Source organism: Maribacter algarum (ex Zhang et al. 2020), assembly GCF_005885635.1.
Taxonomy (GTDB): domain Bacteria; phylum Bacteroidota; class Bacteroidia; order Flavobacteriales; family Flavobacteriaceae; genus Maribacter_C; species Maribacter_C algarum.
Map to the genome: position 1 here is coordinate 346029 of NZ_VATY01000004.1, position 57671 is coordinate 403699.

At 38.1% G+C, this 57671-nt stretch carries 56 protein-coding genes and 1 other RNA gene (1 of these 57 only partly in view); 31 read left to right on the forward strand and 26 right to left on the reverse strand.

Annotated elements, in window-relative coordinates:
* The 6 genes from FEE95_RS18470 to FEE95_RS18495 all read right to left on the reverse strand — a co-directional run.
* Positions 1-79, reverse strand: the start of a protein-coding gene (locus FEE95_RS18470) for a vWA domain-containing protein (RefSeq protein ID WP_138659502.1). 1058 nt of this gene lie to the left of the window's left edge; only the first 79 of its 1137 coding nucleotides appear in the window; the start codon lies at positions 77-79; the stop codon falls past the left edge of the window.
* A gap of 97 nt (positions 80-176) precedes the next feature.
* Positions 177-1049: an AAA family ATPase gene (locus FEE95_RS18475; RefSeq protein ID WP_138659503.1), complete on the reverse strand. Its 873-nt coding sequence runs from the start codon at positions 1047-1049 to the stop codon at positions 177-179.
* A gap of 76 nt (positions 1050-1125) precedes the next feature.
* Positions 1126-1596 (reverse strand): SRPBCC family protein, encoded by a 471-nt coding sequence (locus FEE95_RS18480; protein ID WP_138659504.1) that lies wholly within the window; start codon positions 1594-1596, stop codon positions 1126-1128.
* Positions 1597-1835: 239 nt separating this feature from the next.
* Positions 1836-4202: an aerobic carbon-monoxide dehydrogenase large subunit gene (locus tag FEE95_RS18485; RefSeq protein WP_138659505.1), complete on the reverse strand. Its 2367-nt coding sequence runs from the start codon at positions 4200-4202 to the stop codon at positions 1836-1838.
* An 18-nt stretch (positions 4203-4220) separates the two neighbouring features.
* On the reverse strand, positions 4221-4712 hold the full coding sequence (locus FEE95_RS18490; protein ID WP_138659506.1) for a (2Fe-2S)-binding protein: 492 nt from the start codon (positions 4710-4712) through the stop codon (positions 4221-4223).
* Positions 4713-4719: 7 nt separating this feature from the next.
* Positions 4720-5589, reverse strand: coding sequence for an FAD binding domain-containing protein (locus FEE95_RS18495; RefSeq protein ID WP_138659507.1), 870 nt, complete (start codon positions 5587-5589; stop codon positions 4720-4722).
* Positions 5590-5824: 235 nt separating this feature from the next.
* Between FEE95_RS18495 and FEE95_RS18500 the strand changes: the two genes are divergently transcribed.
* Positions 5825-6997, forward strand: coding sequence for a cysteine desulfurase family protein (locus FEE95_RS18500; RefSeq protein WP_138659508.1), 1173 nt, complete (start codon positions 5825-5827; stop codon positions 6995-6997).
* A 71-nt stretch (positions 6998-7068) separates the two neighbouring features.
* On the opposite strand, the gene FEE95_RS18505 is transcribed toward FEE95_RS18500, so the two are convergent.
* Positions 7069-8175: an XdhC family protein gene (locus tag FEE95_RS18505; protein WP_138659509.1), complete on the reverse strand. Its 1107-nt coding sequence runs from the start codon at positions 8173-8175 to the stop codon at positions 7069-7071.
* 90 nt (positions 8176-8265) lie between these two features.
* Between FEE95_RS18505 and moaA the strand changes: the two genes are divergently transcribed.
* The 3 genes from moaA (at position 8266) to FEE95_RS18520 (ending at position 11013) form a co-directional block, all read left to right on the forward strand.
* On the forward strand, positions 8266-9249 hold the full coding sequence (gene moaA, locus FEE95_RS18510) for a GTP 3',8-cyclase MoaA (RefSeq protein WP_212748456.1): 984 nt from the start codon (positions 8266-8268) through the stop codon (positions 9247-9249).
* 84 nt (positions 9250-9333) lie between these two features.
* A complete protein-coding gene (locus tag FEE95_RS18515; RefSeq protein ID WP_138659511.1) occupies positions 9334-10548 on the forward strand; it encodes a molybdopterin molybdotransferase MoeA in 1215 nt (404 codons plus the stop codon).
* Positions 10549-10557: 9 nt separating this feature from the next.
* Positions 10558-11013, forward strand: coding sequence for a hypothetical protein (locus FEE95_RS18520; protein WP_138659512.1), 456 nt, complete (start codon positions 10558-10560; stop codon positions 11011-11013).
* A 24-nt stretch (positions 11014-11037) separates the two neighbouring features.
* On the opposite strand, the gene FEE95_RS18525 is transcribed toward FEE95_RS18520, so the two are convergent.
* A complete protein-coding gene (locus FEE95_RS18525) occupies positions 11038-12216 on the reverse strand; it encodes a hypothetical protein (RefSeq protein ID WP_138659513.1) in 1179 nt (392 codons plus the stop codon).
* Between the two features lie 172 nt (positions 12217-12388).
* On the opposite strand from FEE95_RS18525, the gene FEE95_RS18530 reads away from it, so the two are divergent.
* Positions 12389-13636 carry a hypothetical protein gene (locus FEE95_RS18530; protein WP_171037086.1) on the forward strand — a complete coding sequence of 416 codons (1248 nt, stop codon included), beginning with the start codon at positions 12389-12391 and terminating at the stop codon, positions 13634-13636.
* Between the two features lie 71 nt (positions 13637-13707).
* On the opposite strand, the gene FEE95_RS18535 is transcribed toward FEE95_RS18530, so the two are convergent.
* The 10 genes from FEE95_RS18535 to FEE95_RS18580 all read right to left on the reverse strand — a co-directional run bounded on the left by FEE95_RS18535 (position 13708) and on the right by FEE95_RS18580 (position 21919).
* Positions 13708-14505, reverse strand: coding sequence for a carbohydrate-binding family 9-like protein (locus tag FEE95_RS18535; RefSeq protein WP_138659515.1), 798 nt, complete (start codon positions 14503-14505; stop codon positions 13708-13710).
* Between the two features lie 15 nt (positions 14506-14520).
* On the reverse strand, positions 14521-15300 hold the full coding sequence (locus FEE95_RS18540) for a sulfite exporter TauE/SafE family protein (RefSeq protein WP_138659516.1): 780 nt from the start codon (positions 15298-15300) through the stop codon (positions 14521-14523).
* Positions 15291-16358, reverse strand: coding sequence for a HesA/MoeB/ThiF family protein (locus FEE95_RS18545; RefSeq protein ID WP_138659517.1), 1068 nt, complete (start codon positions 16356-16358; stop codon positions 15291-15293). Before FEE95_RS18545 ends, FEE95_RS18540 begins: the two co-directional genes overlap by 10 nt.
* Positions 16355-16951 (reverse strand): molybdenum cofactor guanylyltransferase, encoded by a 597-nt coding sequence (mobA, locus tag FEE95_RS18550; protein ID WP_138659518.1) that lies wholly within the window; start codon positions 16949-16951, stop codon positions 16355-16357. Before mobA ends, FEE95_RS18545 begins: the two co-directional genes overlap by 4 nt.
* Entirely contained in the window at positions 16935-17408 is a 474-nt protein-coding gene (moaC, locus tag FEE95_RS18555) for a cyclic pyranopterin monophosphate synthase MoaC (RefSeq protein WP_138659519.1), read from the reverse strand. Before moaC ends, mobA begins: the two co-directional genes overlap by 17 nt.
* A gap of 80 nt (positions 17409-17488) precedes the next feature.
* Positions 17489-17908, reverse strand: a complete 420-nt coding sequence (locus FEE95_RS18560; protein WP_138659520.1) for a molybdenum cofactor biosynthesis protein MoaE — start codon at positions 17906-17908, stop codon at positions 17489-17491.
* The gene (locus FEE95_RS18565; protein WP_138659521.1) at positions 17901-18143 is read right to left on the reverse strand and encodes a MoaD/ThiS family protein; all 243 of its coding nucleotides are present in this window, start codon (positions 18141-18143) and stop codon (positions 17901-17903) included. Before FEE95_RS18565 ends, FEE95_RS18560 begins: the two co-directional genes overlap by 8 nt.
* A gap of 3 nt (positions 18144-18146) precedes the next feature.
* Positions 18147-20423, reverse strand: a complete 2277-nt coding sequence (locus tag FEE95_RS18570) for a xanthine dehydrogenase family protein molybdopterin-binding subunit (protein WP_138659522.1) — start codon at positions 20421-20423, stop codon at positions 18147-18149.
* An 18-nt stretch (positions 20424-20441) separates the two neighbouring features.
* Entirely contained in the window at positions 20442-20906 is a 465-nt protein-coding gene (locus FEE95_RS18575) for a (2Fe-2S)-binding protein (RefSeq protein WP_138659523.1), read from the reverse strand.
* A gap of 209 nt (positions 20907-21115) precedes the next feature.
* On the reverse strand, positions 21116-21919 hold the full coding sequence (locus FEE95_RS18580) for a DUF6503 family protein (RefSeq protein WP_138659524.1): 804 nt from the start codon (positions 21917-21919) through the stop codon (positions 21116-21118).
* Between the two features lie 61 nt (positions 21920-21980).
* On the opposite strand from FEE95_RS18580, the gene FEE95_RS18585 reads away from it, so the two are divergent.
* The 8 genes from FEE95_RS18585 (at position 21981) to FEE95_RS18620 (ending at position 30460) form a co-directional block, all read left to right on the forward strand.
* Complete coding sequence (locus FEE95_RS18585; protein ID WP_138659525.1) at positions 21981-22787, forward strand: TrmH family RNA methyltransferase; 807 nt, start codon at positions 21981-21983, stop codon at positions 22785-22787.
* Between the two features lie 46 nt (positions 22788-22833).
* Positions 22834-24060, forward strand: coding sequence for a M48 family metallopeptidase (locus FEE95_RS18590; RefSeq protein WP_138659526.1), 1227 nt, complete (start codon positions 22834-22836; stop codon positions 24058-24060).
* A 44-nt stretch (positions 24061-24104) separates the two neighbouring features.
* Complete coding sequence (locus tag FEE95_RS18595; protein WP_138659527.1) at positions 24105-26309, forward strand: RelA/SpoT family protein; 2205 nt, start codon at positions 24105-24107, stop codon at positions 26307-26309.
* A gap of 103 nt (positions 26310-26412) precedes the next feature.
* Positions 26413-26859 (forward strand): Fur family transcriptional regulator, encoded by a 447-nt coding sequence (locus FEE95_RS18600; protein WP_138659528.1) that lies wholly within the window; start codon positions 26413-26415, stop codon positions 26857-26859.
* A gap of 23 nt (positions 26860-26882) precedes the next feature.
* Positions 26883-28154, forward strand: a complete 1272-nt coding sequence (locus tag FEE95_RS18605) for an adenylosuccinate synthase (RefSeq protein WP_138659529.1) — start codon at positions 26883-26885, stop codon at positions 28152-28154.
* 15 nt (positions 28155-28169) lie between these two features.
* The gene (locus FEE95_RS18610; protein WP_212748457.1) at positions 28170-28784 is read left to right on the forward strand and encodes a Crp/Fnr family transcriptional regulator; all 615 of its coding nucleotides are present in this window, start codon (positions 28170-28172) and stop codon (positions 28782-28784) included.
* Entirely contained in the window at positions 28784-29533 is a 750-nt protein-coding gene (locus tag FEE95_RS18615; RefSeq protein ID WP_138659530.1) for a helix-turn-helix domain-containing protein, read from the forward strand. The genes FEE95_RS18610 and FEE95_RS18615 overlap by 1 nt, the downstream gene beginning before the upstream one ends.
* Before the next feature lie 27 nt (positions 29534-29560).
* Positions 29561-30460: an alpha/beta fold hydrolase gene (locus FEE95_RS18620; RefSeq protein WP_212748458.1), complete on the forward strand. Its 900-nt coding sequence runs from the start codon at positions 29561-29563 to the stop codon at positions 30458-30460.
* Positions 30461-30481: 21 nt separating this feature from the next.
* On the opposite strand, the gene FEE95_RS18625 is transcribed toward FEE95_RS18620, so the two are convergent.
* A complete protein-coding gene (locus FEE95_RS18625; protein WP_138659531.1) occupies positions 30482-31477 on the reverse strand; it encodes a bifunctional helix-turn-helix transcriptional regulator/GNAT family N-acetyltransferase in 996 nt (331 codons plus the stop codon).
* Positions 31478-31583: 106 nt separating this feature from the next.
* Here FEE95_RS18625 and FEE95_RS18630 point away from each other — a divergent pair, with 106 nt between their 5' ends.
* The 11 genes from FEE95_RS18630 to FEE95_RS18680 all read left to right on the forward strand — a co-directional run bounded on the left by FEE95_RS18630 (position 31584) and on the right by FEE95_RS18680 (position 44961).
* On the forward strand, positions 31584-32465 hold the full coding sequence (locus tag FEE95_RS18630; RefSeq protein ID WP_138659532.1) for a polysaccharide deacetylase family protein: 882 nt from the start codon (positions 31584-31586) through the stop codon (positions 32463-32465).
* A gap of 137 nt (positions 32466-32602) precedes the next feature.
* Entirely contained in the window at positions 32603-33577 is a 975-nt protein-coding gene (locus tag FEE95_RS18635; RefSeq protein WP_138659533.1) for an NAD(P)-dependent alcohol dehydrogenase, read from the forward strand.
* Position 33578: 1 nt separating this feature from the next.
* Positions 33579-34028, forward strand: coding sequence for a GNAT family N-acetyltransferase (locus FEE95_RS18640; RefSeq protein ID WP_138659534.1), 450 nt, complete (start codon positions 33579-33581; stop codon positions 34026-34028).
* A gap of 46 nt (positions 34029-34074) precedes the next feature.
* A complete protein-coding gene (locus tag FEE95_RS18645) occupies positions 34075-35469 on the forward strand; it encodes a Gfo/Idh/MocA family protein (RefSeq protein ID WP_138659535.1) in 1395 nt (464 codons plus the stop codon).
* A 118-nt stretch (positions 35470-35587) separates the two neighbouring features.
* Positions 35588-37330: an OstA-like protein gene (locus FEE95_RS18650; RefSeq protein ID WP_394347960.1), complete on the forward strand. Its 1743-nt coding sequence runs from the start codon at positions 35588-35590 to the stop codon at positions 37328-37330.
* 25 nt (positions 37331-37355) lie between these two features.
* Positions 37356-38537, forward strand: coding sequence for an aspartate aminotransferase family protein (locus FEE95_RS18655; RefSeq protein WP_138659536.1), 1182 nt, complete (start codon positions 37356-37358; stop codon positions 38535-38537).
* A gap of 97 nt (positions 38538-38634) precedes the next feature.
* The gene (locus FEE95_RS18660) at positions 38635-40035 is read left to right on the forward strand and encodes a tetratricopeptide repeat protein (protein ID WP_138659537.1); all 1401 of its coding nucleotides are present in this window, start codon (positions 38635-38637) and stop codon (positions 40033-40035) included.
* Between the two features lie 25 nt (positions 40036-40060).
* A complete protein-coding gene (locus FEE95_RS18665) occupies positions 40061-40975 on the forward strand; it encodes a DUF368 domain-containing protein (protein ID WP_138659538.1) in 915 nt (304 codons plus the stop codon).
* 12 nt (positions 40976-40987) lie between these two features.
* Positions 40988-42007 carry a DUF368 domain-containing protein gene (locus FEE95_RS18670; RefSeq protein WP_138659539.1) on the forward strand — a complete coding sequence of 340 codons (1020 nt, stop codon included), beginning with the start codon at positions 40988-40990 and terminating at the stop codon, positions 42005-42007.
* Positions 41979-42731 carry a shikimate dehydrogenase family protein gene (locus tag FEE95_RS18675; protein WP_138659540.1) on the forward strand — a complete coding sequence of 251 codons (753 nt, stop codon included), beginning with the start codon at positions 41979-41981 and terminating at the stop codon, positions 42729-42731. The genes FEE95_RS18670 and FEE95_RS18675 overlap by 29 nt, the downstream gene beginning before the upstream one ends.
* Positions 42732-42897: 166 nt before the next feature.
* Positions 42898-44961, forward strand: coding sequence for a DUF349 domain-containing protein (locus FEE95_RS18680; RefSeq protein WP_138659541.1), 2064 nt, complete (start codon positions 42898-42900; stop codon positions 44959-44961).
* A gap of 80 nt (positions 44962-45041) precedes the next feature.
* On the opposite strand, the gene rny is transcribed toward FEE95_RS18680, so the two are convergent.
* The 4 genes from rny to FEE95_RS18700 form a co-directional block, all read right to left on the reverse strand.
* Complete coding sequence (rny, locus tag FEE95_RS18685) at positions 45042-46610, reverse strand: ribonuclease Y (protein WP_138659542.1); 1569 nt, start codon at positions 46608-46610, stop codon at positions 45042-45044.
* A gap of 50 nt (positions 46611-46660) precedes the next feature.
* Positions 46661-46770, reverse strand: a non-coding RNA gene (gene ssrS / locus FEE95_RS18690) — 6S RNA.
* A 53-nt stretch (positions 46771-46823) separates the two neighbouring features.
* The gene (locus FEE95_RS18695; protein WP_138659543.1) at positions 46824-47120 is read right to left on the reverse strand and encodes a cell division protein ZapA; all 297 of its coding nucleotides are present in this window, start codon (positions 47118-47120) and stop codon (positions 46824-46826) included.
* A gap of 13 nt (positions 47121-47133) precedes the next feature.
* Positions 47134-47424: a hypothetical protein gene (locus tag FEE95_RS18700; RefSeq protein WP_138659544.1), complete on the reverse strand. Its 291-nt coding sequence runs from the start codon at positions 47422-47424 to the stop codon at positions 47134-47136.
* Positions 47425-47701: 277 nt separating this feature from the next.
* Here FEE95_RS18700 and FEE95_RS18705 point away from each other — a divergent pair, with 277 nt between their 5' ends.
* From FEE95_RS18705 to FEE95_RS18715, 3 genes are read left to right on the forward strand one after another with little or no spacing between them, the layout of a single operon-like run.
* Positions 47702-49396, forward strand: coding sequence for a M23 family metallopeptidase (locus FEE95_RS18705; RefSeq protein WP_138659545.1), 1695 nt, complete (start codon positions 47702-47704; stop codon positions 49394-49396).
* A 54-nt stretch (positions 49397-49450) separates the two neighbouring features.
* Entirely contained in the window at positions 49451-51871 is a 2421-nt protein-coding gene (locus FEE95_RS18710) for a TonB-dependent receptor (protein ID WP_138659583.1), read from the forward strand.
* Positions 51872-51892: 21 nt separating this feature from the next.
* Entirely contained in the window at positions 51893-52555 is a 663-nt protein-coding gene (locus tag FEE95_RS18715) for a hypothetical protein (protein ID WP_138659546.1), read from the forward strand.
* 4 nt (positions 52556-52559) lie between these two features.
* Here the strand turns inward: FEE95_RS18715 and FEE95_RS18720 are convergent, their stop codons facing one another.
* The gene (locus tag FEE95_RS18720; protein WP_138659547.1) at positions 52560-53705 is read right to left on the reverse strand and encodes a cysteine desulfurase family protein; all 1146 of its coding nucleotides are present in this window, start codon (positions 53703-53705) and stop codon (positions 52560-52562) included.
* Between the two features lie 116 nt (positions 53706-53821).
* Here FEE95_RS18720 and FEE95_RS18725 point away from each other — a divergent pair, with 116 nt between their 5' ends.
* Positions 53822-54337: a hypothetical protein gene (locus FEE95_RS18725; protein ID WP_138659548.1), complete on the forward strand. Its 516-nt coding sequence runs from the start codon at positions 53822-53824 to the stop codon at positions 54335-54337.
* A gap of 14 nt (positions 54338-54351) precedes the next feature.
* Here the strand turns inward: FEE95_RS18725 and FEE95_RS18730 are convergent, their stop codons facing one another.
* Positions 54352-54894 carry a Smr/MutS family protein gene (locus tag FEE95_RS18730; RefSeq protein ID WP_138659549.1) on the reverse strand — a complete coding sequence of 181 codons (543 nt, stop codon included), beginning with the start codon at positions 54892-54894 and terminating at the stop codon, positions 54352-54354.
* Between the two features lie 73 nt (positions 54895-54967).
* Between FEE95_RS18730 and FEE95_RS18735 the strand changes: the two genes are divergently transcribed.
* Genes FEE95_RS18735 through FEE95_RS18745 form a run of 3 tightly spaced genes read left to right on the forward strand, consistent with a single transcriptional unit; the run spans position 54968 to position 55941 of the window.
* Positions 54968-55258 carry a DUF2752 domain-containing protein gene (locus tag FEE95_RS18735; RefSeq protein ID WP_138659550.1) on the forward strand — a complete coding sequence of 97 codons (291 nt, stop codon included), beginning with the start codon at positions 54968-54970 and terminating at the stop codon, positions 55256-55258.
* Positions 55259-55278: 20 nt separating this feature from the next.
* Positions 55279-55614, forward strand: coding sequence for a CCC motif membrane protein (locus FEE95_RS18740; protein ID WP_138659551.1), 336 nt, complete (start codon positions 55279-55281; stop codon positions 55612-55614).
* Between the two features lie 9 nt (positions 55615-55623).
* On the forward strand, positions 55624-55941 hold the full coding sequence (locus FEE95_RS18745) for a CCC motif membrane protein (RefSeq protein WP_138659552.1): 318 nt from the start codon (positions 55624-55626) through the stop codon (positions 55939-55941).
* Positions 55942-56016: 75 nt separating this feature from the next.
* On the opposite strand, the gene rocD is transcribed toward FEE95_RS18745, so the two are convergent.
* Positions 56017-57297 (reverse strand): ornithine--oxo-acid transaminase, encoded by a 1281-nt coding sequence (rocD, locus tag FEE95_RS18750; RefSeq protein ID WP_138659553.1) that lies wholly within the window; start codon positions 57295-57297, stop codon positions 56017-56019.
* Between the last annotated feature and the right edge of the window lie 374 nt (positions 57298-57671).

Consider the following 57671-nt stretch of genomic DNA (forward strand, 5'->3'; position numbering starts at 1 on the left):
CTAGCACAAACTGACGCTCGCGACAATACATCGTAAAGTCTATAAGGCGTTCTTTGAATGTTTTGGTTACGGCTTGCAAAATGGATTATTGAGTTATTGGATTACTTAAGTTAGAATGTGGTCTGAGTTTGAAGTTTCTAGCGTTGTAGCCCTTCGACTCCGCTCAGGGTGACATCTTAGGTAATAGGAACTAAAAACTCCTGCACGGTTTTATTTCTCACAAACTCCACATCGTCTTTGTGTTTTAAGACACTGCCGATGGTTGTTTTTACGATTTCGTCGGTGATGTTTTTTTGGTTCATCAACAAAAGTGTCTTAGCCCAATCTAAGGATTCTGCAATTCCTGGAGGTTTGTGTAGACTTGACTTTCTCAAATTGTGTATAAACGTAACTACCTGGGTTGCCAATTCTTCGTCAATATTTGGAAGTTTTTTCGCAATGATATCTATCTCACCGGTTTTAGACGGGAAGTCCACCCAATGGTAGAGGCATCGTCTTCGTAAGGCATCACTTAGTTCCCTGGTGCGATTGGAAGTCAAGATGACCAAAGGTTTTGATTTCGCAGGAATCGTTCCCAATTCGGGAATACTGATTTGAAAATCAGATAACAGTTCCAACAAATACGCTTCGAATTCCTCATCTGCCCTATCGATTTCATCAATCAACAAAACCACAGGTTTGTCTGCACTAATGGATTGTAGCAAAGGTCTTTGGAGGACGTAATCCATTCCGAAGATTTGATTTCCCAAGGCTTTCTTGTCTTTTTCTTGTTCGAAAAGTTTGATATGGAGGAGCTGTTTCTGGTAGTTCCATTCGTAAATGGTGGTACTTACATCCAATCCCTCATAACATTGCAATCGAATGAGGTTTGTTCCTAAATGCTCAGCCAAGGTTTTGGCCAACATGGTTTTTCCCACTCCGGGATTGCCTTCTAAAAGCAATGGTTTTTCCAAATTCTTCAACAGAAAAATGGAAGTTGCCAATTCTTCATTTAAGATGTAATCATGCTTATAAAAATCTTGTATAAGCGCATCAATTTCCTTGTTCAAAAGCTAAATTTTTAATTACTACAAAAGCTATGCTCGGGGGAGCATAGCTTCTTGATTACAGGATTATCGGGACTATCTATACTGCTGCCTCTGCTGCGGCTAATTTTTTTGAGAAATTCGTAACAAATTGTTTGAACAATTGATTCGACACCGTTGAAATCAGCCTTGAACCAAATTGTGCAATTTTTCCGTTTACCGTTACATCCATTATTGCGTCTAACTTCACGCCACCTTCATCACGGTCGGAAAGGTCAATGGTCATTTTCATTTCTGCATTTCCATTTCCCTTGGCGTCAACGCCATCCCCTGAAATTATAATTTTTCGGTTGTCAACATCTATTTCATTATAGTAAATATCGGCATTGTATTTCACACCCATGGGTCCGAACTTCATCCCAACTTTTCCTTTGTAATGGTTATCGCCCACTTTTTCGTCAATAGATACTCCTGGTACGCAATCCATTATTTTTTCTGGGTCTATTAGGTGTTCCCACACCAATTCAGTGCTTTGTGGCACCTCAAATGATTTATCTAATTGTGTTTTCATGCAATTCTAAATTTATTGTCATTCCGACGAAGGTCGGAATCTGTTTAATGTTTGTTCTGCGCTTTGTTAATGGGCTGCGCTTCTGATAGTGTTATGTGGTTTTAATTAAGGCTTGGGCTTTTAGACCCCTCGGCTTTTCCACAAGTGGAAAACCACCTCCCCTTATCTAAGGGGAGGAGCCTTCACATAATTCTTTTATTTCAACTTCGCATTTCGTACTTCTAACTTCGCACCTAATACTAAGCCTTCGCCTTCTGCGCTTGAATGGCCTCCCAAACCTTTGCAGGTGTAATAGGAATATCCAAATGCTTAATTCCTAAGGGAGCGACAGCATCGATAATGGCGTTTGCAATTGCTGGTGGTGCGCCCACAGTTGGCGATTCAGCAACACCTTTTGCACCTAATGGGTGATGTGGTGATGGCGTAATCGTATGACCTGTTTCCCAATGCGGAGACTCTACTGCCGTTGGCACTAGGTAATCCATCAAGGTTCCGTTTAGAACATTTCCTTCGTCATCATATTCGATACCTTCATACATTGCTGGTGCAATACCTTGGGTTAATCCTCCATGCACTTGACCCTCAACAATCATTGGATTGATAATGTTTCCACAGTCATCAATGGCAACGAAACGTTTTACATCAATCGCACCAGTTTCTTCTTCTACTTCAACAACGCAAATATAAGCGCCATTCGGGAAGGTTAAATTTGGTGGGTCATAGTAATGTGTTGCTTCGAAACCGGGTTCCAATCCTGGTGGAATATTGGTGTAAGCTGCAAAGGCAACATCTTGAATCGTTTTTGACTTTTCAGGAGCTCCTTTTACAAAGTACTTCCCTACTTCCCATTCAATATCCTCCTCACTTACTTCCAATAAGTGCGCTGCGATTTTTTTGCCTTTGTCACGCAATTTACGTGCTGCAATAGCTGCCGCTGCACCTGCCGTTGGTGTACTTCTACTTGCATAAGTACCTAGTCCGTATGGTGCTGTATCCGTATCTCCTTCATCGATTTCGATGTCGGTATAAGGAATTCCCAGTTCTTCCGCTAGAATCTGTGCGTAGGTTGTTTCGTGGCCTTGTCCTTGGGACTTGGTCCCGAAACGCGCAAGTGCCTTTCCTGTTGGATGGACTCTTATTTCAGCGCTATCGAACATGGCAATTCCTAAGATATCGAAATCTTTGGATGGCCCTGCCCCTACTACTTCCGTAAAGGTGCAAATACCGATACCCATTAATTTTCCTTGGGCGCGTTTTTCAGCTTGTTCCTTTTTATAATCGTCATAGCCAATCATTTCCATGGCCTTTTCCAAGGTGGCTTTATAATCTCCACTATCATAGCTCCATCCCAATGGAGATTCATACGGAAACTGCTCTTTCTTGATAAAGTTCTCAAAACGTAAAAGCGCTGGATCCTTATCAATTTCAGCTGCCAATTTATCGACCATACGTTCAATCGCATGCACCGCCTCCGTCACACGGAAAGAACAGCGATAGGCAACTCCACCTGGAGCTTTGTTGGTATAGACCGCATCTAATTCTGCAAATGCATGTTCATAATCATATGACCCGGTACAAATCGAAAACATTCCCGTAGGATATTTTGATGGATTCGCTGAAGAATCGGTATACCCATGGTCCGCCAATGTAGAAACTTTAAAGGCTTGGATTTTACCATCCTTCGTAGCCGCTAGCTCACAATCCATATGATAATCACGAGCAAAACCGTTCACCAAGTTTTCAGAACGGTCTTCAATCCATTTGACAGGTTTTCCGATTAAGAAGGTCGCCGCAATCGCAACTACATAGGCAGGATAAACGGGAACTTTACCTCCAAATCCTCCTCCGATATCCGGGGAAATAATTCGAATTTTTTCTTCCGATAACCCAACATGTCCGGCCACCAGTGCCACGACGGTACGAATTGCATGTGGAGCTTGGGTCGTCAAATAAACCGTGAGTTTTTGCGTATCCTTGTCATAGGAGGCATTACAACCACAAGTTTCGATAGAAGCTACGTGAATTCTTGGTAGGTAGATGCGTTCTTTTACAACGACATCCGCATTAGCGATAACCTCATCGGTTTTGGCTCGGTCACCTCTTTCCCAGTGGTAAATCTGATTGTCTTCTTGCCCCTCTTTATCTGGGCGCAACAGAGGCGCATCGTCATCCAAAGCTTTAAAGGGGTCAACGATGGCCTGCATCGGCTCATAATCGACTTCCACAGCTTCTGCTCCATCTACCGCGACATACCTATCAGTTGCGATAACCGCACAGACTTCTTGCGACTGGTGCATTACCGTATCCGTAGGCAATACCATTTGTGTATCAGAAAGTAAAGTTGGCATCCAGTGCAGATTGTACTGGGCCAAATCCTCACCCGTGATAACAGCCAATACACCATCAATCGCTAGTGCTTTTTCTTTGTTGATACTTTTTATTTTGGCATAGGCGTACGGACTTCGTACCATAACCATATGTAGTTGCCCAGGCAGTTTCGTATCATCGACATAATTACCTTTGCCGTGCAAAAACCGAGCATCTTCTTTTCTTTTTACAGAGTGACCCATTCCGCCAACCTCTGCTGATGTTTTACATTTAAACATAGTTTCTTTATTTAGAGGTTAAACAGTTGCTTCTTTTTCTTTCGCCATTTCTTTGGCAGCTTGCTGAACGGACTTTACGATATTGTTGTATCCGGTACATCTGCAAAGATTTCCTGAAATACCCCAACGAATTTCTTCTTCTGTAGGGTTCGGGTTGTTCTTTAACAAATCAACAGAACGCATAATCATACCTGGAGTACAGAATCCGCAATGCAGACCATGTTGGTCGTGAAACGCCTGCTGCAACGGATGATTCGTTCCTTCTGGAGCCAAGCCTTCAATCGTCGTTATCTCTGCACCGTCAGCTCGCACCGTTAGGTACGTACATGCTTTTACTGATTTTCCATCCAACAAAATGGTACATGCACCACAGTTAGAAGTATCGCACCCAATGTGGGTACCGGTCATATCTAAATTTTCCCTGATGAAATGAACAAGTAATAAGCGAGAATCTACCTCAGCAGTTACACTTTGTCCGTTTATAGTCATTGTTACTTCGTGTTTTGCCATAGTTGTATTATTGTCTTGCTCTTTCCAAAGCCTTGTTCAACATTCTTTTTGTAATCGTATTTACGACAGATCTTTTATACGCTTCAGAACCTCTCAAATCTGATTCAGGTTCACAATCCTCGCTGGCAATTTGTCCAACTTGCTCGATAAGCTCGTCTGTAATTTCTTGTCCACGCAACAGTTCTTCACCTCTTTCCAATCGCATTGGCACAGCGCTTACGTTAGTGAGTCCAATACCTACTTGCTGACATACACCACTATCATCTAACTCTACATGCACTGCAACTCCTGCCGTTGCATAATCCCCAACTTTCCGTTCTACTTTATGGTACGCTCCACCACTTCCTTTTTTTGCTTTTGGTATTTGAATTTCCGTAAGAATATCAGAGGGTTCTAAAGCCGTCATATAAAATCCGTGGAAAAATTCATCAATAGGAATTGTTTTTGTGCCATCTGCACCTTCGGCAACGATATTTGCTCGCATTGCTAACATAAGAGCTGGCTGGTCATTGGCTGCATCGCCATGAGCGATATTTCCGCCGATAGTACCGACGTTTCGAACCGATGGGTCTGCAGTTAGCCAAATCGCATCACCCATAATGGGGTAGCTTTCTTTTAGCAATGTGTTATGCTCCATCTCTGTTTGAGTTGTTAAAGCACCAATTTTTAGCATATCGCCGTCTTCCTTAATATAGGATAGTCCTTCGATTTTGCTGATATCGATAATGTGTTCGGGGGTGGCAAAACGGAGTTTCATCATCGGCAGCAAACTGTGTCCGCCTGACATGTATTTTGCCTCCTCACCAAGTTCAGATGACAAAGCGATGGCTTCTTTCACGGAAGTCGCTTTGTGATAATTGAAATTAGCTGGAATCATAATTATTTGTGAATTAAATTAAGAGGTAAGCATTAAATATATCGTATTTTTTTTGATGTCGCAACATATACTTGTTTTGTTTAACAGTTTAATAATCGTACTATAGGAATCCACTTTCAAGCTTGCAAGATTCTATCTTTCATTTTGATTTTGAGATAATCCTTACCTTTAGCTTCGGACCTAAAACAGAAGAAGATTCCCCTCTTCAGGGGAATGACAATAAAATTACTAACTCATGTATTCCCAACTCTATTTTGACTACAATGCCACAACTCCTTGTGCTAAAGAAGTAGTGGAAAGCATGTTACCCCATTTTCATGAGGATTTTGGGAATCCCTCAAGCAGTCATCACCCTTACGGATGGTTGGCCAAAAGTGCTGTTGAAGATGCCACATTATCCATAGCAAAAAATTTAGGAGTTTCTCCAAGTAGTTTGATTTACACTTCTGGATCTACGGAAAGTATTAATATGGTATTGAAGGGTGTTGCCCGAAAAATGCAATCCAAAGGAAAACATATCATTACAACAAAAGCTGAACACAAAGCTGTTTTGGATACCTGTGCCTTTTTGGAAGAAGATGGATTTGAAATCAGTTATTTGGATGTGAATCCCGACGGATTGATTTCTTTGGAAACATTAAACAAAACACTACGCCCAGATACCATTTTAGTTTCAGTCTTATATGCTAATAACGAAACAGGAATCATTCAACCCTTAGAAGATATTTCAAAATTGGTCCACGAAAACGGAAGCCTTCTTTTTTCAGATACCACTCAAGCCCTAGGGAAATTAGATTTGAAAGAAGTGCTAAACCAAGTAGATTTTGCTTGCTTCTCCGCACATAAAGTCTACGGGCCTAAAGGAATCGGATTGGTTTATATTAAGGATAACGAAAATGGTGATAGTCTTCCAAGCTTAATCCAAGGAGGAGGACAACAAAAAAGACAACGTGGCGGAACGATAAATACTCCATTAATTGTCGGTTTTGCAAAAGCGATTGAGTTAGCCATCAATAATCTCGATTCTGAAAAAAAACGCTTAGGACAATTACGGAATCAATTAGAGTCAGGTCTACGTGAAATTGAAATGGCCATTTCCAACAATGCAAACCGTGAACGTTTGGCAAATACTGTTCATGTTTCTTTTCCTTTTGTGGATGGCGCTAATTTATTGACAGCACTAAGTAGACAGATTGCAGTATCAAATGGGTCCGCCTGTAACTCTGCTTCTGTGGAACCCTCTCATGTTTTAACTGCCATGGGCGTCGAGCGCAGTTTGGCTTATGCGTCTTTACGATTGAGTATCGGGAGATACACAACTCAAAAGGATATAAAAAATGCTGTTGAGATTATTACTAAAGAGGTTGCTAAGCAACGCGAAGCTAATATACTTTGGGAGCGCAGATGAAAATATAAAAGATAAGTCCTCCCCTCCTAGGAGGGGAAACCCGTACGGTTAAACCCTTTCTGACTTTACATTCAATTCCGTTCGTGAATCGGCCCAAGCTTCTCTCGTAACATTCCACCCTCCTTTCCAGAAAAAACACCTAGAATCTCACTAAACAAACTCATAGCGATTTCCTCAGGAGTATTTGCTCCAATCTCCAATCCGCAGGGTGCGTAAATACGTTCCAATTCTTCGTCCGAAAACTCTACTCCATCTGCCTTGAATTCCGCAATCATCTTATCAAAACGTTTTCGGGGTCCTAGAGAAGCAATGTATGGCGTAGGAGTCTTAATCAACTGCTGCAAATTTGCATAATCGGTTTTATAATCGTGTGCCATTAATATGATTGCGGTACGGTCGTCTATTTCAGGGCGTTCTTCGCCATCTTTAAGATAGATGTTCTTTACAGAATGTAATTTTTCCTTTTTAAGTTTTTGAACATTGCCAACAAGACTAACATCCCAATCCATCAACTTTGCCATTTCTAGCATTGGGTAAACGTCATAGTTATCGCCGTAAATCGCCAAATGAAATTGAGGTGGAATCAATTCTATAAAAACACTCGCCTTTACCCCTTCTTCCTCAAACTGATAGGTTTTTGATTTTTTCTTGTCCAGCACATCTTTGATTCTGTCATGAAGAAAATGTCGCAATCCGCCATGTTGGCAATCTTCTAAGGAAGCTGAATCTTTATCGTAGTAGAAACTTCTTCCTAAAGGAATCGTATCAATATCAGTGTTTAAAGCAGTTATTGTAGCAATGATATGTTCACCCCTATCGGAAACACATTTTTGAAGCATTTCTAAAGTAGCCGAATTTTCAGAAATAGGAGAAATCAAAACATCGATAACACCGTTACAACCCAATCCTACGCCTATTTCATTTTCTTTAGAAGTATCATAGGTTACAATGGAAGGTTGTTGTTTAAGTATGGCAATTTGAGAACGTTGCAAAGCATCACCTTCCAAACATCCTCCACTGATTCCTCCCTCAAAAACACCGGATTCAAAAACTAGCATTCTTGCTCCTTCACGTCGATACGAAGATTCCTCAACGCGAACCACCTGTGCAATCGCACATTTTTCTCCTGAAGCTTTTAAAGAATTATAAAGTTGAAGTATCGATTTGATTTCTTTCATTTCCGTAGCAGTTCTTATTTCTTTCTTAAATATGCCCTCTAATATATCTAAAAATAGCTATATTGAATCTTCTTATCGCTGATATAAATCATGAAGGATTCCTTTGACAGAACGATAGATTATGTGCGTATTGCGGTAACAGACCGCTGTAATTTACGATGCTTTTATTGCATGCCCGCAGAAGGCATTCCGTATGAACCAAAAGCCCATCTACTTAGCTATGAGGAAATTACTCGCTTGCTAAGAGTCCTAGGTGGACTCGGTTTTCAGAAAGTCCGGTTTACTGGTGGAGAACCTTTTCTACGCAAAGACTTCATGCAATTGTTGGAGAATACCGCCGGACTGGAAGACTATAAATCCATACATATTACTTCAAACGGAACGCTTTTACAAAAACATATTCCGAAATTAAAGGAATTGGGCATTACCAAAATCAACCTCAGCATTGATTCACTGGACAAAGAACGGTTTCATAAAATTACACGTCGTGATGATTTTGAAAAAGTGATGCAGACTTTTCATATGTTAGTCGATAATGGGTTTCAAATCAAATTGAATGCCGTAATAATGAAGGGTATTAATACACAAGATATTATTCCGTTGGCAGAACTTGCCAAAGATTACCCTGTCGATGTTCGCTTTATTGAAGAAATGCCCTTTAATGGAGGCTATAAAGAAAATATAGAAATGTATTCCGCCCGTGATATTTATTCGGATTTAAAGGCTCATTATTCGAATTTAGATAAACTACCAAGTAAACATGGCGATACAGCAAGTTTACTTTCGGTGCCAGGATATAAAGGATATATTGGAGTAATCGCAGCCTTCTCAAGAACCTTTTGCAATACTTGTAATCGTCTTCGGATTTCTTCCAAAGGAGAAATCAAAAGTTGTCTCTATGACGATGGTGTTTTCAATATTCGTGATTTTATGCGTTCGGGAGTTTCCGATGAAGAATTAGCGGAAAAATTCCAGGAAATTGTTCGCTTAAAACCAAAAGATGGATTCGAAGCAGAAAAAATGCGTAAAGCTCCCAAGGAAGCGATGCAGAGTATGAGTAGTATTGGAGGCTAGATAAAGCCTTGCCTGTCATTTCGAGCGGAGTCGAGAAATAAGCAGGCTAACGTATAAGCATTTCGACTCCGCTCAATGTGACAGATGGAAAATACTTTTATCCCATACGAAAAAGCCCTTTCGATTTTAGAAGTACACAAAGGCGATTTCCCAGAAGAAAACAGAGATTTAGAAGAATGTATTGGTGCCTATCTGGCCGAAGATTTAATTGCCGACCGAGACTTCCCTCCTTTCGATAGAGTGACGATGGACGGCATTGCTATTGTCTATTCCACTTTTGAATCTGGTAAAAGAGATTTCCATATCGAAGACACCGCTGCTGCAGGAACTCCTCAAAAAAAACTCGCTGATACATCAAACTGCATAGAAGTGATGACTGGGGCGATAATGCCCAATGGCGTTGACACCGTGATTCGGTACGAAGATCTTACGATTGAAGATAATAAAGCCACTATTAATCTTGATGCTTTAAAGTATAAACAAAATGTTCATTTCAAGGGAATAGATATTGCTAAAGGAACAGTAATTGTTTCCAAAGGAAAACAGTTGTCAAGTGCTGAAATCAATATTGCCGCTGCGGTTGGAAAGGCAACTTTGAAAGTCCAGAAAATGCCCAAAGTGGTTATTTTTTCTACAGGTGATGAGTTGGTTCCTGTTGATCAAACTCCGGAATTACATCAAATACGACGTTCGAACATTTATGGAATACAGGCTACCTTAAAAGAATGGGGCCTAGCTTCAGACTTGCAACATTTGGCTGATGATAAAGAAGAAATGCTACGGACTATTTCTAAGTCTTTAGAAGAATATGACCTCTTTATTTTTACAGGAGGTGTATCTAAGGGAAAGTTTGACTATTTGCCTGATGTGCTTGAAGAGCTTAAGGTCGAAAAACATTTTCATAAAATTCAACAACGGCCAGGGAAGCCATTTTGGTTTGGCAGTAACACAAATGGAAAAAAGATTTTTGCTCTTCCTGGGAATCCGGTTTCTTCATTTGTTTGTGTATACATGTATTTGCAATTTTGGTTGCAAAAGTCATTGGGAATAGAACCCGAAACCCATTTTGTGAAACTGAAAAACGATGTCGAATTCAAACCAGACCTGGTCTATTTCTTAGAAGCAACTTTAGAAAGTCAATCGGATGGGAGTTTAGTTGCTGAAGCCAAAAAAGGAAATGGTTCAGGTGATTTTGCAAATCTTGTAAAAACTGATGGATTCTTAATATTACCGCAAAATAAAAGCCAATTTTTTGCGAATGAGGTTTATCCTTTTGTATCTTATCGAACGAAATGGTAATCCCCTTCAATGGAAATTGCAAAGACTGGCTGTTGTAAAAGTAAGATGCAAACCACTAAAAAAGTGGAAGCTGCCAATGGCTCTATGTCATTTCTCTCCACTATTTTATTGATTCTTATTCCAAAGTGTCCACTTTGTATGACGGCTTATATGAGTGCCATGGTCCTCTTTTTTGATATTGAGTACACCACTTTGGTTCCTGTATTATTGCACACAAAACCAATAATGGGGTTGTTGATTGTTACCATGATTCTCTTGAATCGAAAAGATAAAAGAACACTTATATCATTGCTTATCGCTAGTGTTGCATTGACCTTTTTAGTTTTGAAAACCTATTTCGGGATTGCTCTTTTAATGCCAGATTGGCTTATCTATATCGCCTTTATTTTCGCGATATGGTACAATGGCAATTTCCAATATTTTTATCGGTTTATTCGATTTGGACGAAACAACGAAATGGTCTAATTGTGTATAATTTGGTTCGTCCTATTACATGAATTTCAAACCATCAGTATCGGCCACACGCGCTATAATTCCCCATCCAAAAAAATAATTCGTTACCCCAATTAAAATTTCATTTTCCCCTTTCTGCAATGGGAGTTGAAATGAACTATTTTCAATAGTACACCTTCCTCTGGGTTCCTTCATGCCCGGAGAGCCATAATAGTTTTTATCAACGTATAATGGCTGACCATTAATAAATACCCAAACTTCATCACTAAAACCCATATCAACCCTTTTTTCTTGAGGTTTTTCTGAATCAATGGTAGTTTTTATCCATGTTAATCTTCTTTCCCCTTGTTCCGTTTCACCAAATTGACGAGTTAGATTTATCAAACCTCGCCGTTCAGCCTTTAAAGGTTTCCATAGGGCGGTACTATCCAACAAAGTCGTATCAATGGCAACACCCGGATTGCGAGATATACCACGCATGACATCCTTTCCAAAAGGGAAATCAATAGGGTCAGTTACCAACCAATTGCGCAAGTATCTTGAATCGTTTGCAGTATGATCATATCCTGGAGTAGCAGCTAAACCTTCCGTCGTATCAGGCTGTATTACAAAATTTGAGTAAATCACATTTCCAGTGAGTTCGATACTCCCAGAAGTTGTAATACCTTCTAGTGCCGGAACCTCTAGAGCCTCATGCTCCATATCATTTACATATACCTTCATTTGCCTTCCGTTTATCACCATTTTTATATGATTCCATTTACCCTCATAAATTTCAGCGGCAGCTTGATAATCATCGGTCATGTCCCACATATTCACTTTATCGAGAACTGATGCGTATTGCAGCGTTGTTCTTTTGAGCTTATCTGGTTTTCCAAAATGGCGTATATAAAAAATCTCCCCGTTCAAAGTATCTTTCGACAACCTAAAAACAATACCAGGAAAGCCCATACCTTTTAACTCGACATCGTATTCAATTGTACCGTTTGAGAATTCGAAATCCTTTAATCGAATACCAAATCCATCTCCATTATTACTTCGTACTGAGGCAACAGATTTATGATTCAGGAATTCTACATTATCGGTGGTAGGCGCCCAATGCTTTTCATTCATCGGAAACTCAATAACCTTATTCTTATTTCTTTCTCTTTTTTGTCCATAGGTAATATTCACAATTACCAATAATGTAAAACCTAAGATTACTTTTTTTATCATGATATTCGATTTTGATATTATTTAATTTTTAAAACTAAATTTGATTAGGTCTAAAATTAGTCACCATCATTAAGTTTTATCATCTTAATGGTTGTTCAATCTTGTTTAATTTTGTTCAAAGTCCCTCGTATCATATACCATCTTTACTTTTATGGATAAATCAACTTTACATATGAAAGACCATTTGGTAACCCTCATTGAGGCCAAGCTTGGCTGGGGGAATGGCGATACATGGAGCAACAAGGACTTTGAGGAACTCAGTGAACGTATTTTAAAGCAAACCAATAAAAGGTTGAGCGTAACCACCTTAAAACGAATTTGGGGTCGTGCCGAGTGGGTGGCTAACCCTAGTGCTGCTACGATGGACATTCTGTCGGAATTTCTAGGGTTTGAAAATTGGCGTGATTTTGTTAGTGCCCATAAAGAGGAGCCCACAGAACAGAAAGTTTTAGAAAAGCCAAAACCACGCAAAACATGGACTATTGTTTTAGCCGTGGCGATAGTTGGTTCATTTTTCGGATTCTATTGGAATACTACTACTGAAAAAAACGAGCAGAATACCGTTTATAAGGCGGAAGATTTCTTATTTAAAAGTCGAACAATCAGCCAAGGTATTCCGAATTCCGTTGTATTTGAATATCATGCCAGCCTGGCGAAGGAAAATGCAAAAATAGAAATACAACAAGATTGGGATAGAAACAAACGCATGCGAATAGACAAAAGGGATACTGTCGCTACAAGTATCTATTACCACCCCGGATTTTTTAAATCAAAATTGGTTGTAGATGATACCATTATCAAAGAAAATGATGTTTTTATCACTACGGATAATTGGTTAGGTATGATAGAACGTGATTCGGTGCCCATTTATCTCACGACGAAGGAAATTTATGCAGATAGTCTTTTAGGCATTAATCATGAAACAGTAACTGCTTATAATTTGGATGCCAGGACATCAAATGTGGTTGTAAGCCTTTATCAAGTAAAGGATTTTGGAGATTTGTACACGAAAGATTTTGAAATGTCAACAGAGGTAAAGAACGATTTTGACGAAGGTATTAGTGCTTGCCAGAATGTTCGCCTCTTTATTCTCTATGATGGTGGAGCAATCGGAATTCCTTTAGCAAAAAAAGGATGTTCTTCCGATCTCACTTTGATGACTATGGAGCGTTTCGTGGATGGAAAGAAAAATGACCTTTCTGGTTTTGGAGTAGACTTTAACGATTATGTAAATCTGAGGTGTATTTCAAAAAATCAAAAACTTGAAATTTTTATCGACAACAAATCAATTTATCAAATGAACGTCCCCGAACCTGCTCAAAAAATCAAAGGGGTCTCAATTCATTTTGAAGGAGCTGGTTCTGTAAAGACGTTTGAATTTAAAAGAGATGAAGAGATTATTTACAAATCTGGTTTCTAAAATGTATTCAATTCTCAATCCTTAGTTTTCATTCTTATCTATTTGGAGAGGAAATAAAACTAGTTTCTTAGTTATTCAGCAAATTCAATCTTACTCCATTTCGAAGGCATATGTGTATCATAAATACCATGACTATTTAATGCCATTGCTGGATGCGGTTGAACTTCTATTCCGCTTAACATAAGTTTTTGAAACCTTCCGAGAAACATGCTCCAAACATCTCCATTGGAAGGAGGAATTGTTCTGCCGTTTGCTAAAATCTTCAAGCTTTCCCATGGAATCGCAATTTCAAGACTCCAACCTTTATCTACATCACTATGGTCGTTTAAAGTTCCGTCCAACTTGACCGCAGTTTCAAGGCCTTCCATATCAAAATCAGTAAAAGCCCAACGTATTCCACGAGGGTTGGTGCCTTTCCAGAATGAAGCCCCTGTCCGGTCATAATCCCCTCCAAAAGTATAGGCATCTCTCTGATGCACATCAAATTGGGGGGTGTCGAACTTACCTCCTTTTTGATAGGCATCTTTCCAAATAAAGAACACCTCGTAGATCGTATTGGCTGCGTTGACTTCCAATTCATAATAGCAATCGCCCCCATCGATAAATATCTCCAAATCATTTTCTAAAAAAATGATGCTATCACGTTCCGTCAATTTAGCCTCTAAGAAAGGCTCTTCTGCATTGAAAGCAAAATAGAGATGCGTATCGTTCCAAAGTATTGCGGACTGAGTATTGTACATTCCCAAATCGCCAGTCACCATATCTACAAAACGTTTACTCCAAGTAGCATTTCGCCATACGGGCTTCTCAATATTTCCATCAATCGTTATTTGCTCACATACCTTTTGTGCTCTATAATCTACTTTCATGACAATTTATCTATTTTAAAATTCTAACTGTAATCCATTCGCTAGTAAGACTCGAATACCCACTAGCAATACTAAAATTGCAGTAACCACCTTAATCCCATTTCCTGTTAGCTTACCAAGACTTAAACGTATTCCTATTTGGCCTCCAATGAAAACGGCAACTACAAGGCTTATGCCTTCAATCCATGGAAATTCAAAAGTTCCCTTTGTCAATAAGCCTCCTATTCCAGAAATAGAATTTACCAGTATAAAGAAGCTAGCAAGTGCCGCTATTTTTATGGATTTATCCCACTTCATATGATTTAGAATGGGTGCCAAAAAAATACCCCCGCCGATACCTACAAGTCCAGAAAGCAATCCAATTCCCGCTCCCAAAAAATAGGTAACATATGGCGGATAATTTGGATTTACTTCTTCCGAATTCTTGCCCTTTGTAGTTTGATAAATCAATGCCAAGGCTGAAATAATTAAGGCCGCTCCTAGAATAATAAAAAAAGTATTTTCGGATAAACGGAATCGTGCTCCTAAAAATGCCAAAGGAATACTGGTTACAATGAAAGGGAGAAATTTTTTAAAGTCCAGATGTCCTTTTTTCCAATAGAGGTAGCTACTACCGGAGACAACCACGAGGTTACAGATTAAAGCAGTACTACGGATTGCAAAAAAACTAACAAAAACCAATGCCAATAGCGCCAAATAACTGGACCCTCCGCCAAAACCAACGGAGGAATACAAGGTAGCAATGACCAAAAAGCCAAGCATTAATAAGACAAGTTCAGGAAGGGTTAGGAGCATTCGGCCAAATACTGGTTTAGACCTCCTAAAATACTAAAAACTGAACTTTCTGGATGTGCATTTCTTAGTTGTCTTAAAGCGGTTTCACTTCGCTTACCAGATTGACAAAGTAAATACACTGGAAGAGAAAAATTGATTTTATTGGAATTCGCTTCCAACTCATTCAAAGGAATATGAATGGAATCTGGAAGATGAAAATTAGTAAACTCTTCATTCGTTCGAATATCAACGATTTGGGCCTTCTCAATCAATAGCCTTTGCAATTCATCTACTGAAACGATAGGAACTATTTCACAGGGGTCATTCCATTCGTAAAAAGCTTGCAACTTCTTTATTTCAAGGTTCTTTGGTTGTAGTTTAAATTTTATTTTTTGGTAGGATTGCTGAAGTCCGTCAAAAATTAAAAGTTTTCCTGAAAGTACTTCGCCTATTCCGGTTACTAATTTAATTGCTTCCAAAGCTTGAAGGTTTCCTATAATTCCTGGAATGATTCCCAATACCCCATGCTCATTACAATTAGGCACTTCATTTTCATTAGGCATATTTGGGAAAAGACAGCGGTAGGTCGGTCCATCCTTATAATTGAAAACACTTACTTGCCCTTCATACCCATGCAAAGCACCATAAACAAAAGGTTTATTTAGAATCACGCAAGCGTCATTTACCAAATATCGTGTTGGAAAGTTATCCGAAGTATCGACTACAACATCATAATCCGTAATAATTTCAAGAGCGTTTTTGGTAGTTAAAAAAGTATTGTAAACGACAATATCATTATCGGGATTTTGAGCCTTTAGTTTCTCAAAAGCCGTAATTACTTTAGACTCCCCAATATCGTTCTCGCCATAAAGTACTTGACGATGTAAGTTAGTAATAGAAACCTCATCATTGTCGACAATGCCAATTTTTCCGACCCCCATGGCGTTAAGATAAGTCAAAACTGGGACGCCAAGGCCGCCCGCGCCAATGACCAAAATCTTAGCTTTTGCTAGCCTTTTTTGGCCTTCAAGGCCGAAGCCTTTTAAGGTTGTTTGCCTTATGTAACGCCTTTGGTTCAAACCTGAGCCAATTTTACTAATGCCTCTCTATACTCTGCCTCAGAATTTGCATTCAACAATACATTTTCATTTGCTGGAAACACCAATTTCGTATCATGATTAATGAGATATTTTCTGGGGCAGGTTCCGTTACCACTATTTAAGTATTCAACCGATGCTACAAAAGCATGAGGTTCCCAAATAGCGCACAGGGGTTCGGGCAAAGGATTCTTTTTTAGCGCAAGGGCTGTTGCTTGTTTTGTCGTATCTCTCTTGGCAATCAATTCCTTCAAAGCTTCTAAATCCATTAACGGAAGGTCGCAGGCCAAAACAAGCCAAGCCACTTCTGGGTATTTCTTATGTGCGGAAAGCAATCCGTTATACGGACCGCAATACTCATTTAAATCAACAATGGTTTGCGTTTGTGATGGAAGTTGTGCTTCTTGCTCTTCACGAAGACTAATAAAAGTTTCTTCGCATACCTGACTCAACAAATCGTACAAATATTCGCGCTGGGGTACTCCATGATAGGGTATCAATCCCTTATCGGTTCCCATGCGAGTGCTCTTTCCTCCCGATAAAACGAGTCCGTATAGTCTAGCGGTTGAAGTCATTCTTTCCTCCTGTTTTTTGTTCTAATTGTACTTCCGAAATTTTTATGTCATGAGATAGTGCTTTGCACATATCATAAATGGTCAATGCGCTCACGGAAACGCCCGTTAACGCTTCCATCTCTACGCCCGTTTGCTCGTTACATTTTACTTTGCAGACGATCTGTAAAGCATTATCTATGGGAGTTATATCAATCTGAATTTTAGAAAGATTCAATTGATGGCAAAGAGGAATCAACTCTGCCGTTTTTTTTACAGCCTGTATTCCTGCTATTACTGCCGTTTGAATAATACTTCCCTTATGGCCTAAGAAGTCTTGCGAAGCCAGTTTTTCGAATACATCCGAAGGAAAAACAACTTTGCCTGATGCAACCGCAGTTCGAACACTTGCTTTCTTGCTTGATACGTCAACCATAGAGGCCTTACCGGATTCATCTATATGTGAGAGTTCTTTTGCCATTTATTTTTGTTAACCAATACTGTTCCTAAGTTCTCGACTCCACTCGAAGTGACAGTTTGGTAAGATTTGCGTTGTATTATTTACGGATGCGCCGAAACCCAAACAGTTTTGTTCTCGAACATCTCCTTTTTCCAGATAGGAACAGTTTCTTTTAAAGTATCAATTAAATAGCGACAAGCCTCAAAACAGGCATCTCGATGCGCCGAAGATGCCCCGACCACTACAACAGGTTCTTCAACTTTTTTTAGCCCAATAGCATGTCGAATAATCACTTTGTTGAGACTCCATTTTTCAACAGCATCAGAAGCAATTTTATCCATCTCCTTAATTGCCATTTTCTTATATGTTTCGAATTCTAGGGAAACAACTTCTTCACCTTGTGTAAACTCACGAACAGTTCCAACGAAAACACAAATACCTCCACTTTGCGCATCGGATAATTCCGAGAACACTTGGGAGGTATCAATTCTATCTACTATTTCAATTACTTTTTTATCCACCACTCACTGGGGGAATAATGGCTATTTCATCATTCCGGTCTAAAGGTACATTATCCTCGGCATATTCACTATTGACAGCAACCGCCAAAGAAGTCAACTTACCAAACTCGGGATAGGTCTCAGATATCATCCGCTTTAGCTCTGAAACTGAACTTGGAACCTTATCTGATTCCGTAAACTGTAGTTGTGACTCTCCAACAATATCCTTAGCAATCCCAAAAAGCAATACTTCCATAGGCTATCCCAAAATTGGTTTGGATGCCATATTGGTCGCAAACGGCTGCTTGTACATACGATTTCCTGTTGCTTTTTTCATGGCAATAGCTACTGCCGCTCCAGCTGGAGGTAAGGTCGGCTCACCTAATCCAGTGGGACTTAAAGTATTTTTCACAAAATGCGTTTCAACGATTGGCGTTTCATTCATTCGAATCAAACGGTATTTGTCATAATTGTTCGCTGTTGGCATTCCGTTTTCAAAACCAAAATCCCCGTACATTGAATGTCCTACTCCGTCTATGGCTCCACCTTCAATCTGGTTTTTAGCACCTAATGGATTTATTACAATTCCGCAATCCACCGCAACGGTTATCTTCTGGATTACAGGTCGATTGTTTTTCATTACAACATCAGCAACCTCAGCAACATGTGTATTGTGGCAGTAGTAAGCACAAACACCTTGAAACACGCCATCTTTCGGAGTTCGATATCCTGATTTTTCCACGGCTAATTTCAGTACATCTTGTAAGCGTTCCGCAGAATACTGAATTCTGTCATCGGTTGTACCTTTTACTTTTTCCAACATATCCAATCGCATTTGTACCGGGTCTTTGCCCATATCTTCGGCCAGTTCATCTAAGAAGCTTTGTTCAGCATATGAAAGGAAGTTGGTATACGGAGCTCTCCATGCACCTGTTGTAATATTACTGTCATATTTGGCAACATCTACCTGATAGTTGTCAAGTGCTCCTGCCGGGAAGAAATTCGGAATCAATCCGTACATATTACCCCCTACAGCAGCCTCTTTTAAGTGATAGCCTGTAATTTCACCATCTTTGATGGATGCTGCAATACGATATTTAATCGCTGGACGATAAACCCCCGTGGTCATATCATCCTCACGAGTTGAAAACATTTTTACTGGTCTTCGGATTTTATCTGAAATTTCGGCGGCTTCATATACGAAGTCTCCATAAAGCCTTCTTCCAAAACCACCTCCCATTCGGGTCATTTCTAATCGAATATCTTTTTCATCCCTACCCAATAAATTCGCAACTGTACTTGCCGCAGAAGCTGGAGTTTGAACTGGGCCCACCAAATGAATTTTTGAATCCGTAACATTCGCATAGAAATTCATGGGCTCCATACAGTTATGAGGAAGGAACGGTGATTCGTATGTTCGTTCCACTACCTTATCTGCTTGTTTAAAAGCCTTTTTTACATCTCCATCTTTTCTTAGGTTGGTGAAGTCCTTCCCATCCAATAAATCCATCAAAATCTTATCATGAGCCTTTGTGCTTTCCAATGGTGAACCATCACTCCATAGCGCTTTGATTGTTTTTTTAGCTTTGATTGCCGCCCAAGAATTTTCTGCAATAACAACCACTTTTTCAGATGGGGCTAATTTGGCCGTCCAATCTATTTGCTCCTTTTCTAACATGGCTTTTGCCTTTTCGCCAATTTTGATAACATCAATAACTCCCGGCATCGCCTTAGCCTCAGTATCATCGTAAGATTCTAGAACTTGGCCAAATGCTGGCGGACGCAAAACGGAAGCATACACCATACCTTCTGCTTTATAATCTAATCCGAATAAAGGTTTTCCTGTTATAATTTTATCAATATCTACATTACCCACATCGGTTCCAATCAAGGTATAATCTTTGGGGTCTTTTAATTCAATTGTCTCTGCTGGAGGTTGCTCACCTTCGGCTAAAGACTCGATAAGAGCTTTTCGCTTCGCAGCTCTCTCTGCTTCCAAAGCAGCCGCCTCATCAACAACATCTCCATAACCAAGTGTTTCTCCCTTCGCATTGGTAATCACACCTTGTTTTGCAGTACACTCAGAAGCATCAACCCCCCATTTTGCCGCAGCAGCATTAACAAGCATCTGTCTTGCAAAGGCTCCTGTTTGACGTAGAGCATCCCATCCAAATCGGATAGACTGGCTACCACCAGCAACTTGACGGACATAGTTTTGGGTGTCTAAAATTCCCTGAACCACATTTACATTTTCCCAAGCCACATCAAGCTCTTCAGCAATAATCATGGGCATAGAAGTTTTCACACCTTGACCGATTTCAGGGTTCGGCGAGAACAAGGTCACCATACCTTCTTTGGATATCTTTATGAAGGCATTGAAGTCATTATAATCGAGTTTGGAAATATCGACCGGCATTTTCACCGTGTCTTTACATGCTGTGAAAAAATTAAAACCGATTAGCATTCCGCCACTCGCAAGTGAAGAAGTTCTTAAGAAAGACCTTCTGCTAAATTTTGTTTGTATTGTACTTGACATGATTTTAGATGTTTACGGTTAGGCCATTTTTTTCTCAGCAGCCTTTGCAACTGCATTCTCAATACGATTATATGATGCACATCTGCATATATTACCGGTCATCGCATTTCTGATTTCTTCCCTTGAAGGATTAGGGTTCTTTTCTAGAAAGGCTGAAGCCGTCATTATCTGACCAGCCTGGCAGTATCCACATTGCGGAACATCAATTGCCTTCCAGGCTTCTTGAACCGGGTGTGAACCATCTTCAGACAATCCTTCGATAGTTGTGATTTCTTTTCCGTCCAATTGTGAAATTTGTAGTTGGCAACTGCGAGTTGCGTTACCATCCACATGAACGGTACATGCACCACATTGTCCTATTCCGCAACCAAACTTGGTACCTACCATATCCAATTGGTCGCGTAGTGCCCAAAGTAATGGGGTGTCTTCAGCAGCCTCAATTGATTGAGAACTACCATTAATTTTTAGATTGTACGTTGGCATTTTCTTTATGTGTTGGGTTCGTAAATTGAATTATTACTATTCCGGCATCGCGGAAGAAAAGCTCAAAAAAAATAAAGCTCCTGCATATAGCAAGAGCTTCTAAATTACGGAAAAATAAGTACCATGCCTTTTTCGCCGGACTTTTTTTAACCTTTTTTTAAGTTAAAGTCCTCTCCTGGCCCCTCCTGAACGAGGGACTACATAGGTAACTATTTTTTAGAACTTACAGAAGTAGCACCTTCCGGTTTATTAAAAAAATCTACTGCTTGAATCGTTTCGCTTAGTGTTACGTTTTCAAAATTCAGTGGTTCTCTTGGTGATTTTATGGTTCGCCCTTCATATTCGTGCCACGTTATTGCTCTTGGCAATACTAGGCCTTCGACATCCATCCAATCATTGTAGCGAATCCATTTTATGTTATCCGATTTTTCACCACTTCGAAAAGTTACCGTATAGCCCAACCATTCCATTTGATACGTTTCTGGGTTGTAATGAATGAAGTATTCATCTTTTGAAGAAAGGCCTACTCCTTCATTGTAACTGATTCGAATACCTGGATACTCCTTCCCCTCAAATTCTAAGGGCCTTGTATCCCCGTATTGAATTCCGTTATCAGCAAGAACAAAAGGCATTGCATAAAAATAAAACATAAGGTTGTGGTAAAAAACAGCATCCCCTTTATAAGCATCTTTTTCATCTAACAACCAAATATCAGAGCCCTCAGAGCCCATAGAAATACCAGGCATCTCAATCTTTTCATTTCTGGAAAACAAATCGATGGTGTGTTTCTCCGTCATATCTTTCTTCGGAATTTCAAAGGAAATAGTCCTCTTTTCTTTCCAAGCGGTAAGTCCGCCATGTGCTTCAAAAATTTTTCTAAGGGCTTCAGGATATTTTGAATCGTCGATCTTAGTCACAATTTCAGGTGCTTTAGATTTAGTTTCCATTTCTTTGGGAGCTTCTTTACAAGCTAAAACAGCTAAGCAAAAAAGTGATACTAGTACTAATTTCATGTTTGTTTTTTTAGGTTTCTTACTTCGTCGCAGATAGGGTAATTAAATTACTTTTGTAGTAATGAACGAAATTAAGGAAATAAGCAGTCTTCAAAATCCTTTGGTAAAAAAGATTCTGATGCTCAAGGAAAAATCCCGGGAAAGGAAAAAGTCGGGCCTTTTCATTTTAGAGGGGCAACGTGAATTGGAATTGGCCTTAAAAGGAGGATACGAAGTAGACACTTTATTATTCCATAATGCGCTTATTACCAAAGAAGCAATTCTACAGATAACTAGCCATCTGAAATATGCGGTCAATTTGATTTCTGTTTCAAAAGAAGTCTACCAAAAAATAGCCTACCGAGAAACTACGGAAGGTTTGATGGCTATCATAAACTCTAAATCTCATGGTTTGGATGAGCTTGGATTAAAGGGAAATCCCCTAATATTGGTAGCTGAAGCTCCAGAAAAACCTGGTAATATTGGTGCTTTGCTACGTACTGCCGATGCTGCAAATTTAGATGCCGTAATCATTGCAAATCCGAAAGGTGATATCTACAACCCTAATATCATTCGTTCGAGTGTGGGTTGCATTTTTACCAATCAGATAGCTACCGGAAGTACCTCAGAAGTCTTGAATTTTTTAAAAAGTAAAAATATTGATATGTACTGTGCTGCCCTTACAGCCTCTGGAAGTTACACCAATGTAAACTTCAAAAAAGCAGCTGCGATAGTAGTCGGTACCGAAGCAACAGGACTAACCCAAGAATGGTTAGAAAACTCAACTCAAAATATCATCATACCCATGCGCGGGGAGATCGATTCAATGAATGTATCGGTATCTGCCGCAATTGTTATCTTTGAGGCTTTGAGACAACGAGGTTTTTAGTAACCGTACCCTCTGAATAAACCACCAAACACAAATACCGAACAATTTGAATATCTTATTCTTTACCATCATAGCTATTCTCGTGCTCCAATTTTTGGTTGAAACTATTTTGGACTATTTCAATGCACAGCATTACGGAGACCCTATTCCGGATGCCTTAGAAGATGTTTTTGATGCTGAGGAATACCAAAAATCTCAGGAGTATCAAAAGACCAATTACCGCTTCGGATTCCTCAGTTCACTCTTTTCAATCATCTTAACCTTAGCATTTTTAGTTTTTGGCGGATTCGAATGGGCCGACCAGTTAGCCCGTAATTTTAGTAACAATGAAATTGTTGTTACTTTAATTTTCTTCGGGATTCTTACCATCGGAAGCGATATTCTAACCACTCCTTTTTCCTATTACCAAACTTTTGTTATTGAAGAACGATTCGGATTTAACAAGTCAACTAAAAAACTTTTCTTCACTGATAAACTCAAAGGTTGGTTGATAATGGCTATTCTGGGCGGTGGGGTTATTACCTTGGCCATGTGGTTTTACCAATGGGCAGGACCTAATTTTTGGTTATACGTTTGGGGCTTAGTGACAGCAATTATTGTTTTTATGAACTTGTTTTACAGTAAGTTGATTGTTCCGTTATTCAACAAACAAACACCCTTGGAAGAAGGAAGTCTTAAAAGCAAAATCCAAAACTACGCGAACAAGGTTGGCTTTGAATTTCAAAATATCTTTGTAATTGATGGTTCAAAAAGGTCCGCTAAAGCAAATGCCTATTTTTCAGGTTTTGGAAGGGAAAAAAGAGTTACGCTTTATGACACACTTATCAAAGATTTAGATGAGGAAGAAATCGTAGCGGTACTTGCACACGAAGTGGGTCATTATAAACACAAACACATTATTTTCAATTTAGTCGCTTCGATAGCCACATTAGGACTAACCCTTTTTATTCTATCCCTATTTATTAATAATCCTGAAGTTTCTAAAGCAATTGGTGTTTCTCAACCCAGTTTTCACGCTGCTTTAATTGGTTTTGGCATTTTATACAGTCCAATATCAGAAGTAACATCTTTAGTAATGAATTTCCTTTCCCGAAAATTCGAATATCAAGCTGATGATTATGCGAAAGACACTTTTGCAGCTCAACCACTAATTACTTCGCTTAAAAAGCTTTCAAAGAATAGCCTGAGTAACTTGACGCCCCATCCTGCTTACGTTTTCATGCATTATTCCCATCCTCCCCTCATTCAACGAATAAAGAACCTTATGGCGTGATTTTTGTTGTGTAGTAGTTGAGATTATCCTACTTTTAATATACAATGACGCAAGTTGCCATAGAAAAAGAGAATAAGGAAATTGCCAAGCAATATAAGGAATTGCTGCGCATCAGTTATCAGACCTTAACAGATGATGACAAGGTATTGATACGCTCTGCTTTTGAGGTTGCCGTTGACGCACATAAAGACCAACGGCGAAAATCTGGTGAAGCTTATGTGTTTCACCCTATTGCAGTTGCGAAAATTGTGGCATCTGAAATTGGTCTTGATGCCACCTCCATTGCATCTGCACTGCTTCATGATGTGGTTGAGGATACCGAATATACCTTGGATGATATCGATAGAATGTTTGGTGAAACGGTTGCTCGAATTGTTGACGGACTTACCAAAATAGCAGGTTTAAAAAAGGACATGAATACTTCGCAGCAAGCGGAGAACTTTAGAAAAATGCTGCTCACTTTGCACGATGATGTTCGTGTAATCATAATAAAAATTGCAGACCGCTATCACAATATGCTCACTATGGATTCTATGCCTGAGCATAAACAAGTAAAAATAGCCTCTGAGACCTTGTATATATATGCGCCATTAGCACATAGAATTGGTCTCTACAACATAAAAACAGAGTTAGAAGACCTCAGCCTTAAGTATACCGAACCTGAGGTTTATAAAGATATACATGATAAAATTGAAGACTCCAAGGAGGAGCAGCAAAATTATATCGATTCCTTTTCTGGAGTTATCGATAAATCCCTTAAGAAAGAAAAGCTCAATTATACGATTAAAGGACGGATGAAGTCCATATTCTCTATTCGTAAAAAAATGAAAGCACAAAATGTGGCTTTTGACGAGATTTATGACAAGTTTGCCATTCGGATTATTTACAAATCCGATGAGAAAAATGAGAAATTTTTAGCTTGGAAAATATATTCAATTGTAACAGACCATTTTACTCCAAACCCTGTACGATTGCGTGATTGGATATCCTCTCCGAAATCTACAGGTTATGAGGCCTTGCACATCACCGTTATGGGACCAAAAGGCAGATGGGTCGAAGTACAAATTCGTAGTGAGCGAATGCATGAAATTGCGGAAAAAGGTTATGCCGCGCATTTCAAATACAAACACGGAGACCAAAAAGAACAAGGTATTGATATCTGGTTAAATAAATTACAAGAGGCTTTAGAAAGTTCAACTACCAATGCCGTTGACTTTGTTGAAGAATTTAAATTGAACCTTTATTCCAAAGAAATCTTTGTCTTTACTCCAAACGGTGAACTAAAATCATTACCAAAAGGAGCCACCCCACTCGACTTTGCATTTAATATCCATACTGAAGTTGGCATGCGTACTCGTGGTGCAAAAGTGAATGGAAAATTGGTGCCTTTAAACACCTCTTTAAATAGTGGAGACCAGGTAGAAATTGTAACTTCTGAACAGGCAAGGCCGAATCAAAATTGGTTGGACTATGCCACTACAGCACGAGCAAGGGCGAAAATCAAATCATCACTTCGTGAAGAAAAGAAATCAGTTGCCCTTGATGGTAAGGAAGTACTTCGAAGAAAATTGAAATCTCAAAAAATAAACCTTAACGAAGATACTGTTAATAAAATGGTAGTGTTCTTCAAATTGAAAACCAGTTTAGATCTTTTTTACAGAGTTGGTATTGGTGCTATCGATAATCAAATGATTAAAGATTTTGCTTCTTCATATAACAACGCCTTTATCAGCTTTTTCAAGAATAAGATTAGAAGAAGTCCAATTCCCGAGGACATTGACAAGGATGAGATAACCTCCAAATACGATCTTTTGGTATTTGGTAAGGAAGAAGAAAAACTGGATTATAAATTATCGAAATGTTGCAACCCGATTCCCGGTGATGATGTATTCGGATTTGTCAGTGTTAATGAGGGGATTAAAGTCCATAAGAAGAATTGTCCAAATGCAATTTCGCTGCAAGCCCACTACGCCTATCGTATCATGCCAGCCAAATGGATAGATTCTTCTCAGGAAGAATTCAAATCGGAAATCAAACTTACAGGCATCGACAACCTAGGCTTGGTAAGTGAAATCACAGAGATGATTTCTGGCAATATGCACGTAAACATGCGTAATATTAACTTTAGTACAGATGGCGGTACATTCACAGGTAGTATTACCGTGGTTGTTAAAAACAAATCTATCCTCAAGAAATTAATGGACAATCTAAAACAGATTGAGGGAATTGATAAAGTGACCCGAATTTAGCAAAAAACCCCTCTTTTGTAAATGTTCACTTTATGTTGATAAAACACCCTTCCACTACTGCAAATTTAGCTGTACATTTGTGAATTGACTAGCACAGTTTGTTATGGCAGCCAACAAAGATCAGGAGATTGTAAAAAACGTTTTCACCACCTTTTTAGAGGAAAACGGACACCGGAAAACACCCGAACGGTATGCCATACTTCAGGAAATTTACGATAGCGATGATCATTTTGATATTGAATCACTCTATATCAATATGAAAAACAAAAATTATCGTGTAAGTCGTGCAACCTTGTACAACACCATAGAACTTTTATTGGACTGTAAATTGGTCAGAAAACATCAATTTGGAAAGAATCAAGCACAATATGAGAAATCATATTTTGATCGCCAACATGATCACGTTATTCTCACTGACACAGGTGAGGTAATGGAATTTTGCGACCCTAGAATACAATCCATAAAAAAGACAATTGAGGAAGTTTTTGATATTAAAATCAATAATCACTCCCTCTACTTTTATGGCACAAAGAACACTGAGGAGAAATAAGAAACCACTAACCAAAAATATTAATGGCAGTAGATTTATTGTTAGGCCTACAATGGGGCGACGAAGGAAAAGGGAAAATTGTTGATGTACTTACCAAAGACTATGATATAATCGCAAGATTTCAAGGAGGTCCAAATGCAGGGCATACCTTAGAATTTGACGGAATAAAACATGTTTTGCATACGATTCCCTCAGGAATTTTCCATAAAAATGCCATGAATGTTGTTGGTAACGGAGTCGTTATAGACCCCGTAATTTTTAAAAAGGAGTTAGATGCACTTCAGAAATTCAATCTGGATATCAATGCTATTCTTTTGATTTCTAGAAAAGCACATTTAATTCTTCCAACACATCGCTTATTGGATGCTGCTTCAGAAGCATCTAAAGGAAAAGCCAAAATCGGTTCAACTTTAAAAGGAATTGGCCCAACATACATGGACAAAACCGGTAGAAACGGAATGCGTATCGGTGATTTGGAATTGGACAATTGGAAGGAAAAATACAGGGCGCTAGCTGATAAGCATGAAGCCATGATTGATTATTACAATGTTGATATTCAATACGACCTTCAAGATTTAGAAACTGAATTTTTTGCTGCTGTTGAAGAATTAAAAGAGTTGACTTTTATCGATAGTGAAGAATACCTTTTTCAAGCTCAAAAAGAAGGAAAGAAAATATTGGCCGAAGGTGCTCAAGGTTCTTTATTGGATATTGATTTTGGAACATACCCATATGTAACATCATCAAATACAACAGCCGCCGGTGCTTGTACTGGTTTAGGTGTTGCACCAAATCAAATTGGCGAAGTTAAGGGAATATTCAAGGCCTATGCTACAAGGGTTGGTAGTGGCCCCTTCCCTACTGAACTTTTTGATGAAGCTGGTGAAACGATGGGTCGCGTTGGCAACGAATTTGGCGCTACCACAGGTCGTCCAAGAAGATGTGGCTGGTTAGACCTGGTAGCTTTAAAGTATGCTGTTCAGGTAAATGGTGTTACTGAATTAAACATGATGAAAGGTGATGTTTTGAGTGGATTCAAAAAACTGAAAGTTTGTACCGCATACAAGTATAAAGGAGAAACTATTACCCATTTACCTTATAATATAGAGCAAGAAAATGTCACGCCCATTTATTCGGAAATGGATGGTTGGTCTGAAGACTTGACAAAGATGAATTCTCAAGATCAATTTCCTGCGGAATTGAATGCATATATTGATTTTTTAGAAAAAGAATTGGAAGTACCTATCAAGATAGTTTCTGTAGGTCCGGACAGAACCCAAACGATTCATCGATAGTAATCAAAAAATCACATGGCAAACCAGCCGAACAACATAGAACATATTGATTCGGTTAGAAGTAGTATTCGCAAATGCTTTGCAGACCTCGGGTCTTTTGACGAAGCGGATATTGATGCAGCCGTAGAGCTTATTACTATTAAAGCGTATAAGAAAGGGGAACATTTATTACGGGAAGGAGAAGTATCCGCAAAAAGTTATTCCATTGTATCTGGTTGTGTGAGGCAATATTACTTAGTAGACGGAGAGGAGAAAACCACTTTTTTCTACACCGAAGGTCAATCAATATTTTCGCCGAATAGTTCTTCTGAAAGGATTCCCGCTAAGTATTATTTATCGTGTGTGGAGTATACTACACTTTCAATTATGTCCTTAGAAAACCAAAAAGAAATGTATAAGAGATTCCCTATGTTAGAATCTATGAGCAGGATGTCTTTGCAAGAGGAATTGAACAACTATCAAGAAATGCTGGCAACCTATATTACTACCAATCCTGAGGAACGTTATCTGAACCTATTAAAGTTTAGACCTGAACTATTAAATAGAGTTCCACAATACCAATTGGCCAGCTATCTAGGAGTTACCCCAGAGTCTCTTAGCAGAATCCGAAAACGAATTTTCATCAAATAATGAACTATTGGCAGCAAGTTCCTGATTTAAAATTAAAAGGCCTTGTACGCTGCTATTGGAGTTTAGATAATGATAGTTCACAAAACTTGAACTTCACCATCCTCCCCGATGGGTTTTTCGACTTAATTGTCAGATATAGTAATTATAAGTTTGAGAGTATTTCACTAACTGGACTCTATACCAAAGAAGTAGATGTCCAAATAAGACAAAATACTCAGCTTTTTGGAATTCAATTTAAGTTGGCAGCGGCAGAAACAATATTTCAACAAAGCATTGCCCAATTGCTGAACGATGAAAAACTACTTAAGAACGTAATTTGGGATTTCAATAATTTATCTTTTGAAGAAACTATTTCTCAAACTGAAAGACTAAATAACCTAATATCTGATATAGCGGAGGAGAATTATTCTTACGATATAAGAAAACAACGTTTGTTTCAAATCTTAAATCAAACGAAAGGGAATCAAAGTATCAAGGATATAGCCCAAGATGTATTTTGGTCCTCCAGGCAAATCAATCGATATTTTAAAAGAACATTCGGAGTACCCCTTAAAGTTTATTGCAATATTCTTCGTTGCTCCGCATCTTATAAGGATATAAAAAAAGGAGAATTATACTCCAACCAAAATTACTTCGACAGATCTCATTTTAACAAGGAGATTAAAAAACATACGAATCATACACCAAAGAATCTTTTAAAAAACGAAAACGACCGATTTTTACAAATATCTATCATACCTAAAAAGTAACTTGCAGTATTTAAAATAATACTCAAAATGATGGATAAAGAAGTACTTCATTGGAGGGAAAAAGGTGATACCTTAAGCATAAACAAGCATGAAATTTTCTACTTAACCGAAGGAACAGGACCAAATCTATTGATTCTTCATGGTTACCCGTTCAATACCTTCGAATGGAAATTCGTATGGAATGAATTAGTAAAACAATTTACGGTCACGGCCTTCGATTATTTGGGAATGGGGTTTTCAGATAAACCAATAAATCACGTCTATAGTTTTCATGAACATTGCGAAATGGTTAATGGGTTAATGTCACGCCTGAACATTGGCAAGACTCATATTCTATCGCATGATTTAGGGGTAAGTATCGCACAAGAATTACTGGCTCGAGATTTATCTAAAAGGAATAGCTTTGAAATTCAGTCTTTAGTTTATGCAAACGGAGGGCTATTCATGGACAGTTACAAACCTCGTCTAATACAAAGATTGCTATCGCAATCTCCCAAATTCATAGGAAAAACTCTAAGTAAGCTCCTGACCAAAAAGAAGCTTGAAAACTCGATAAAATCTGTTTTTGGTCCAAATACCCAACCAACTGATATACTTGTAGACCAATTCTGGGAGATATTGAATTACAAAGATGGAAAATCAATTGCCTACTTAATTGGAAGACTGGTTTTTGATAAAATGAATCACCAAGAAAAATGGATTGAAGCTATGCAGAAAACCGAGGTGCCCATGTGTTTTATAAATGGGCCTTACGATCCAAATTCCGGAATTCATATGGCCAACAGATATAAAGAGTTAATCCCAAAACCCAATGTTCAATTATTGTCAGATAAAATAGGACATTGGCCTCAAATTGAAGATCCTAAAGGATTTTTGAAACTATACTTTGAATTTATGGAGCAATTTGGTCAAGAATTTATTCATTAGGCTTTCAAATGACATTTTTAATTAGGAGACCTCTAATCGAAACCCAAAAACAGGGAGTTCTCCTTGCATAAAATCTAAGTCTTCTGCCCTTTGAAACCCAAGATCCTCGTACATTGTCCAAGCAATTTTCATAGCCTTCGTAGTATGAATGACCAATTTTTTATATTTCCCTTTTCGTCCTTTTTCAATGCAAGCATTCGTAAGCATTTTACCCAGGCCTTGCCCTCTGAGTTTACTATCGACTGCAAGTAAGCGAAATCCACATGCTTCCAATTCCTTAGTGGCGCTTCCACCAGAACCATAATCTTTCATGTCATTAAAAAAGACTACTGCTCCTCCAATTTTTTCCTGTTTGGAAATCGCAACTAGAATTTCAATGCCCTTGGTTTTAGTAAGTTCACCTACATTACTTAACATTTTATAGTATTCTGGTTGCTCGTCTTTATCAGGAAAGCCTTTTAAGCTGGAGTAAACATCAACCATTATATCGCCAATTTCTTTAAATTCGTTTGGTTTGGCATTTCTAACTGAATAATTGAAATACTTTTGTAACACTCGTTTATCAAGTGGTTCCTCTTCCAACCTGACATTGACCTCTTTCATAAGTTCCATTAAAAGAATATCTGAAATCTCGAAAATACTCTTTAACTCGTCTGAAAATAATAACCAAACAGGTTCTAGCACATCTAAAAGTTCGAATCCTTTTGTAGATAGGCTAATTAACTTTGAGCGGCCATCTCCCGGATTGGATTTTATTTGCACCAAACCTTTCTTTAATAATTCCTTAATCACGTTATTAACGGTTATGTGAGAAAATGAAATTTGATTTGTAATTTCCATTATGGTTAAGGAGCGTTTTGATTTAGCCAAAACATGGTAAATAGGAAACCAACTTGATTTGAAATCAATTCCTGCTTGTGAATAGACCTTATCACCTGCAACCTGAAGTTTTTCATAAATTCTTCGGAGTTGTGAACCACTGGATAGATATCCTAAATCGTTTAAATAATCAGACATAATAAATATATATAAAATATGTGTTATAAATATATGTAATATCTTTTATATTTTTAAAATGGTATGTAATTTTAATTAACTTTCTAATCTAAAAACACAAGGAGATATGGAATCGAAAAAATGCGCTCAACAAAATATTCGTGCTCATGCACCTGCCCCAAGGTTCAGAAAATGGAATGCGATTTGGTCAAAGACTTCTTTTTTGTTCTTGTTCGTAATTATATCGGCCTGTGCGCAAAATCAAGATGAATTTAAATGGCCTAATGGTGTGCAGGCTGCCATATGTTTAACTTACGACGACGGTTTGCCAAGTCACATACAGACAGCTGCTCCTATGCTGGATAGATATAATTTTAAAGGAACTTTTTATCCAACACTTTCTTCGGAATCCCTTTATATGAACATGGACGAATGGAAAGCACTAACAGCAAATGGTCATGAGCTCGGTAACCACTCGGTCTACCACCCATGTAGTAAATCAGATGTCGGCATGGAATGGGTGGCAGACTATCATGACCTTGACAGCTATACGCATGATCAAATCGTTGAAGAACTGAAACTTGCCAATAGTTTCTTACTTGCCATGGATGGTTTAAAAGAAAGAACTTTTGCCTATCCTTGTGCACACACCGCAGCCGGAGGAGAAACGTACAAAGACCATGTTTCACAGGATTTCTCGGCAGCTAGAGGTAGTTCTGAAAAGCAATCTAATCTGGTAAGTCCTTTAGAGATTGACTTGTTCGATGTCCCTTCTTGGGCACCCAATCAACATGATGGAAAGGCGCTCATAGACTATGTTGACAAAATTATTAAGAACAAAACCCTTAGTACCCTAACCTTCCATGGGATAGGTGCGGAACATATGAGGGTTTCCAAGAAAGCACATGAAGAATTGTTAATGTATCTAGATGAAAATCGTGATAAAATTTGGGTAGCAACCTTTAAGGAGGCGACGGATTACCTGAATTCAAAAAGAGCCAAAAAATAGCCTAAAGACCAAATCCCATAATAAGTTCAAGAGTCTGCTTTTCGGGTATTTATGAATCTTAAATAGAATAGTAACTTAACTAAAGTCAATTCTTTTGATCCCAGCGATTAATAATTTCGTATTTTAAAATGGTAATCATGAAAGCAGTCACCAGAACTAAATACGGTCCGCCTGAGGTTTTAGAGGTTAAGGAAATACTTAAGCCCCAACCTGAAGAAAATGAACTTTTGATTCGAGTTCATGCTACTACAGTGAATAGAACTGATTGTGGCATTTTAACAGGAAAACCTTACCTAATTCGTGCCTTTGTCGGATTGACAAAACCAAGGCATTTAGTGCCAGGTACCGATTTTGCAGGCCAGGTTGAAGCTATTGGGTCAGATGTTACTGCTTTTCAAATTGGTGATCGTGTATGGGGGCTTCATGATGAAGGTTTGGAATCTCAGGCAGAGTACATGACAATTGGCGATAACAAAGCTGTGGTAAAAATCCCGGAGAATATTAGTTACCAAGAAGTTGTGGCTTGTGCTGAAGGGGCCCATTATGCCAATAATTTTATAAATAAAGTTAAAATAGATTCTAGCACCAAAGTACTTGTGAACGGCGCAACAGGGGCCATTGGATCGGCCGCGGTTCAACTTTTGAAGTATCATGGGGCAAAAGTTACCGCTGTAGGGAATACTAAAAACATGAATTTAGTACAATCATTAGGTTCAGACAAAACCATTGATTATCAGAAAGAAGATTTCACCAAAGATGATGAAAAATATCATTTTGTTTTTGATGCGGTTGGTAAAAGTTCGTTCCCAGAGTGCAAGCATTTGTTATTACCGAAAGGAGTTTATATTTCCTCGGAATTAGGACCTAATGCCCAAAACCTCTACCTCCCTTTGACTACTAAAATAAAAGGTGGAAAAAGGGTTATCTTTCCTTTACCGGTTAACTGTAAAAAAAGTATCCTTTTTATGTCAAAATTATTATCGGAAGGAAAGTTTAAACCTGTTATTGACAGGGTTTATCAACCAGAACAGATAGTTGAAGCATATAATTATGTGGCATCGGGACAGAAAACTGGAAATGTAATTATTAATTTTAGTCCTTTGAAGGACTAAAATGATTCAAGAGCTAAATCATAAAGATGTACTTGTCGCACGAAAAATTAGAAGCCTTTTTCAGGTGTCATATGCAGTTGAAGCTGATTTACTAAATGCAATCGATTTTCCTCCATTGAAAAGAAGTTTAGCAAATTTTTTGAAAAGTAGTACAGGTTTTTATGGGTATTTTGAAAATAATGAACTGGCCGCAGTTGCAGAAATTGAGAACAAAAACAACAACACTCATATTCAAAGTTTAGTGGTTGACCCATATTATTTTCGCCAAGGAATTGGCAAAAAACTAGTTGCCTTCGTTTTTGATACCTACAACACCCCTACCTTTTCGGTAGAAACCGGACTTACAAACCTTCCTGCTATAGCACTATACAAAAAATTCGGATTTATAGAAATCAAACAATGGGAAACAAATCACGGTATTCGAAAAGTCCGTTTTGAAAAACGAACATAACTTGATGTGCACGTGCACAGATTGACTTTTTTCGCTAAATTGTAGTATGAAAAATATCAACCGAAGAAATTTCCTCAGAAAAACATCATTAGCGGGTGCGGCCATATCGGTGAACCCCATGCTAGCAAATAGTCCTTTAAGTTCCGAAAGGCCTCTAGCTCACACTTATATGGGTGGGTTTGCTGCTCCAAAACTAGAAACAGTCCGTGCAGCATTTATAGGTGTAGGTGCTAGAGGGCCTGGACACATGAAATTTTTTGCTGAATTACCTGGCACCGAAGTAGTAGCAATCTGTGATTTATACGAGGATTTAGCCAAAAAATGGGGTGAAGAAGCGAAAAAAATAGGAGGCGGAAAACGACACAAAAATGTTGCGTTGTACTACGGTGATGAAAACAAATGGAGAACGATGCTTAAGGAGGTGAAGCCAGATGTCGTGTTTGTGGTTACCAATTGGAAAAACCATGCGCCGATGTGCATTGAAGCTATGAAAATGGGAGCACATGCATTTAGCGAAGTACCAATTGCATTGACTTTAGAAGAAATGTGGAATATTGTTGACACTTCGGAGGCCACTGGAAAGCATTGTATGATGATGGAAAACGTTAACTATGCAAGAGAAGAACTAATGTATCTGAATATGTGCCGCCTAGGAGTAATCGGTGAGCCTTTACATGCGGAAGCCGCTTATATTCACGAATTGCGTTTTCAAATGGAAGAACAAGAACGAGGAACTGGTTCTTGGAGAACCCCACATTACGCAAATAGAAATGGAAATCTGTATCCAACTCACGGTCTTGGTCCAGTTGCGCAATACATGAATTTAGCACGTACGGAAGACAATTTTAGTAGTCTGGTGTCTTTCTCTACTCCAGCTGTAGGCAGAAAACTCTATGCCGAAAAGAACTATACAGCCGAACATAAATGGAATAAATTAGATTATAAAGGAGGAGACTTAAACACGACCATCATCAAAACCGCGCTTGGCAGAACGGTTATGGTGCAGTGGGATGAAACTAGCCCGAGACCTTATACCCGCCATAATCTGATTCAAGGTACTAAAGGAATACTTGCTGGGTTCCCAACACGAGTTGCTTTGGAAGGTGGTGTCGAAGGAGTGACCAAAGATCATCACAGCTGGGTAGAGGGGGATAAACTGGAAGTTTTGTATGAAAAATACGATCATCCTTTATACAAAAGGTTGAACGAAGCGGCCAAAGGAAGTGGACATGGAGGTATGGATGGCCTTATGATGTATCGTATTGTAGAGTGCTTACAAAAAGGGCTTCCGTTAGATCAGAACGTTTATGAAGGGTGCCACTGGAGTGCTGTTAGTCCGCTTAGTGAAGCTTCTGTTGCGCAAGGTGGTGCACCCCAAGCATTTCCTGACTTTACAAGAGGCAAATGGAAAGACACGGCTCCTTTGCAGATTGTATCATAGTATCATCAATTCAATTAAAATATAAAAGCCACCGTTGGGTGGCTTTCTGTATTAAATCTATCCTAATTCGAATCGAGCTGAGTTAAAAAATCCTATTTTTGGGCAAAATTCAAGACTGTTGAAAAAATCGTTTTTACTGATACTCCTTTCTTTTTGCACATTCGCGGGATTCTCTCAAACCGCTGTGCAAGAAACAAAAAACGACACTACTGAAAGTAAATACATTAATCTAGTTTACGGAGCCAACTTGGTCAAGGATGAAATACAGTTTCCGGGTGCGGTAATTTGGAGTAAAGACACCAGACAAGTACAATTCGAACATCAAGGTGCCGATCTCTGGTGTGATGTCGCGGTTTTCTATCAAAAAGAGAATAGACTAAAAGCAATTGGAAACATAAGGTTGAAACAAGGTGACTCAGTTTTAATGACGAGTGGTAAGATGGACTACGACGGCAATACAAAGTTTGCAAAAGCCTACGAAAGTGTTGTGTTGCGTAGTGAAACATCAGAGGGTGGGGATATGACCTTGACTACAGATACCCTTCGCTTTGATCGGGAAAAACAACAAGCCTTTTATCAAGATTTTGGTACTGTGGTAGATTCAGCAAACACCCTAACAAGTGAAATTGGCAGATACTTTATGGATATCAAGAAATATCAGTTTCTGGATAGCGTTCATATTAAGAATCCACAGTACATTTTAGACTCAGAACGGTTAGATTATTATACTTCTTCCAAGAACGCATACATGTATGGACCTTCAACTATAACAGGGGAGACCTATAAAATTTATTGCGAACGCGGATTCTATGACACGAAAATTGAGAGTGGCTATGGAATCAAGAATACCCGAATCGATTATAACAATCGTATTATTAAGGGTGATAGTGTCTATTTTAATAAAGCATCTGAATTTGCTTCTTCCACCAACAACATAACGGTTACCGATACCATAAACAATACGGTCACTAAGGCGCACTACGCAGAAGTGTTTAAGGCAAAAGATTCAGTTTTTGCTACAAAAAGAGCAGTAGCCATCAGCTTGGTAGAACAAGATTCATTATACGTTCACGGAGATACATTAATGGTAACAGGGCCTCCTGATAATCGAATTGTCAGAGCTTTCAGGAACGCAAAGTTCTTCAAAACCGACATGAGCGGAAAATGCGATTCTATTCATTCTGCGGAAAAAACCGGACTTATTCAGTTGGTTAGAAATCCCGTTTTATGGAATGGTGAAAATCAAATGACAGGAGATAGCATTCATATTATATCAAATGTAAAAACGGAGCAGCTGGATTCTCTAAAAGTTTTGGAAAACGCTTTTATCGTATCCTTGGATAGCATAAGTAAAACAGGTTACAATCAAGCCAAAGGTGTAAATCTGTATGGCAAATTCAAGGAAAATGAATTGAAGATTATCGACCTTGTAAAGAATACTGAAGTTATCTATTACATGTACAACGATGACCAAGAGCTAATAGGCATTAATAAAACCATCTGTAGTTCGATTCGAATTACCATGGCCAATAATGATGTAGAAGATTTGACTTTTCGTCGAGATCCAGATGGTGATATTTTTCCTGATAAAGACCTTCCTCTGGACAGCAGAAAATTAAAAGGCTTCATTTGGCGAGGTGATGAACGGATTCTAACCAAGGATGATATTTTTGATGAAGATGACAACAATATCGAGCTTATTGTAATCCGGGGTATAGAAAATCCGATTGATATTGATGCGGAGGAAGAGGAACGCGGTCAAAATCCGAATGACCCAATAAATAACATTCCAATTCCTGAAGACGAATCTACGGAGCCTAATAAACGCCCAAAGGTCAAGAAAGTTAAAGCGAGTCAATAAACCAATTCTAAGGTCTTTGGATATTATGAAAGAAGACTTCCTAAAATACCAAGCACAAACTACTCCGCATCCATTAGCTATTGAAGTTTCGCATGCTAGGGGCAATTATATCTATGACACTTCCGGCAATGCCCATTTGGATTTTGTTGCTGGGGTATCTGCTTGCAGTTTAGGGCACTGTCATCCAAAGGTAGTTGAGGCGATTCAGAAACAGTCTGAAGCCTACATGCATGTTATGGTATATGGGGAATATATTCAACAACCCGCAGTTAAATACACGAAACTTTTGTCCTCGGTCCTACCCGATTCCTTGGAAACGACATATCTCGTAAATTCTGGAACCGAGGCTATCGAGGGTGCTATGAAATTAGCAAGACGCCATACCGGAAAAAGTGAAATCATAGCTGCCCATCATGCCTATCATGGCAATACAATGGGAAGTATGAGTATCATGGGATACGAAGAACGCAAAAGTGCTTTTCGACCCTTGATTCCCGATGTTTCTTTTATTCATTTCAACGCGGATATTGAACTTTCAAAAATTACAAAAAAGACCGCAGCAGTTGTTTTAGAGACCATACAAGGAGGAGCAGGCTTTATAGTTCCACGGAATAATTATCTTCAAAAGGTTAGAGAAAGATGTACCGAAGTTGGTGCATTGCTAATTTTAGATGAAATCCAGCCTGGTTTCGGTCGAACCGGAAAGCTATTTGCTTTTGAACATTACAATTGTGTTCCAGATATCTTGGTGATGGGGAAAGGCATGGCATCTGGACTTCCAGTCGGGGCGTTTACCACATCCAAGGAACTAATGGCAAGTTTACAAGATAGTCCGAAATTAGGTCATATTACTACTTTTGGTGGGAATCCAGTAATAGCAGCAGCCGGTTTAGCCACATTACAAGAACTAACGGAGACTAATTTAATTCCTGAAACCCTAGAAAAGGAAAAACTATTTAGAAGACTATTACAACATCCTGCAATTGAAGAAATAAGGGGAAAAGGTTTAATGCTTGCACTCATTTTGAAAGACCCTGATATGGCTAATAATTTGGTCCTAGAAAGTGCAAAAAACCAACTCATTCTTTTCTGGTTGTTATTCGAACCAAAAGCGGTTCGCATATCCCCTCCCCTTACCATATCTAATGGTGAAATTGAAAAAGGCAGTCAGATAATTTTACAAATACTTGACAGATACATGCAATAAGCTGTTAACTAATTTGTTAATAATATAGCATTGGTCACGACTTAATCGTACCCTCAAACCCTTACTTTTAAATCCATAGAATAACCAAATCGTTCGTATGGCGTTACACTCTGACGAAAGACCTGGCAGGCCCATTGCCAAATTTGAATCCATGCTCAAGACAGATGATGTCTATTTCTTTGACGCAGAGGATTTTGAAGATATCATTCACCATTATTTGAACAACGGTAAGGTAGCTTTGGCCAAAAAAGCTATTAAAATTGGCCTGCAGCAGCACCCGGATTCCATACAACTAAAACTACTTGATATTGAAGTTTTAGTTTTCCAAAACAACCTTGATGAGGCGGAACTATTGTTAGACAAACTACAACTTTTAGATAGTAGCAACGAAGAAATCTATATCCAACGGGCCAATATATATTCGAAAAAGGATAATCATGAAGCAGCCATCAACCTGCTTTACAAAGCTTTAGAACTTTCAAATAACGGTTACGATATCCATTCTCTTTTAGGAATGGAGTATCTTTTCATGGATGATTTCAAAATGGCACAGAAAAGTTTTATGAAGTGCGTCGAAATAGATGATCACGACTACTCATCACTTTATAATGTTATTTACTGCTTTGAATTTTTAGAAAATTTCGATGGAGCTATTCATTACCTGAATGAATATCTAGATCGAAACCCGTATTGCGAAGTTGCTTGGCATCAATTGGGAAAACAATATTTTGAAAAAAAGATGTATCCAGAAGCGTTGACCGCTTTCGATTTTGCAATTATTTCTGACGATACCTTTATGGGCGCCTATTTTGAAAAAGGCAAGGTATTGGAAAGAATGGGTAAATATCTCGAAGCTATTGAGAACTATGAGACCACTATCGAAATAGAAGACCCAACTTCGCATGCTTATCTTCGAATTGGTAAATGTTACGAAAGGTTGAGAAATCATGACATGGCCAAGTTTTATTATTACCAAACGGTTCATGAAGACCCACTTTTGGACAAAGGCTGGTTGGCCATTACAGATTACTACTATAAAAGAAGAAAGTACGACAAAGCATTCTACTACATCAACAAAGCCCTGAACATCGATGGGGAAAATCCATCGTACTGGAAAAAATGTGCAAAGATCAATACCGCACTTAAAAAGTATGACCAGGCAGATTATGCATATAAGCAAGCAGTAGACTTAGGTAATTACGAACTTACTACATGGCTAAAGTGGGCCGAAGTTTCTCAGTTAAATGGTGATATCAATTCGGCAATTGAAATCTTAGCGCAGGGTCGAGAGTTCTTCCCTGAAAGTGCCCGATTACAATACAAAATGGCTGGATTTCAATTACTAGCCAATGATAAAATAAATGCCCGTATTACACTCATCGACGCATTGAAAAATGATATCGAAAAGCTATTCTTGTTCGAAGAGGAATTCCCCCAGTTCGCAGACACAGATTGGACATTGAACATAATTGCGGATATAAAAAGGGCTTCCAGATAAAAGAAGTATTTTTGGCTTTTGTCTTATGGAAAACCGCAGCTTACTACAATACATATTCATAGCACTAAAAGGAATGGCAATGGGAATTGCTGAATTGGTTCCTGGAGTATCAGGAGGTACTATTGCGTTTGTAGCCGGTATTTATGAAGAATTCATTTCTTCAATAAATAATGTTAGTTTTTCTACATTCAAAACCTTAAGAAAGGAAGGTTTCAAAGCTTTTTGGACTAAATTAAATGGAAACTTTTTGCTCGCACTTTTGGTGGGAATGGCAATCAGCATAGTTTCCTTTTCAAAATTAATTTCATGGCTGCTTGATAATCATCCGATACCCGTGTGGTCTTTCTTCTTCGGACTTGTATTAGCTAGTGTTATTTTTGTAGCGAAAGCCATACGAAAATGGAATTTTCTAACTATTGCTTTGTTTATTACAGGAACAGTTGCTGCATATTATATAACAACCCTTCCTCCATCTGCTAACACAGACAGTCTTCCATTTCTTTTCCTGTCCGGTGCAATAGCAATATGTGCGATGGTATTACCCGGTATATCTGGTTCTTTTATATTGGTCTTGCTAGGCTCTTACAAAACTATTTTAGATGCTGTGAACGAGAAAGATTTAAAAATCGTGATGACAGTTGGGTTAGGCACCATATTTGGAATTTTAAGTTTTGCCAGACTTTTGAAATGGTTGTTTGCTAACTATAAAGATATAACCCTAGCAGTACTTACTGGTTTCATTTTAGGCTCTCTAAATAAAATATGGCCTTGGAAGAAAGTACTAGAGGTAATCAAGATTGGAAAAAAAGAAATCATAATCGATAAGAACGTCTCACCATTTATCTTCGAAGGAGATAACCAATTATTATTCGCCATACTACTCGCCATCGTCGGTTTTTCTCTTATTTTTATACTTGAAAAAGTAGCCTCAAAGGAATAAGCGCGCTCCCTTATGAACGAAACACGGTCAATTGTAGACAAGTTTTTTTTAGTAGTAAAAGGCCTTTGTATGGGTGCAGCCAATAAGGTGCCTGGAGTCTCTGGAGGTATCGTCGCCTTCGTTGGAGGTTTCTATGAAGAGTTCATCAATTCACTTCAAAAAATAAATGGGAAGGCTTTCAAGCTTCTTTTCAGTGGCCGGTTTAAAAGCTTTTATCGCTATGTAAACGGGACTTTCCTATCGCTCTTGATTTTCGGAATGCTTGTGAGCTATTTTAGTGTTTCCAAGGTTCTCGATTACTTTTTAGAACGTAATGAACTCTTTGTTTGGGCGGCTTTCTTCGGAATGATTTTAGGTTCTATATATTACATCGCAAAGGACTTTAACCATTGGAGCAAGCGCACAATAACTGCAGGCATTATCGGTTTGATTGTGGGTATTTCTATTAGTTTTTTGAGTCCTGCAAAGGAAAATGACAATCTATTATTCATCTTTCTTTGTGGAATGATAAGCGTTTCAGGTATGACACTGCCGGGTTTATCAGGCTCATTCATTCTTATACTTTTGGGAAATTATGTACTGCTACTGGTAGATTCGGTAAACGCGCTTTATGATACCGGTGCCGAAATTGTTCGCGGAGATTTTAGCTTCACTGAGAATAGCGCACGCTTAAGCACCTTAAAAATATTGGCTGTATTTACAACAGGTTCCGCAGTAGGCTTGGTGAGCCTTTCGCATCTTTTGAGCTATGTTCTTAAGAATTATAAACACATTACGACTGCTGTTATTATTGGCTTCATTACTGGTTCCCTTGGTGTTGTCTGGCCATGGAAAAAAACCATTTATAAGACGGATACTTACGGTGAAGTTCTTTTTGCATCAAATGGAAAAGAGATTATAAGTAACTATGAAAGGTACTTTCCTGACTTCTCAAGTTCAGAAACTTGGTGGGCTTTATTTTTTGTTTTGGTCGGTATAAGCATTTTATTGGGATTAGATTGGTATGGAAAAAAAAGAAGACAAACAGTTTAAATTTGGATTAGTTGGAAAGGATATTTCCTATTCATTTTCCAGGGGATATTTTGCGGAAAAATTTAAGCAGCTAGGTCTTGACAATCATTCCTATGTAAATTTCGACCTCCCAAATATTGAAGTCTTTGAAGGACTACTTGCAGACCATCCCGAAGTCAAAGGTCTTAATGTGACCATTCCATATAAAGAGTCCATTATTCCCTTTTTAACTGAGTTGGATTCAAATGCAGAAAAGATTGGTGCTGTAAACACAATTAAAGTAGTTAAGAATGGGCTAATAGGCTACAATACAGATTTCTACGGATTTCAAAAATCCATTGAACCTTTTTTACAAAAGCACCATAAAAAAGCCCTTATTCTTGGTACAGGAGGAGCTTCAAAAGCAATTGCTTTCGTCTTTGAAGAATTAGATATCGCCTACAAATTCGTTTCCAGACTTCCAGATGAAAATCAACTTTCCTATCAAGACCTTGATAAGGCTATTTTAGAAGAGTTTACCATTTTAGTAAACTGTACGCCATTAGGTACACATCCTAATGTAGAGCAAAAACCAAGTATTCCGTATCACTACCTCAAAGAAGAACATTTACTTTTTGATTTGATTTACAATCCTATTAAAACAGCTTTTTTAAGCAATGGGGAATCCCGAGGGGCTTCTATCTGTAATGGTCTTCGCATGCTTGAATTACAAGCCGAAAAAGCTTGGGAGATTTGGAACCAATAATAAGCATTTTTAATTGTTATGATATGCTATACTAATTCTTAGTATGTGCTCGATAACACCTTAATTTACTGATACTGAATTAAAAGAAGTCCATTAGATTTTTTGCCATTAGCTCTGTTGTCACTATCTTACATTAGCATTTTTTTGCGCAACCAAATTATTTCGAATGCCTGAGGAGAAAGAACAAGAACTACAAGAATCCGTAGTAGAGAATGTAGAAGTAAAAGCAACCGAAAAGCCCCCTATAGAAGGTGGGGAGTTTACCGAAGTACCCAAAGATGAAGTAGTGCTCAACCTCGAAAACTCAAAAGAAAAACAAAAGGAAGAAAAGGCGGTAGAGGAAGAAAGTGCTCCTGAAAATGATACTTCAACGGAAGATAAAGTAGTAGAAGAGATTGACCAAAGCAATGCTGAAGATGCTGAGGATACTGACAATCATCATAGACACCATATCCCAATCTTAGATTACCATTCGATGTCTATTGAAAACTTGACAGGCGAGCTCCAAAGACTTGTGAAAAATGAAAAGGTACAGGCAATAAAAAAGCATGTTGATGGTATAAAGCATGAATTTGATTTAAAGTTTCAAGAGTTTATAGATCATAAAAAGGAAGATTTCATAGCCAATGGCGGTAATGAGATTGATTTTAGATACAACTCGGTAACAAAAAAACAATTTAACGAAGTCTACTCTGAGTATCGAGAAAATCGAAATCAGTATTACAGAAATCTAGAAAAAAGCCTCAAAGAGAATTTAGCAAAACGTCTTGAACTTATTGAACAGTTGAAAGGTCTTATTAATGTTGAAGAGGATATTAATACAACCTACAAGAATTTTAAGAACTTACAGGAACAATGGCGTAATGCGGGGCCTATTCCAAGAACGGACTACAACAACGTTTGGAAGACCTATCACCATCACATTGAGATATTCTATGATTTTCTCCATATCAACAGAGAGCTTAGAGATTTAGACTTCAAACATAATCTTGAAGAGAAACAAAAGCTGGTTGTGAAGGCCGAAGCCCTTGCCCATGAACCAGACTTAGGGAAAGCGTTTCGAGAGCTACAAACGCTTCATAAAATTTGGAAAGAAGACATCGGTCCTGTTGGTAAAGAACATCGAGAACAAATCTGGGAGCTTTTTAGTGCCGCGACAAAAGTGTTACACCAAAGAAGACAAGAGTATTACAAAGATTTAGACAAAGCATACGAGGAAAACTTAGTAAAAAAACAGGAAATTATCTCTGCTATAACAGGCATTTCAGAGAATGTTGCTGATAATCATAAAGCCTTGCAGCTTCAAATGAAGCAAATTGAAGAGCATCGAAATGCATTTTTCAAGGCGGGGAAAGTTCCCCAAAAGGTAAATGAAAAGACTTGGGCCGAATTCAAAGAAGCTGTTCGCAAGTTTAATCGAAATAAGAATGCCTTTTACAAGAACTTAAAAAAAGATCAACAAGACAATCTAGATAAGAAAAGAGCCCTATTAGATTTGGCTGTTAGTTTAAAAGACAGTGAAGATTGGGATGTTGCCACCCAAGAAATGAAACGCATTCAGAGCGAATGGAAGAAAATAGGTCATGTACCCCGTAAATATTCTGATAAAATCTGGAAAGAGTTCAAAAGTGCCTGTAATCATTATTTTGATCGCTTACATGCACTCAAAAATGAGGCAAATAAGGAAGAAGCTGAAAATTTCACTAAAAAAGAGGCCTGTCTTGAACGATTGAAAGCATTTCAACTTTCAGGTAAGCGCGAAGAAGATTTATCAACCATAAAAAGTTTTATCGAAGAATGGAAAACCATTGGAAGGGTCCCGTTTAACAAAAAGAACATTACTCAGAAGTTCAATAAAATTCTGGATGCAATTTTTAGAAAATTGGATGTCAGCAGACAGGAGTCGGAGTTACTGAAATACGGAAACAAAATTCAACAACTAGCCAAGGCTGATGACAATAGAGCTATTTCTAATGAGCGAACATTTATCCGAAGAAAAATTGAGGAGAGCAAAACCGAGATTCGACAATTGGAAAATAATCTTCAGTTCTTCTCCAACGCCTCAGAAGACAACCCATTGGTTAAAGATGTTATCAAACGAGTTGAAACACATAAACAATCTCTAGAAACTTGGAAAGCCAAGTTGAAGAATTTAAATATAATGGAGAATAACCGTAATAAAGAAGCTGAGGAAGTGACGGAGGAAAAAGCCAGTTCTGAAGAAGAATAGAATTTGCATTCCCCTAAAATCAAAAAAAGCCTTGTTAAGTAATTACAAGGCTCTTTTATTTACAGTATTGACGTCTATAATTACTTCGCAACGTTTACAGCTCTAGTCTCTCGTATAACTGTGACTTTAACCTGGCCGGGATAGGTCATATCGGTTTGAATCTTTTGAGAAATTTCAAAGGATAGTTCTGCAGCTTTATCATCACTTACTTTTTCACTTTCTACAATCACACGAAGCTCTCTACCTGCTTGAATGGCATAAGCTTTTTGAACACCAGGAAAGTTGAAAGCGACTTCCTCCAGGTCTTTTAAGCGCTGTATGTAAGAATCCATCACTTGTCTTCTTGCGCCTGGTCTAGCGCCACTAATAGCATCACAAACCTGAACAATTGGTGAAATCAATGTCTTCATCTCTATTTCATCGTGGTGTGCTCCAATAGCATTACATACATCTGGTTTTTCTCCATACTTCTCGGCCCATTGCATCCCTAAGATAGCGTGCGGTGTTTCAACCTCAGCTTCCGTATTTGGAACCTTACCAATATCATGAAGCAATCCAGCGCGTTTTGCAACTTTCGCATTCAAGCCCATTTCCGCTGCCATTACGCCACAAAGTTTAGCAACTTCACGTGAATGCTGCAGCAAGTTTTGACCATATGAGGAACGATATTTCATACGTCCTACAGCCTTTATCAATTCAGGATGCAAACCATGAATACCTAAGTCTATTATAGTACGTTTGCCTATATCAACAATTTCAGTTTCAATTTGCTTTTCGGTCTTTCTAACAATTTCTTCAATCCGCGCGGGGTGAATTCTTCCATCGGTAACCAATTTGTGCAAGGACAAACGTGCTATCTCTCTTCGAACAGAATCAAAACAAGAAAGGATAATAGCATCAGGCGTATCATCAACAATAATCTCCACTCCAGTCGCCGATTCCAAAGCACGAATGTTTCGCCCTTCTCGACCAATAATACGGCCTTTAACGTCATCAGACTCTAGATTAAATACGGAAACACAGTTTTCAACTGCCTCCTCTGTTCCTATGCGCTGTATGGTATTGATTATTATTTTTCGGGCTTCTTGTTGTGCGGTGAGTTTAGCTTCCTCCATAGTCGTCTGCAAATACGCCATTGCATCTGATTTTGCAGTTTCCTTTAGGGACTCCATCAACTGACCCTTTGCTTCATCCGCGGAGAGTCCTGAAATTACTTCTAACTGTTGTATTTGGCTTTTATGCAGTTTTTCTAGCTCAGATTGTTTCTTCTCGTAGAACTCAGCTTTCTTTTCAACATCTTTGATTTTGTTTTCTAACTGCTGGTTCTGATTTTTATTTTTAGCCAGTTCGCTACTAATTTGGGATTCCTTATCCCTAGTGCGTTTTTCGGCTTCCGCCATTTTTTTGTCCTTTCCAATAATTACTTTTTCATGTTCAGCTTTCAGCTCTAAAAACTTTTCCTTCGCCTGAAAAATTTTGTCTTTTTTGATATTCTCTCCATCTGTTTTGGCCGCTTTAAGTATAGCCTCTGCCTCTCGCTTCGCATTGGCTGTGGTTTTTGAAGCTTTGCCTTTTTCCATGAACTTAGCAATCACAAATCCGATTACGAGTCCTATTACTGCTCCTATTATTCCTGTTGTTATATCCATAGTTAGTATAGTTTGTTAATAAAAAAGCCCACATTGGAGAAGTTTTGTACAAACTCCAATAAACAGGTTTAGGGCTAACAGACTACTCAAGGTTCCTTGTACAAGCAAGGCATTCTTTTATAATCTAAACTCACCCTTTTTAATCAAATTAATGTTGAGTTTGTCAAAAATTATTACCAATGTGGGCAGTAACTTTATGCTATTTTAAAGAACTTATTTTATGCTAAGCTTTGAATTTACCAATTCATCCAACGCCTTTAAACGTTCAAGGGACTCACTAGTATCTTCAGATTGATCTATACCTTTCTGCTCGATTTTCGATGCAAATTGCAAGGCACACATTGCCAATACATCTTGCTTATCACGAACAGCATAACTCTGTTCAAATTTTTTGGCCAGTTGCTCAATGTTTTTAGCTGCTTTCCGCAACCCTTCTTCTTGTGAAGGGTCAATTGTCAACGGATATATTCTATCGGCGATAGAGAGCTTTATTTTGAGTTTTTCTGACATGCTATTTCAAACATTATTCGGCGAGTTGAGTGATACAATGGTCCAACTCTCTAATCAATGTGTTTATCTTCAGCTTAGCTTCTGTTTTGTTTGTATTACTGCCCAGCATCGAATTCGCAAGCTTTAGTGAATTATACTTTTCTTCCCACTCAGAGACCAGTTGCTGTGAACTATCTTTGTTATTTCTAGTGGCAATAAGTTCGTTCTCTAATTTAATATTCGTCTGTTGTAAGAGCTCTAATTTATGAAGCAGCTTACTTATTTTATTCTCAAGTGAATCAACTATTTTGACCAATTCGCTCATGCGTAAAACTCAATGCGTTTTAAACAAAGTTAACATACATTAAAGGACTTAGCAATAGTTTTTTTAATTATTCTTGAAGTAATACTTTAACGCCTTTAAAATCGTTAGTTAAGTGTTAAGGGGCCAATTAAAAGCTATATTTTTTCCAGATTGAATGCTACTATTTGCTTTCATCTGCTTAATTTTATGCCTTTTAGCGAATGTTAGACCCTATTTCTCAGGCTCAAACATTCTGCTACCAAAGTGATTCGCCCCATTTGTACCAACCTATTTTTCTATGATTAAAAGAGCATTTTTTTTATGGATTTTACTCGTTTCCCTGACCTTATCTGCTCAGGAAAAGTATCCAAAAGACGTATTTCGTTCGCCACTTGACATCCCATTGATTTTGGCGGGAACTTTTGGTGAATTGCGTTCCAATCATTTCCATTCCGGAATCGATATAAAAACCCAGCAAAGACAAGGACTTCCGGTATTTGCAATTGGTGACGGTACCATAACCAGAATAAAAGTATCGCTTTATGGCTATGGAAAAGTGCTGTATGTTGCTCATCCAAATGGATATACATCTGTTTACGGGCACCTTCAAAAATTTGGGCCAGAAATAGAGGAATACGTCAAAAAAGTACAGTACGACAAAAAGGCCTATGAGATTGAGGTTTTTCCAGATTACGGAGAACTCAAGTTAGAAAAGGGACAAGTTATCGCATATTCAGGAAATACGGGAGGCTCTTCGGGTCCGCATCTTCATTTTGAAATTCGAAGCAGTATTACTGAAAAACCCACGAATCCCTTATTCTATGGCCTTGAGGTGCGAGATGCTACAAATCCCGTTCTCGATAAGTTGTTCGTCTATCCTCTATCCAAAGATGCACAGGTCAACCAAAATGCTAATAAAGTTGAACTCAATTTTTCTAAACAAAAAGATGGTACATTTCTAGCGGATGAAGTTACGGCTTCTGGTACTATAGGAATTGGCTTCAAAGGATATGATCGGCAAGATATGGCCGCTAACCGAAATGGTATTTATTCGGTAGAACTAAAAGTAAATGGACAGACCTACACAGCATACGATTTTGAAACTTTCTCATTTAAGGAAACACGTTATATAAATACTTTTATTGATTATGATCATTACGGAAAATACCGTCAAAAAATTCAACAATGCTTCTTAACACCCAATAACCGACTAAGTATTTACAAGGCTTTAAAAAACGACGGTAAAATTAATCTAAAGGAAGGAATGAGCTATTCTATTGAACTTCTACTAAAAGATTTAGAAGGGAATTTGACCAAAGCCATAATTCCAGTAGAAGGAAAAAAAGAAGCTATAAAAATCCAAAAGCAAAGTCTTAAAACAGATACTTATGTTATCGCCAAAAAACCCAATAACTATGACCTTGGAGCGGCCAAAGTATACTTTCCGGCCAACACATTTTACAAAGATTTTTATATTGACTTAAAAAAAGACAACGACACCGTTACCATTCATAATAGTAGGGTTCCTGCGCATCGTAATTTCACAATTACTTTTGATACCTCTAAATACTCTAAAGAAGACCGCGAACAACTCTTTATTGCCCGATTGGATAAAAAATTGAAAGCAAGTTATGCATCAACCTATAAACGAGGAACTACTTTCACTACCCGGACACGGAATTTAGGAACCTATACCCTAGCTAAGGATACTACAGCACCCAAGATTCGAGCGAAAAACTTCAAAGAAAAACAATGGTTGAATAATTACAGTTATTTGAGCATTATGATTTCGGATGATTTAAGTGGGGTAAACACCTACTCAGCCACCTTAAATGGTGAATGGATACTAATGGAATATGAATCTAAAAAAAACACGCTTACCTATAATTTTGACGATAAGATTCTAAATCAAACCAAATGTGAACTTGTTGTGGTCGTAACTGACAACGTGGGGAACAGTACAACATTTACCAGCACATTCTTTAGAAAATAATCCCGTTTGAAACGCTCTAGATTCATTGTTGTTTTTCTAGTCCTATTTGGTTTCATGTCTGTAACAGCGCAGACAGCAACCATTACGGGCATTGTTTTGGATGAACAGAATACCCCCCTTACCGAAGTGAACGTGTCCATAGGTAGTGGAGGGACTTTTTCTGATGCCAACGGATTTTACATTCTCGAACTAATTGCCGATGTAGAAACAACCATTACATTTTCACATTTGGGGCACAAGAATGTGGTTTTGGAAAAATTGGTTTTGAAAACCAATGAAGCCTTTGAGTTCAACCCGGTAATGAAAACAGATGCCATTCAAATGGACGGTGTTACCGTATCACCAACCGGAGAAAAAAATACAGACGGAATTACAACCATCTCAAAAGATGTCATTCGGAAAATTCCCGGAGCTAATGCAGGGGTTGAAAACATATTGAAACTATTGCCGGGTGTCTCATCAAACAACGAACTTAGTACTCAGTATTCCGTAAGAGGTGGCAATTACGATGAGAATCTGGTATATGTAAATGAAATAGAAGTGTATCGCCCATTTCTGATTCGTTCTGCACAGCAAGAAGGTTTGAGTTTTGTAAATACTGATTTGGTATCTACTGTAAAATTCTCTCCAGGTGGATTTCAGGCTAAATATGGCGATAAGCTTTCTTCTGTTCTCGATATCACTTATAAAAACCCTATTGATATTGGAGCACAATTCGAAGCTAGTTTTCTTGGAGCCAGTGCAGCCCTGGAAACCGTTTCAAAAAACAAAAACTTCACAAGTGTTTCCGGTATTCGATACAGAGACAACTCCCTTTTAGTAAATAGCCAACAGACTAAGACAAATTTGAATCCGATATTTTTTGATGCGCAAACCTTTTTCACCTATCGCTTTTCGAAAAAATTCAACTTAAACTTTTTGGGCAATATTTCGCTCAACGATTATCAAAATGAACCTTTGAGCAGGAAGACCAATTTTGGAACACTTAATGCCCCAAAGTCCTTACTCATCAAGTATGAAGGACGAGAAAACAATAAATACGCTACCGAATTAGCAGCTGTAAAAGCGAATTATTTTCTTGATGATAATACCACTTTAAAACTAATCTCATCAATCTTTCATACAAGTGAACAAGAACGTTCTGATATTATAGCGAGTTACGAACTTGGGGAAGTAGATTCAAATTTAGGCAGTGAAACTGTCGGAGAGATAACGTCCTCAAAAGGTCTTGGTTCGCAATTCAATCGTGCTAGAAACGATTTAGATGCGCTGATTTTCAATTTAGAGCACAAAGGAAGAAATATCAAAAACCAACGTGTTTTGGAATGGGGAATTAAGTATACTCATGAAGATATCCGCGATCAATTGCGTGAATCTGAGTTTATCGATTCGGTCGGATTTTCAATACGACCCCCATTACCTGAATTTGTAAATAATCAACCTGAAGAACCTTTTGATTCTCCGTTAGAAGCTTATGAGTCATTGATTGCCAAGAATCTTGTAAAAACAAATCGATTCTCGGCTTTTGCCCAGTTTAGTGACAGAAACTTATGGAAAGATCACAATATCTATTACAACTTCGGCTTTCGGACGCATTATTGGAAGGTAAGTGGTCAGAATGTTTTAAAAACTGCACAAGTTGTTTTTAGTCCTAGAGCACAGTTCGCCATAAAACCAAATTGGGAAAAAGATATGCTTTTTCGGTTTTCTGCAGGGGTTTATCATCAACCCCCATTTTATAGAGAGCTACGTGATAACATAGGTACTATTCAGCCAAATGTAAAGGCACAACAGTCCATACATTTTGTGTTGGGCAATGAATATAGTTTCAATCTCTGGAACAGGCCTTTCAGCTTATCGACCGAAGCTTATTACAAAAAACTGAACAATGTAAACACCTATACCATAGAAGATGTTAGAATACGATATTTGGCAAATAATAATGCGAAAGCTTATGTATATGGAGGAGAACTGCGATTAAACGGAGCCTTTGTACCCGGAACAGAATCTTGGGTAAGTATAGGTTATTTAAAAACCGAGGAAAATAGCGATAATAGAGGTTACATTGCAAGACCCACAGATCAAAGACTTAAATTCGCGATCTTGTTTCAAGACTATATTCCTACTATTCCTGATGTGAAAATGTATTTGAACCTAGTTTATAATACCGGAGTTCCTGGTGGATCCCCTAGTTATGCCGATCCTTATATTTTTCAGAATAGATTAAGGGATTATAAACGTGCTGATTTAGGAATTTCCTATATTTTTGCAAATGAAAGCAAAAGTTACCCTAAAAACCACTGGCTTAACAAGTTCAAGGCTTTAAATGTTGGCTTTGAGGTTTTTAACCTATTCAATGCACAGAATTCCATCACCAATACTTGGGTTCGGGATGTAGATAGTAAGCAGCAATTTGCTGTACCTAATTTCTTAACAAGCCGTGTATTGAACCTTAGGATAAACGCTCGCTTTTAAAATATTTCGAAGCAAACTCTAATGATAAGAATTACCATTTTATACATATTTGTTTTAGTCAGCATTTCTTTGAATGCGCAAAAAAATATATATGAGAGTGATAAGTTCGACTTATTCAGTAAAGAGCATAATGTATTGGCTATTATGCCCTTTTTAACCAATTTGGATTTGAAAGATGATATTTCAAAAGAAGATTTGGAAGAACGTGAAAAAAAAGAAGGTCTGGCGGTTCAAAACGCCCTGGAGACCTATTTTTCTAAACGAAAAAGAAAGAAAAAATTTTCCGTAGAATTTCAAAATACGGAGGATACAAATGCCATATTGGCTCAAAACAATATTACCTACAAGAATATTGATGTATATACCATAAAGCAACTAAGTGAAATACTGAAGGTAGACGGAATTATTAGCGGAAACTTAGATCTCAACATTCTTCTTTCCAAAGGGGTTCCTGATGACTTTAGTTTTCTCGATTATTTTCTCGGCGATGCCAATTACGGCCGTATCGGAATCAAAATTAGTGATGGTACAACCGGAAAACTTCTCTGGAAATACGAAAAAGAAATCAATAAGAAATCAGGCAAAAACACTGATGATTTAATTGATCGGATGATGAAACTTGCCTCTCGTAAATTTCCATATGACAGGGAGAAAAGGAAAGACCGAAAAAGGGGAAAAGGCTAATTAATTACTTCTCTACAAACTCCTTTAAAACACCTATTGTATAATCCAATTCATCCTTGGTGTTGTACTTCGAAAAAGAAAAACGTAATGAAGGCTGTTTACGTTCTTCTTCACTCAATATTTCGTTGAGCACATGAGAGCCTTTACCACTTCCTGACTGGCAAGCACTACCCTGAGAGCATGCAATTCCCTTTATATCCAAATGAAACAAGAGCATTAGTGCCTTTTGCTGATCAACAGGTAAGCGCATATTCACCAAGGTGTACGTACTTTTCTCAATATCCCCAGAAAGACCATTGAATTGAACTCCGGGGATTTCCTTTTGCACTTTTTCAATAAAGTGTTTTTTCAAACCAATAACATAGGCCTTCTCTTCCTCCAAATTGTCGTAGGCATTAAGAAATGCTTCTTCAAGACCGACTATATTGTGATATGACTCGGTACCCGCTCTGCATCCACGTTCTTGAGCACCACCCGCAATCATCGGTTTTAATCCCGTGTTCTTTTTTATATATGCAAAACCTACCCCTTTGGGTCCGTGAAATTTATGCGCTGCGGCTGCCATAAAATCGACAGGTGTTTGTTCCATATCCCATGTAAAATGACCAATTGATTGTACGGTATCAGAGTGAAAAAGGGCATCATTATCCTTACATAATTTGCAGACTGCATCGATATCAAGTTTGTTTCCAAGCTCATTATTCACATGCATTAGACTAACTAATTTCTTGCTTTTGTCTTTCTTTAATAGTTCTTCTAAATGTATAAGGTCCGGTGAACCATACCCATCAAGATTAACATATATTACATGAACATTTTGTTTTTCTTCAAGTTCCTCAACAGTATGGGTTACAGCATGATGCTCTATCTTAGAGGTAATTATTGTCTTAACTCCTAAATCCCGCACTGCACAACGTAAAATCATATTATCTGCCTCGGTTCCTCCAGACGTAAAAATAATTTCCGAGGGATGGGCATTCATATGTTTTGCAATGGTTTTCCTCGCACTTTCAACTCCAGTCTTGGCGGATCTACCAAAACTATGAGTAGAAGAAGGATTGCCGTAAGTTGATAGCGCTTCCTGCATTTTACAAATTACACTTTCTCTCACTTGAGTAGTAGCGGCATTATCTAAGTAAACGTTTTTCATTTTCTAGTATTCTCGGAAAATTAGTTAACAAAGTTAACTAATTTTTTAGAATTAATAATTGCTAAAATTAGGCAAACTTAAACGTTAATCCTTTTAAATTAATTTAAATTTGAAATATGAAAAAAATTCTTTGCTTGGGCATATTGGCATTGCTCTTTTCCTGCGATGATGGTGATTTACAAATTGAGACTATTGATTTTGACAGCGCTACTATACAAAACTGTGATGCCGTTTCAGCCGAAACAGCCAATGTTCTCTTTAAACTAAACACTTCGGAAGCCCTAATTCTGGAATTACCCAGCGGAGCTATTAAAAATGAAGTATCTGACGGAGCAATCTCTACTGCTGTAACGGCTTCTGGCCCCGCCAGGGCAACTTACAGGACATTCTCTGACAATGTCTCCACGAATTATTTCTGCAATGATATTCCCTTAACAGAACCCACTGTTATTGAAGAAATAATAGCCCAAGGAGGTGAAGTACTAATTACAACTACCTTAAATGCAGATGGGGTAACATATGAACATGAAATTCGATTGAACACAATTTCATTCGTAACATCAAATGATTCACGTATTACAAATTTGGCAATTGATAATTTCGGTACGGTGACCACTACCTTATCAGAGTAGTTGTCTAATTGTAGCTAGATGTTCTGGTAGATGTAAACTTCTGTAGCTCCTAACCCATATTTTTGATAGTCCGCATCATAGTATTTCACATTTTCGTATCGACCAAAAAGATACTTCAATTCTTCTTTTAGCACGCCCTCTCCTACTCCATGAATAAAAACTACTTTTTGAATACGCTTACGAATGGCAAATTCTAATTGACGCTTTGCAGTTTCTAATTGTAGATTCAGCTTATCATAATTATTCATTCCTCTTTCAGAGTTCGTTATTTGATGTAAGTGGAGATCAACCTCCATTTTTGGCGCATTTCTTTCTTTCGATTTAACTGCTGATGATTTCTTTTTCTTGGGAATTTCTTTTTCTGGCTTTATTTGAGCTATCTCATAATTACTAACTTTAAACGAGCCTGTGACTTTTACCAAGTCAGAAGCTGAATATTCCATTGGGAAACCCTCGTCGGTCTCAATGGTTATTTCTAGACCCTTAATCCCCACGACAACACCTTTGATGATATCATCTATGGTTTCAACAGAATCTCCAATTTGAAAATCAGTCATGTATTTGTTTTAATTCCATAAAAATAATGGTATTTTTCGGAGGACTAATTGTTTAGTACAGAAAACGCATTATATGTTTTTGCTTTTGCAACTTGAGGATTACATGCTCCCTTGTTTTACAAAAAAAATTATAGGTATCGATTGCCCTGGTTGTGGTTTGCAGCGTTCTGTGGCTTTTCTATTTCAAGGAGATTTTTTAGCAGCTTGGGAAATGTATCCGGCAATTTTTGCAATTTTACCTCTTTTTGTTGTTTTGGCTTTGGACCGGTTTTTCCAAATTAAATATGCCAACAAAATCACTATTTTCTTAGTGATAGCTACTGTAGGATTAATTTTGACCAACTATATTTTAAAATTTATATAAATAAAATACCCTTTCAAATTATGGAACAACAAAAATTACCTAATGTAACAGTTATTATCGTTCTAGGCATTGCATCAATTATATTCTGTTGGTGCTACGGAGTGCTTGGTTTACTTCTTTCAATAGTAGCCCTTGTATTAGCTGCAGGTTCGAAAAAAGTTTATCTGGAGGGCCCAGAAAATTATTCTGACTATGGAGGCTTAAAGACGGGAAAAATAATTGCAATCATCGGCTTGATTTTGAATGTTCTTGTGCTTCTATTTTTTGTTTGGATAATTTCAGCTTTAGGTTGGGATGTACTCCAAAGCGGAGATGAGGAGTTGATAATGGAAAGAATGGAAGAATTATTAGGTTAAAAAAACACTATGAACAATCAACAACTACCCGGTGCAAGTAACGCACTTACCTTTGGAATTATATCAATAGTTGCGGCTTTATTCTGTTGTGGCCCCTTCGGAGCGATATTCAGTTTTATAGGTTTGTCAAATGCAAAAAAAGCAGAACGTGCCTATGAAGCGGACCCCGATGGATATGCAACTGGTTTGGATAATGTGAAAACGGGAAAAATTCTGTCTTACATAGGTATTGGACTATCAGTTATTATGCTAATTATCACCATTATCTATTTTGGTGTGATCATAGCTATGATTTCGACAGGCAATTTTGAAGGCTCAGATTTTTAACAACTAAACGTATAAAAAAATGCCCGTGGTTGAAAAAGACTACGGGCATTTTTGTATGAATAAAGTACATAAGAGTTATTTCTCAAACTGCTGAAGTGTTCTTGTGATTATTGAAATACAATCCAACAATTGTTCTTTGTTCATTACCAAGGGGGGTGCAAAACGGATGATATTACCGTGAGTTGGTTTTGCAAGGAGTCCGTTTTCCTTCAAGGCCATACAGATATCCCAAGCAGTTGAGCTTTCTTCGGTATCATTTATTAAAATTGCGTTTAGTAAGCCTTTACCTCGAACAGCGTTTACAATAGTACTGCCTTCAACAAACTTGTGTAACTCTGAACGGAACAATTCCCCTAGTTTAAAGGCGTTTTGGGCCAATTCTTCATTTTTGATAACATCTAAAGCGGCCATTCCTACTGCCGCTGCAATAGGATTTCCACCAAATGTGCTTCCGTGGTTTCCAGGTCGAATAACTCCCATTATATCATCATTGGCCAATACAGCTGAAACAGGATATGCACCTCCAGAAAGGGCCTTTCCTAGAATTAATACATCCGGCTTTATCTCTGGCGTTCCACTACAATGTTTATCAGCACAAGAACAATTGCCACAGGTAGCTAATAAGCGACCCGTACGGGCAATTCCTGTTTGGACTTCATCAGCAATAAATAAAACACCGTGTTTTTCACAAAGTGCCTTAGCTCCTGCCAAGTAGCCTTCTGATGGAACATAAACTCCGGCCTCACCCTGAATAGGTTCAACTAAGAATCCCGCTACATTGGAATTGTTCTCTAAGGCTTCTTCTAACGCTTGAAGACTATCGTATTCTATTTTTATAAACCCTTCCGTAAACGGACCAAAATTCTTTCGTGCTACAGGGTCGTTTGAAAACGAGATTATAGTTGTAGTACGACCGTGAAAGTTATTTTTACAAACAATAATCTGCGCTTGGTTTTCAGGTATTCCTTTTTTCTCATACGCCCACTTACGACAGATTTTTAAAGCCGTTTCCACAGCTTCCGCTCCCGTATTCATGGGCAATAACTTATCAAACTTAAAAGTCTCGGTTGCATACTTTTCAAACCTCCCAAGAACATCATTGTAGAATGCCCTGGAAGTAAGTGTTAAAGTTTGTGCCTGATTTACCATTGCACCAACGATTTTTGGGTGGCAATGCCCTTGATTTACCGCCGAATAAGCAGATAAAAAGTCATAGTACTTTTTTCCCTCAACGTCCCAAACAAATACACCTTCTCCTCTACTCAAAACAACAGGTAGCGGGTGATAATTGTGTGCTCCGTACTTATCTTCCAATGCAATCGCACCTTCAGAAGTGATTTTTTCTAAAACTGACATGATAAAAAATTACTTTGCGAGATTATAACGTAACAATCTCTGGATAAAACTTCAGTAATTCCTTCTGTACCTTTTTCCTTTCGAATCCCGAAAGCTCGGGACGAAAATTCAGCGTAGGAGAGAAATCATCCTTGTGGAATTGTAAAATTACGAAAAAGAACAGAAAATATAATCAATCATTTGCCACGGGGCATTTACAAAATAGTTAGATGTAAGAAATATCTTATGATATCCATTTTTATTGTATTTCGACCTGATATTCTAGCACTTAATCGATGCCTCAAATTAATATTTGCTGTCAAAACAAATTCAACAACTCATTTTATACATTATGAAAATTCAATTAAACACTAACAAATTAAAAGACACACTAA

What these genes read in the sequence shown, in the direction of transcription:
- FEE95_RS18480 (WP_138659504.1), bottom strand. Translation starts at nt 1,596, where the DNA reads ATGAAAACACAATTAGATAAATCATTTGAGGTGCCACAAAGCACTGAA.
- FEE95_RS18700 (WP_138659544.1), bottom strand. Translation starts at nt 47,424, where the DNA reads ATGAGCGAATTGGTCAAAATAGTTGATTCACTTGAGAATAAAATAAGT.
- FEE95_RS18665 (WP_138659538.1), top strand. Translation starts at nt 40,061, where the DNA reads ATGGAAAACCGCAGCTTACTACAATACATATTCATAGCACTAAAAGGA.
- FEE95_RS18645 (WP_138659535.1), top strand. Translation starts at nt 34,075, where the DNA reads ATGAAAAATATCAACCGAAGAAATTTCCTCAGAAAAACATCATTAGCG.
- FEE95_RS18675 (WP_138659540.1), top strand. Translation starts at nt 41,979, where the DNA reads ATGGAAAAAAAAGAAGACAAACAGTTTAAATTTGGATTAGTTGGAAAG.
- moaC (WP_138659519.1), bottom strand. Translation starts at nt 17,408, where the DNA reads ATGGCAAAAGAACTCTCACATATAGATGAATCCGGTAAGGCCTCTATG.
- FEE95_RS18505 (WP_138659509.1), bottom strand. Translation starts at nt 8,175, where the DNA reads ATGAAAGAAATCAAATCGATACTTCAACTTTATAATTCTTTAAAAGCT.
- FEE95_RS18735 (WP_138659550.1), top strand. Translation starts at nt 54,968, where the DNA reads ATGTTTTTGCTTTTGCAACTTGAGGATTACATGCTCCCTTGTTTTACA.
- FEE95_RS18525 (WP_138659513.1), bottom strand. Translation starts at nt 12,216, where the DNA reads ATGATAAAAAAAGTAATCTTAGGTTTTACATTATTGGTAATTGTGAAT.
- FEE95_RS18680 (WP_138659541.1), top strand. Translation starts at nt 42,898, where the DNA reads ATGCCTGAGGAGAAAGAACAAGAACTACAAGAATCCGTAGTAGAGAAT.
- FEE95_RS18720 (WP_138659547.1), bottom strand. Translation starts at nt 53,705, where the DNA reads ATGAAAAACGTTTACTTAGATAATGCCGCTACTACTCAAGTGAGAGAA.
- FEE95_RS18500 (WP_138659508.1), top strand. Translation starts at nt 5,825, where the DNA reads ATGTATTCCCAACTCTATTTTGACTACAATGCCACAACTCCTTGTGCT.
- FEE95_RS18610 (WP_212748457.1), top strand. Translation starts at nt 28,170, where the DNA reads ATGGCAAACCAGCCGAACAACATAGAACATATTGATTCGGTTAGAAGT.
- FEE95_RS18730 (WP_138659549.1), bottom strand. Translation starts at nt 54,894, where the DNA reads ATGACTGATTTTCAAATTGGAGATTCTGTTGAAACCATAGATGATATC.
- FEE95_RS18515 (WP_138659511.1), top strand. Translation starts at nt 9,334, where the DNA reads ATGGAAAATACTTTTATCCCATACGAAAAAGCCCTTTCGATTTTAGAA.
- FEE95_RS18615 (WP_138659530.1), top strand. Translation starts at nt 28,784, where the DNA reads ATGAACTATTGGCAGCAAGTTCCTGATTTAAAATTAAAAGGCCTTGTA.
- FEE95_RS18635 (WP_138659533.1), top strand. Translation starts at nt 32,603, where the DNA reads ATGAAAGCAGTCACCAGAACTAAATACGGTCCGCCTGAGGTTTTAGAG.
- FEE95_RS18655 (WP_138659536.1), top strand. Translation starts at nt 37,356, where the DNA reads ATGAAAGAAGACTTCCTAAAATACCAAGCACAAACTACTCCGCATCCA.
- FEE95_RS18620 (WP_212748458.1), top strand. Translation starts at nt 29,561, where the DNA reads ATGATGGATAAAGAAGTACTTCATTGGAGGGAAAAAGGTGATACCTTA.
- FEE95_RS18495 (WP_138659507.1), bottom strand. Translation starts at nt 5,589, where the DNA reads ATGATTCCAGCTAATTTCAATTATCACAAAGCGACTTCCGTGAAAGAA.
- FEE95_RS18595 (WP_138659527.1), top strand. Translation starts at nt 24,105, where the DNA reads ATGACGCAAGTTGCCATAGAAAAAGAGAATAAGGAAATTGCCAAGCAA.
- FEE95_RS18540 (WP_138659516.1), bottom strand. Translation starts at nt 15,300, where the DNA reads ATGCTCCTAACCCTTCCTGAACTTGTCTTATTAATGCTTGGCTTTTTG.
- FEE95_RS18605 (WP_138659529.1), top strand. Translation starts at nt 26,883, where the DNA reads ATGGCAGTAGATTTATTGTTAGGCCTACAATGGGGCGACGAAGGAAAA.
- FEE95_RS18565 (WP_138659521.1), bottom strand. Translation starts at nt 18,143, where the DNA reads ATGGAAGTATTGCTTTTTGGGATTGCTAAGGATATTGTTGGAGAGTCA.
- FEE95_RS18705 (WP_138659545.1), top strand. Translation starts at nt 47,702, where the DNA reads ATGATTAAAAGAGCATTTTTTTTATGGATTTTACTCGTTTCCCTGACC.
- FEE95_RS18520 (WP_138659512.1), top strand. Translation starts at nt 10,558, where the DNA reads ATGGAAATTGCAAAGACTGGCTGTTGTAAAAGTAAGATGCAAACCACT.
- FEE95_RS18715 (WP_138659546.1), top strand. Translation starts at nt 51,893, where the DNA reads ATGATAAGAATTACCATTTTATACATATTTGTTTTAGTCAGCATTTCT.
- FEE95_RS18630 (WP_138659532.1), top strand. Translation starts at nt 31,584, where the DNA reads ATGGAATCGAAAAAATGCGCTCAACAAAATATTCGTGCTCATGCACCT.
- FEE95_RS18745 (WP_138659552.1), top strand. Translation starts at nt 55,624, where the DNA reads ATGAACAATCAACAACTACCCGGTGCAAGTAACGCACTTACCTTTGGA.
- mobA (WP_138659518.1), bottom strand. Translation starts at nt 16,951, where the DNA reads ATGACTTCAACCGCTAGACTATACGGACTCGTTTTATCGGGAGGAAAG.
- FEE95_RS18570 (WP_138659522.1), bottom strand. Translation starts at nt 20,423, where the DNA reads ATGTCAAGTACAATACAAACAAAATTTAGCAGAAGGTCTTTCTTAAGA.
- rny (WP_138659542.1), bottom strand. Translation starts at nt 46,610, where the DNA reads ATGGATATAACAACAGGAATAATAGGAGCAGTAATAGGACTCGTAATC.
- moaA (WP_212748456.1), top strand. Translation starts at nt 8,266, where the DNA reads ATGAAGGATTCCTTTGACAGAACGATAGATTATGTGCGTATTGCGGTA.
- FEE95_RS18580 (WP_138659524.1), bottom strand. Translation starts at nt 21,919, where the DNA reads ATGAAATTAGTACTAGTATCACTTTTTTGCTTAGCTGTTTTAGCTTGT.
- FEE95_RS18585 (WP_138659525.1), top strand. Translation starts at nt 21,981, where the DNA reads ATGAACGAAATTAAGGAAATAAGCAGTCTTCAAAATCCTTTGGTAAAA.
- FEE95_RS18535 (WP_138659515.1), bottom strand. Translation starts at nt 14,505, where the DNA reads ATGAAAGTAGATTATAGAGCACAAAAGGTATGTGAGCAAATAACGATT.
- FEE95_RS18740 (WP_138659551.1), top strand. Translation starts at nt 55,279, where the DNA reads ATGGAACAACAAAAATTACCTAATGTAACAGTTATTATCGTTCTAGGC.
- FEE95_RS18640 (WP_138659534.1), top strand. Translation starts at nt 33,579, where the DNA reads ATGATTCAAGAGCTAAATCATAAAGATGTACTTGTCGCACGAAAAATT.
- FEE95_RS18490 (WP_138659506.1), bottom strand. Translation starts at nt 4,712, where the DNA reads ATGGCAAAACACGAAGTAACAATGACTATAAACGGACAAAGTGTAACT.
- rocD (WP_138659553.1), bottom strand. Translation starts at nt 57,297, where the DNA reads ATGTCAGTTTTAGAAAAAATCACTTCTGAAGGTGCGATTGCATTGGAA.
- FEE95_RS18600 (WP_138659528.1), top strand. Translation starts at nt 26,413, where the DNA reads ATGGCAGCCAACAAAGATCAGGAGATTGTAAAAAACGTTTTCACCACC.
- FEE95_RS18670 (WP_138659539.1), top strand. Translation starts at nt 40,988, where the DNA reads ATGAACGAAACACGGTCAATTGTAGACAAGTTTTTTTTAGTAGTAAAA.
- FEE95_RS18625 (WP_138659531.1), bottom strand. Translation starts at nt 31,477, where the DNA reads ATGTCTGATTATTTAAACGATTTAGGATATCTATCCAGTGGTTCACAA.
- FEE95_RS18575 (WP_138659523.1), bottom strand. Translation starts at nt 20,906, where the DNA reads ATGCCAACGTACAATCTAAAAATTAATGGTAGTTCTCAATCAATTGAG.
- FEE95_RS18695 (WP_138659543.1), bottom strand. Translation starts at nt 47,120, where the DNA reads ATGTCAGAAAAACTCAAAATAAAGCTCTCTATCGCCGATAGAATATAT.
- FEE95_RS18530 (WP_171037086.1), top strand. Translation starts at nt 12,389, where the DNA reads ATGAAAGACCATTTGGTAACCCTCATTGAGGCCAAGCTTGGCTGGGGG.
- FEE95_RS18485 (WP_138659505.1), bottom strand. Translation starts at nt 4,202, where the DNA reads ATGTTTAAATGTAAAACATCAGCAGAGGTTGGCGGAATGGGTCACTCT.
- FEE95_RS18710 (WP_138659583.1), top strand. Translation starts at nt 49,451, where the DNA reads ATGTCTGTAACAGCGCAGACAGCAACCATTACGGGCATTGTTTTGGAT.
- FEE95_RS18725 (WP_138659548.1), top strand. Translation starts at nt 53,822, where the DNA reads ATGAAAAAAATTCTTTGCTTGGGCATATTGGCATTGCTCTTTTCCTGC.
- FEE95_RS18660 (WP_138659537.1), top strand. Translation starts at nt 38,635, where the DNA reads ATGGCGTTACACTCTGACGAAAGACCTGGCAGGCCCATTGCCAAATTT.